This is a genomic window from Salinicoccus hispanicus (genome assembly GCF_009831115.1).
Taxonomy (GTDB): domain Bacteria; phylum Bacillota; class Bacilli; order Staphylococcales; family Salinicoccaceae; genus Salinicoccus; species Salinicoccus hispanicus.
The window spans coordinates 56,116-112,410 of record NZ_WUUK01000005.1 but is presented as its reverse complement, the minus strand read 5'-3'; the positions used below and the strand labels follow the sequence as shown (position 1 = coordinate 112,410).

The following is a 56,295-nucleotide window of genomic DNA, read 5'->3' as shown; positions in this document are numbered from 1 at the left end:
AATCTCTACGGCATTGAAGAAATCACCTTTACCAACCCCGATGGAGAGGAAGATATAAGTGTCGCTCAAAGATTGGTCGATGCACCGATGATCATCGAAGAAGAGAGCGGTCTCGCGCGTGGATACTATACAATCTACGATGTAGACCTGGAACAGACTGTATTCATCCCAGGCGGGCAAGTGGGTGAACAGATTGCAGATGAAGCGGGAGAACCTTTTTCCTTCCCGGAAACAGTAGAAGCGATGGCAACAGTGGATAGCGAAGGTGCGTCACACGATTCAGCAATTGTAGAAGGACTGGAAGTGGTTGAAACTTCATTTGAAGATGGTGTTGCTACTGTGCAGTATACTTTGGATGAGGAGATTGGGACGGAAGCTGATCGGATTGTTTTTGAAAATGCAATACAGCTTGCAGCCCTCGACTTTAAAGCACGCGAAGTCCGTCTAATAAATGATACGCTGCAAGAAAGCGTCACGTATCCATTAATTGAAAAGTGAAATCCTATAGTTTTTAATATTTACTGAGTAGAGAATATGTACTCTTGAACATGAACAAGGGAGCAGACAAATGTCTGCTCCCTTGCTTTTATACTTCCACGTATCTTCTGATGTGACTGGCTGTAATGGAATCCTCGACATCGAGCAATCCTTGCGGTATTCCGCTATAGAGGATGCGACCGCCTTTGGACCCGGCACCGGGTCCGACGTCTATGATCCAGTCGGCATGGGTCATCATCGTCAGGTTGTGCTCGATGATGATGACGGTGTTGCCTTGTGTGATGAGCTGCTGGAAGCAGTCCAGCAAGGTCGGGATATCGTCTTCATGAAGTCCGGTAGTCGGTTCGTCGAAAATGAACGTCTTGCCGGTCGCATCACTATCTAGATAGCGGCTCAGTTTGACGCGCTGAATCTCTCCGCCTGAGAGCGTATCGAGAGACTGGCCGAGTGTCATGTAATGCAGGCCGGTATCCTTGACCGTTCTCAAACGCTCGACCACGCGGGTGCTGGATGTGAAGAAGGTCAGGGCCTCTTCGACAGTGAGTGCCAGGACATCTGCGATGGAATAGCCATCGACTTTGGCTTCAAGTACTTCCGGTCTATATCTTGTACCGTGACACACTTCACATGTTTGAGAGAAATCCGGCATGAAGGCGAGTTCGGTTTTGAGGACACCTTTGCCGTTGCATTCGGGGCAGGCGCCTTCCGAGTTATAGCTGAACATGCCTTTCCTGAGTCCGGTCTCCTTGCTGAAGAAAGTGCGGACTTCGTCAAAGAGATCCATGTAGGTCAGCAGGTTGGAGCGGTTTGATGCGCGGACCGGCTTCTGATCGATGAATATGGCATCCTTGTCTTTCTTGAAGCCGGTTTTGATGAGCGTACTCTTACCTGAACCTGCCACACCAGTGATGACGGATAGTGCTGATGCTGGTATATCGACAGATACATCATCCAGATTGTTCTTTGTGATATTTTTGAGGCTGATGAAGCCCTCCGGTTCACTCGGATTTTCCTTCAACTGATGCGACCGCTTCAACGCCGTGCCGGTCGGTGTGCTTGATGCCATCAGTTCCTGATAGGTGCCTGTAAAGATCACTTCACCGCCATGCTGGCCGGCGCCCGGGCCGATATCGATGACATAGTCGGCAATATCGATGACATCCGGATCATGTTCGACGACGAGGACTGTATTGCCCTTGTCCCGGATCGAGCACATGATCTCATTGATCTTCTCGATGTCTTCAGGGTGCAGTCCGACACTCGGCTCATCGATGATGTAGACGAGATCCGTCAACGGACTGTTCAAGTGACGGATCAGTTTGATGCGCTGCGACTCACCCCCTGATAGGGATGGGGTCTCGCGGTCGAGCGTCAGATAGTTGAGGCCGACGTATGATAGGGACTCCATCTGATCGAGCAGTGGCCGGATGATGTATTCCGACTTCGGATCATCCAAGGCTTTCAGGAAAGGAATCGCTTCTTCAATGGACAGGTGGGTGAAGTCTGCGATATCAAAGTCATTTATTTTACATGAAAGCACTTTGTCATTGAGCCGTTTACCGTTACATGCTGGACATTCCCGGCTCGTCACGACACGTTCCACATCTTCCATAAAACGTTTCTTCTCAAAGTTATCGTTGAGCAGGAAGGAACGTCTGAAGCGGTGGACGAGCCCTTCGAACTTCGCAGTCCTTGGCCAGTTGTCCGGCGGATCCTTCAGTTTCTTCGGTTTCGTATAGAGGAAGGTCTCCATCTCCTCCTCAGTATAATCTTTGAGTTTTTTGTCGTTATCGAACAGTCCGCTGTAGAGGTAGCGTTTGCCCCGCCAGCTGTCCGGTCTGAACGATGGGAAGCGTATGGCATCATCATTGAGTGACCGGTCGTAGTCGAGCAGCTCATCGAGGTCGATGTCTTCCACGTAGCCAAGTCCCTGGCATCGTTCACACATGCCGCTCGGGTTGTTGAACGAGAAGATGTTGGAGTAGCCGACAAACGGTTCCCCGATCCGCGACCAGAGCAGGCGGACAGATGAATAGATGTCCGAAATTGTGCCCACAGTGGAGCGCGAGTTGCCGCCAAGACGCTTCTGGTTGATGATCATCGCCACCGGCAGGTTCTCTATCTGGTCCACATCCGGCTTTTCATACTGTGTCAGCTGGTTCTGGATATAGCTTGAATACGTTTCATTGAGCAGCCGCTCCGATTCTGCGGCCAATGTACTGAATACGAGGGAAGATTTGCCCGAACCCGAGCGTCCCGTAAAGACAGTCAGTTTGTGTTTTGGTATATCGACGCTTACATTTTTAAGATTGTTCTGGTTGGCGCCTTTGATGCGTATATTTGACATGACTTTCACCTCTTCTGTTCAGTCTACCCGGATAAGCCGGCGAGGACACGCGAAAGGCGTATAAAAGTGAAACGTATCTGTCACATATTGTTTATTCAAGGGAATTTTCAGGGAATGATATCAGTGTATGCATTGATATTGAGAAAAACAGGTTCAGATTATAGTCAAGATAAAAGGAGCGATTGAATCATGAAAGCATGGCAACTGAAGGATTCTGGAAGTATCGATAACCTGGAATGGAAAGACGTGGATGATCTTCATGCAAGCTCGGGTGAACTGCTGGTCAAGGTGTTCAGTACGGCGTTGAATCCGGTGGACTACCAGCTGATAGAATCCGGTCATCCCAAATGGAATTACCCACACATACCGGGTGTCGACCTGTCAGGTGAAGTTTTAGAAGTCGGAGAAGGTGTGGAAGGTTTCGAGGTTGGAGAGCGTGTGGCAATCCACACTGATATGAGCAAGCCGGGCGCATTCGCTGAACAAGCGGTCGTCAATGCATCTGCAGCAGCAAAGATACCGGACGGGGTTTCATTTGATGAAGCGGCGGCGATACTCTGTGCCGGAATGACGGCGTATCAGGCAGTCATCCAGAAACTGAATGCTGCCGAGAAAGAGACAATCCTTGTCCATGGCGGTTCAGGTGGTGTCGGTGGATTCGCAGTGCAGCTGGCGAAAAAACTTGGCCACACTGTATTCACAACAGCGTCGAAAGAAAGTCACGATAGAGTGAAAGCACTCGGAGCTGATCTTGCAATCGATTATAAAGATGAAGACGTGACCAATCGCATCATGGAAGAGACCGAAGACGCGGGCGTGGACCTGATTTTCAATACGGTCAGTTCAGAAGAGGCGACAGCAGACCTCGACCGTCTGGCATTCTCCGGACAGCTCGCCTACATTGCCGGCGCACCGGATACGAGTGATGTAAAACCATTCACTTTGTCACCTTCCATCCATGAAGTCGCACTTGGTGCGGCGCACGCCAGCGGCTCCAGGAAAGCGGTCGATAACCTGGCACATATGGCAAATGAGCTGATGGCGCGATTGAGTGAAGACGACCTGGATCCAGTCATTGATAAAGTGCTGTCTCGAGAAGCATTGCCTGAAGGACTGAAAATGCTTAAACAAAACGAGACCGACGGCAAGGTCATCGTCAGAATGCAGGCTGAATAGAAATAGAGAAGCGGGAGGCAACTATGCTGGTGCCTCTCGCTTTTTGTATGTGTGATTAGATGCGGAATTGCTATAAATGATTTTTTCTTCTTCTTTCTGCTGTATGAAAAATCTTTTCATCTTCTCTTTTACCTATAGCGACAATTTCAATGATTTCAATGTTGCCTTCAGATGATGCTTTAAAAATCAAGCGAATTCCAATCTTTTGGTTCTTCAATTCTTTGAAGCCAGCCAATTTTGAATAGTGTGTATTGCCAAGGTCTTTGCCTATCTCCGATCCACGCAAAGCCAGGCGCTCTTCGGCAGCATCGACCCATTTTTTCATTGTACCATCCAGTTTCTTATAATCTTTTTGAGCTTCTTCCCAGAAATATACCTCTCTCATCAATCAAACAAGTCCTTATCAGGCATGGATTGAAACGGATTAGGTTCGTTTGATGTATCCAGCACTTCTTTTGAAGGAACAAGTTTTCCGGGCCCGGCATCTACTCGCTTTTGAAGTTGATTATAAAAAAGCTGATCTTCCATCTCTTCATATTTTCTTATCAATGTTTCGTAGACCTCATTACTGATTATGACTGCCTCAGGTTTATTATGGTTGAATATGAAGACAGGTTCTCCCGTATCCTGTGTATCTTTAATAATCTTGGAAAAATCCTTTTTGGCTTCAGTAACTGATTTTGTTTTCAAATCAAAGGTTTTCAGCACAATTCTCTCCCCCGATATTATAGTACTTTTATCCATTATAATACTAAAAAGTACTTTAAACAACTTTATAAAAAGCTTCTTATTCAGTTCTTTTATCTATATCTTAAAAAATGATCAGAGTGATGGTACTTGCTGAGGATTTTCTTGGACTTGCAAATACCATGGTTTCGATGATTCAAAACAAAGGGATTGTAAAAGGTCAACCCTCGTGATATATTGACTACCTACCGGTCGGTAGGTAAATTTTGAGGTGATATTAATGAATGATAATATATTTAAAAATCGGACGTTCGTGCTGCTTTTCATTGCCAGTCTCTTTGCGGTCATCGGTTTCAGCATGTTTCTGACGACAACGACATGGTATGTCATCCGAACGCTTGATATGAATGGCGCACTTGGCATGATACTGATCGCCATTACAGTACCAAGACTTGTCATGATGACATACGGGGGAGTTGTGGCGGATAAATATAAAAAGACGACAATCATGTTCTGTACAAATCTGATGCAGGCACTATTACTTCTCGTGCTGACACTGCTTCTATTCAATGATGCACTGACTGTAGTATGGCTGCTCGTCATCGGCGGTCTGTTCGGCATGCTGGATGCCTTCTTCGGTCCGGCAAGCACTTCCATGATTCCTAAAATCATAGAAAAATCGAAACTGCAGAAGGCCAACGCCTATTTCCAGGGGGTAGATCAGATCAGTTTCATCATCGGTCCGGCTCTTGCTGGTATCATTATGGAAGTATCTTCCGTTACCACAAGTTTTTTCGTGGCATTCATACTGGTCGGACTTTCTGCCATATTCGTATTCCCGCCATTGATCAAGGAGGCTGCAGTTGAAAAGACGGACAGTCAGACACCGCTTCAGAATCTGAAAGAAGGCTTCAGTTATGTGAAGGCATCCAAATTTCTCGTCGTCGGTATTCTCGTACTGATCACGATGAACTTCTTTGTTTTTGGAACACTCCAGATCGGCATGCCGCTGATCGTCGACCTGCTCGGTGGGACACCGATCAACTTGAGCTACATGGAAGTGAGTCTGAGCACAGGTATGATTGCTGGTACACTCATTCTAGGCAAATTCTATATCAGAAGAAAAGGGCAGGTTACACTGTACGGTCTCATTGCAGCGCTGTCCTTCTATTTCTTCTTCGGCTTTCTCGATAATCTGATTCTGCTCGCTGCACTGCTGTTCTTTGTCGGTTTTGCGATTTCATTCGTATTCGTGCCGTTCTTTGCAGCCGCCCAGGAAATTACGGAAAACCGGATGATGGGACGTGTCATGAGCCTGATTTTCCTGGCGATGAATGGATTCGACCCCATTGCCTATGCGATTGTCAGCATTCTGACCAGCATCGGTGTGTCCATCCAGTTTGTTATCGTGATATTCGCCATCATTGGTATAATGATTACAATCGTTCTTTTCTTCAAAGCAAAGGACTATCGGATGCAGACGACAGAATAATTAATTGTCAAAGGAGTTTTAACAATCGATACGAAAGAAAGTATTATAGTGGCCAGCCGCAGTTTTTTCGGCACATTCGGCTATGAAGCAACTTCCATGTCGATGATCGCAGAAGCTGTGGCCATCAAGAAACCTTCACTCTATTCCCATTACAGCAGCAAAGAAGAAATATTCAAGGACGTCCTGGATAAGGAAATGAATGACTATGTCACATATCTCGAGCGGACACTTGATGACAATGAAAGATCCGTCATGGACATCCTTCGCGATCTGATGAAGAATATGTCACTGGACAGTGAAGGGGATGCCAGTGCCGATTTCTACTATCGGTACGCACGATACCAGCCGCAGGAACTGAAGGCTTATATCATGGACAAATATACAGATTCCGAAAATGTCGCAAGAAGCCTTTTCGATGACATCATAGAGCGTGGAAAGCGTGAAGGGGAGATCGATGGCGCGCTATCCAACGCACAGATCTATTCGACCTATTTTCTTCTTGCAGATGGCCTTGCCGTCACGCCGGATTTCTATGGAAAAGACATTCAGGCAGCCGAATTCGAGCGTGTGTGGGAAGTATTCCAAAGAGGGGTCAGACCGTCATAACTACGAGAAAATGAAGAATGATCAAAAGTGAAAGAGAGCAGGTATCCGGTATTCTGGATATCCGCTCCCTTTTTTTGTCTGTTCGGCTAGACGCCGAACTGTCGAAGATGATGGTCCAGATGCTTGTAGATCCCTTTGCCCCATTGTTGCGGTGTGAGTCTGCCAAAAAAGGGGTGGGGGTGTCTCGTGCATTTCTCAGGCCCTTTCTGCTGAAAGGTGAGTGTCTTCTCCTTGAGTCTGTCCTTTTCCGTGTCGAAAGATTTTTCTTCTGTAATCAGCATGCCTGGTACGGTGGACATGTTTTTAGGCAATGGCTTGTCATTGTAGAAGACGGGCTTTGCGAATCTGCCGACCAGTCTGCCGAGCTTGCTTCTTTCAGGCGTTTCATCCCCAGAGGCGATATCCTGGAATACACTGCAGTGCGCGAGCATCTGTGCAGCATTCATCTGACCCCACTGTGGTTTTGTATCTGATTCCAACTGATCGATGCGTCTGATGATTTCATGCGTCGTCGATGCATCATAGATATTCTTCATCTTATCCTCCTTTGATAAAGTATTTAAAAACCCCCGAAAATTGAATCCATGTTCAACTTGCAGGGGTTGGTTTTAATTTTATTTTCCTATAGGTTTTCGAAGAAATCCTTCAGTACTTTCACGGCTTTTGTGAGGTCTTCGATATGAGTGAATTCTTCAGGGTTGTGGCTGATACCCTGGATGCTTCTGACAAAGAGCATTGTAATCGGGAACTGTGTGCCGATGCTCATGGCATCATGACCGGCACCGCTCGGCAGATGGATCGGCAGCAGGTCATGGCGTTTGAATGATGCTTCCATATTGCGGATGACTTCTGTGTCGACCGGAATCGGCAGGATGCGGGTGGTCAAGTCGGTTTCGACAGTGATATCGCTATTGTTGACGACATCATTCGCATGATCGGCGACCGCTTTGATCAGTTGCGACTGGCTGTCCTCGTTGATATCGCGAGCATCGACCACAAGCTCGACTTCACCAGGAATGACGTTGACTCCGCCGGGGCTGACATTCATCTTGCCGACAGTGGCCACAGCAGTCTCACTGATGCCTTTGGCAACTTCAGGCAGCGTGCTGATGAATTCGGAAGCTTTGACAAGAGCGTCTTTACGCTCGGTCATCGGTGTGCTGCCCGCGTGTCCGGCAGCGCCTCGGAACGTGATCTTTGTCCGTGTCGCGCCTGCGATGCCGCTGACGATGCCGACCGGCAGATCCTTCTGCTCGAGCTGCTTGGCCTGTTCGATATGTATCTCGGCATACATCGCAATCTGCTTGCTTGGACCTTCTGCAGTGAGGAACTGCTGTCTGTCGGAGCCGATATTGCTGATGACTTCATCGAACGTCTGTCCATCCGGATCGCGGTACTTGTCGAGTTCCGTCTCCTCGATCATGCCCATGAACGCGCGGCTGCCTGTCAGTCCACTGCTGAAGCGGCTGCCTTCTTCGTCGGAGAAGATGACGACTTCAAAGTCATATTTCGGCTTGTATCCTGCTTCATGCCATAGTGTGACAATCTCAAGTGCAGTCAGGACACCTGCAGCGCCGTCGAAGTGTCCACCATCCGGCACAGTATCGAGATGCGAACCGGCCATGAAGACTTTGGAGCTGTCCGCGCCCTTGTAGGTACCGAACACATTGCCTGCGCCATCTTTTCTGACCTGCATGCCGATCTCCTGCATCCACTCGATCACCTTGTGCTTCGCCTGTGATTCTTCTTCCGAATATCCCATTCTCTTGGCACCTTCGTTTTCCGTGCGGCCGATTTTGGAAATTTCGAGTATGCGTGCGTGGAGTCGCTCGCTCGTCCGGTCCTCCAGTTTTTCTGCTGCCATCTTGTCTGTAAATAATTTCATCATCCATTCTCCCTTCATTTCTTCTCTTTGATAATAAACCATGAAGGTTTATAATAAAAGTTAGAATATTCAGTGGAGGGGTGAATGAATGGAGATCAGACAATTTGCCGAGAACGCATTGACCATCTATCTGGGTGATGAGATTGATGAAAAGGTCAACCGGCAGCTCGTAGCGCTGCGTCATCGGATTGATGAAATGGACATACAGGGTATCGGGGAGATTGTACTTTCCTATACGAGCCTCATCATCTATTTTGATATTTTCAAAACGGATGTGGACGCCTTGAAAAAAACCGTCGGTGACATTGACGAATCGGCACTGCTTGAAGCGGAGGTATCTTACCGGGTGATTGAAATTCCAGTGTGCTACGGCGGTGAATACGGGCCGGACATCGACAGTTTTGAAGCGGACGGACTGTCGGCAGAAGAAGTGATCGAGCTGCATGCCAATAAGGAATATCTCGTCTATATGCTTGGTTTCATGCCGGGTTTTCCTTACCTCGGTGGGCTCGATGAACGACTTCACAAGGCGCGTCTCGAAACGCCCAGAGTACGCATCCCACCGGGCTCGGTCGGCATCGGCGGCAAGCAGACCGGCATGTATCCATTTGAATCCCCCGGAGGCTGGCACCTGCTTGGCAGGACGCCCGTACCGCTATTTGATGAAAACCGGGAAGAGAGCATCCTTTATCAGGCGGGGGACAGGATCATCTATCGTCCGATTGATGCATCCGAGTTCAAAGAGATCGCATCCCGTATTGAAGCAGGGAGCTATGACATCCAGTTCGAGGTGAGAGGAGGATAAAGATGACGTTGAAAGTGACACGCCCCGGACTTCATACGACTGTCCAGGACCTTGGACGGTTCGGACACCAGTCGGAAGGATTTTCGCCAGCGGGCGCGATGGATTACCGGGCGCTGATGCTCGCCAACCAGCTGCTCGGCAATGATGAGAATGCGCCTGGACTTGAGATGACACTAAGAGGTGCCACATTTGAAGTGGTGAAGGATACAGTGGTGGCAGCTGTCGGAGCGGATATGAAGATGAAAATTGATGATGCAGACCACCCCTCCGGCATACCGGTTCATGTCGCAAAAGGCAGTAGGATCCAGTTCGGAGCAGCAGATGTCGGCGCGCGGACATACTTGGCAGTGCCGGGCGGATTCAAGGTGGAGACGGTGCTCGGCAGCGCTTCGACCCATGTCCGCAGCGGTATCGGCGGCCACAGTGGCCGGGCGCTACAGGAAGGGGATATGCTGCATGCAGGTACAACAGGGGCCGCAACCCGATATAGAATCAAGGATTTCGACGACGGTGATGAAATAGTACGGGTCATACCGGGCCAGCAGTTCGACCGGTTTGGTGATGAGATGAAACAGCAGTTTTTCAATTCATCATATGCGCTCACCAAGGACTGTGACCGGATGGGCTTCCGGCTTGATGGACCAGAACTTGTGGCAGCACCTGACCATGATGTACTGTCCGAGCCGACACAGCTCGGCAGTATCCAGGTGCCGAAAGGCGGCCGGCCGATCGTACTGCTCAATGACAGGCAGACCGCCGGCGGCTATGCGCGCATCGGTACAGTCGCCCATGCAGACATTCCGAAATTCGTGCAGAAGCAGCCGGGCGATGCAGTGAAGTTTGCCGAGATAACGGTTGAAGAAGCAAGCGCGCTCTATCGGGATGAAATGGCGCGTATCAGAAGTGGTGGATATCTGGAGATCAGCAATGCTTTCCGGGTGCACGTACGACCTGTCGCCCGCAAAGTCGCAAGAATAATGAAGAGGTGATGACGTTGGATATCGAAGAAGTAAGAGCATATGCAAAACTGTTGAATGAAGAGAACCTTAAAGTACTGAGCATCAAAGATGGGGGTTTCAAAATCCATCTCGAAGCGCAATCTACAGAGGCGACTGGCGCACAAGCGCCACCGGTACCGGACACAAGCTCGGAAAAGCCGGATGCATCACATACCGTCAATGCCAGGCAGGTCGGTACATTTTTCATCGAGAAGGAAGAGAACAGCGACGAAACGTTCGTTTCCGTCGGAGATTCGGTAAGCGAAGGAGACACAATCGGAGTCATCGAGGCGATGAAGGTCTTCAATGAAGTAAAGTCAGATGTATCGGGCACCGTGGAAGAAATTCTCGTCGGCAATGGAGAGAGTGTCGAGTACGATCAGCCGCTCTTTTCCATCAAGCCAAAGGAGGACTAGTGTGAAAAAGGTTTTGATCGCAAATCGTGGCGAAATCGCCGTCAGAATCATCCGTACTTTGAAGGAGATGGATCTGCACAGTGTTGCGGTCTATTCCACAGCTGATCGTAATAGTCTGCACGTGGCATTGGCAGACGAATCCATCTGTATCGGACCAGCGAAAAGCAGTGACAGCTATCTGGATTTCGAATCGATCGCAGCCGCCATTGAAGTGAGTGGCGCGGACGCAGTCCATCCGGGATATGGCTTCCTGTCCGAATCGGAAGCATTTGCCAGGCGGATGGAGGAGATCGGTGTCACCTTCATCGGTCCGACCTCAGACACTATATCTCGTATGGGAGACAAGGCGATGGCACGCCAGACGATGAAGGAAGCGGGGGTGCCGGTCATCCCCGGCAGTGACGGCGTCATCGACAGCTTCGAAGAAGTGGAAAAGGTTGCCGAGGATATCGGCTATCCGCTTGTCATCAAGGCGGTATCCGGTGGAGGCGGCAAAGGCATGCGTTTCGTGCATGAACCCGCACAGCTTGAGAAGCAGTATAAGGACGCTAAAAAGGAAGCGAAAAATGCATTTGGTGACGACCGGATCTATATTGAAAAATTCATCGAGCGTGCACGCCATATCGAAGTGCAGGTCGTCGGCGACGGCCAGGGGAATGCCATCCACCTGTACGAACGGGACTGCTCAATCCAGCGGAACAACCAGAAGCTGATCGAGGAGGCACCGGCTGCGATTCTTGATGATGCATCAAGAAAGGATATTACCGAACGGACAGCAGAAGCGGTTGCGAAGCTCGGTTACCGGGGCGCCGGGACGGTGGAATACTTATATGTGGAGTCGGAAGATGCCTTTTATTTCATCGAAATGAATACACGCATCCAGGTTGAGCATACGATTTCGGAGGAGATCACCGGTGTCGACATCGTCAGGCTGCAGCTTGAAGTGGCTAAAGAGGAGGTGCTGACGTTGACCCAGGATGACATTGCCATCAATGGTTTTGCGATCGAGTGCCGCATCAATGCAGAGAATCCAGCGGATAATTTCATGCCGGCACCCGGCCCGATCGACACATTGCATTTCGGAATGGGACAAGGTGTAAGAATCGATTCCCACGTCTATCCGGGCTACGCCGTCCCCCCGCATTATGATTCGATGATCGCAAAAATCATTGTTCATGCGCATTCAAGGGAAGCGGCGATCGGGAAGATGATGCACGTGCTTGATGAGACCGTCATCGGTCCAGTCGAGACGAATCTCGATTTTCAACACTATCTGATGAATCATCCGAACTATCAGTCCAATACGGTGGACATCAAGTTTCTTCTGAACAATCATATTATCGAGTAGAAAGGGGAACGACCATGTATACAGTAGACTTGAATGCAGACCTCGGGGAAAGCTACGGCAACTATTCGATCGGCAATGATCGTGAGATCATCCCGCTGATCTCATCGGCAAACGTCGCCTGCGGCTTCCACGCCAGCGACCCGTCGGTCATGCTTGAAACCGTCCAGCTGATCAGAAAAAGTGGAACCACCGGTATCGGTGCCCACCCCGGATTCCCTGATCTGATGGGATTCGGCAGAAGATATATGGATATGTCGATGCCGGAAGTGCACGCAATGATGGTGTACCAGCTCGGTGCACTGGATGGTTTCTGCCGTATGGCGGGGATTGAAATGAACCATGTCAAACCGCATGGTGCGCTCTATAATGCAACGTTCAACGATATGGAATTGGCCGAAACAATCGCCCAGGCAGTGAAGGATTATAACCCAGCGCTCAAGCTGATGGGGCTGTCCAATCAGAACCTGGTGAAGGCGGGTGCATCAGCTGGTCTCGCAGTCCGCCATGAAGTTTTCGCCGATCGGGCGTATGAGGATGACGGGACGCTCGTCAGCCGCAGAAAAGAAGGGGCCATGATTACAGATACTAAAGAAGCCGTCAGCCGCGTTGTACGCATGGTCAAGGAAGGCAGAGTGGAGAGCCTGAACGGCAAGGATATCAGCATTCAGGCCGACAGCATCTGCGTCCATGGTGACGGAGAGAAAGCGCTCGAGTTCGTCAAAGAGATCAGAAGACAGCTCGAAGCTGAAGGCATCAACATCCAAACAATGTAGGAGGTTCGGTTATGGAAAACAAGCCAAAAATGACTGCAGTGCAGCGGCGTCTTTTATTCGGTGCGATATTCCTGATGGCAACATCATCCATCGGACCGGCATTCCTGACACAGACGAGTGTGTTTACCGAACAGTTCCTGGCAAGTTTCGCATTCGCCATTCTCGCATCGATCATCATTGATATCGGTGCCCAGCTCAATATATGGCGGGTGCTCAGTGTGTCCGGAAAGCGGGGGCAGGATGTTGCCAATGCGGTATTCCCGGGTCTCGGCTACGTGATTGCCTTCCTGATCGTCCTCGGTGGATTTGCATTCAACATCGGCAACGTCGCCGGCGCAGGGCTCGGATTCAATGCCATCTTCGGCTGGGATCCACGCATCGGTGCGGCAATTGCCGGCATCACCGCCATCGTCGTATTCCTGCTGAAGAATGGCCGCGCGGTCATGGATGTCATCATCCAGGTTCTTGGTGTGATGATGATCGGCATTACAGCATTTGTCATGATCCGCTCCAATCCGCCTTATGGCGAAGCGGCCTACCGGGCAATCCTGCCGGAAGAGCCGATGACACTCTTCCTGCCGATCGTCACCCTTGTCGGTGGTACAGTCGGCGGCTATATCACATTTGCGGGTGCACACCGTCTGATTGAAGCAGGCGTCACAGGACCTGAAAACCTCGGGTTCGTCAGCAAGGCGGCCAACTACGGCATTCTGACCACCGGTGTCATGCGTGTGCTGCTCTTCCTGGCCGTCCTCGGTGTCGTTTCCGGTGGTGTGGCACTCGATCCCGAGAATCCGCCGGCTTCCGTCTTCCAGATTGCGCTCGGGGATATCGGCATGCAGATATTCGGAGTGGTGCTCGTTGCTGCAGCCCTGTCTTCCGTCATCGGGTCCGCCTACACGAGTGCCTCCTTTCTGAGATCGCTCCATAGAGTGTTTGATGACTACAACAACGTTGTCATCATTACATTCATCGTCATTTCAACGCTGATCTTTACATTTGTCGGCCGTCCGGTCACACTGCTGATTCTTGCCGGTGCCTTCAATGGACTCATTCTGCCATTGACACTCGGTGCGGTGCTCCTTGCTTCAAGGAATAAGAAGATTGTCGGCGACTATCGTCATCCGACGTGGATGATTGTTTTCGGCATTGTCGCTGTTGTCGTTACAATTGTTGCGGGTATCATTTCACTCCAGGGTCTGCAGGACCTCTGGACAGGATAAGGAGGGACGAACATGGACGTGAAACAGTTGAGGGAGGAAATCAGAAACGGCACATTCAACCGTACAACTTCCGGTGCCGCCGGCAACAAGGTCCAGGCCAATGTTGTCATTCTGCCGAAATCCTATGCCTTCGATTTTCTGCTTTATGCTACGAGAAATAAAAAAGCCGTCCCTGTCATTGAAGTGATGGAGGATGGCAAGGTTGAAAGTATGTATGCCGAAGGCTCCGACATCCGGATGGATATCCCGAAGTACAATATCTACAGGGAGGGTGTCCTGACTGAGACAGTGACGGATATCAAAGACTACTGGCAGCCTGACTTCGTCACCTTTCTGATCGGCTGCAGTTTCACTTTTGAACAGGCGATCCTTGAAGCAGACATTGAAATGAAGCATATTGCCGAAGGCAGGAATGTTGCGATGTACAAGACGGATATTGCGACAGCGCCGGCCGGTGTATTTTCAGGCGAACTGGTCGTGTCGATGCGTCCCTTCAAGAAGTCACTGGTGGATAGAGTGTCCGATATTACGGCACAGTTCCCGAATATGCACGGCAGGCCGGTGCACTACGGAGAACCATCCGCCATCGGTGTCACGGATATCAAGACACCTGAATACGGCGAACCGGTGGATATTGGGGAAGACGAAGTGCCTGTATTCTGGGCATGCGGGGTGACCCCTCAAAACGCAGCGCTCAATGCCAAACCTGAAATCATGATCACTCATGCGCCGGGTCATATGTTCGTCACCGATATGCATAACGAAGACTTCAAGGAAACTTGAATCTTCTTTTCTTCAGCGGAATTTTGGAATTTGACCAGAATTCCGTTAAATTCAGCTTTATTTCCTACCGGTTTTATAGGTATAATAGCTACAAAGAAGAGAGGGTGGAAAAATGAAGAAAATATATATGTTTTTGTTCGTCTGCATTCTGGCACTTGCAGGATGTACAGATGACAGCAATGTTGATGATCAGGCTGCAGAGTCGGGTGATCCGAGCATGGGTGGAGAGGATATCGGTTTCAGCCTGCAGGCATTGCCGAGCTCCCTGGACCCGCATGCAGCCAACGATGGCTACTCGCTTTACGTCATGATCAATATTTATGAGACACTGGTCAGAATGAACGAAGACCTCGAACTTGAACCAGGTCTTGCAGAATCGTATGAGCAGGTGGATGATACGACATGGGAATTCAATCTGCGTGAAGATGTGACCTTCCATGATGGCAGTCCATTCAACGCCGAAGTGGTCAAGGCCAATCTCGATCGTGTACGTGATCCTGAAGTCGGTGCACCTCTCGAGTTTCTATTCACTGAAATTGAAGAAGTGGAGATTGTAGATGACTACACTGTAAACATCCATACCGCAAGACCATTTGCGGCGCTGCCGGCCCATCTGGCACACCCGGGTGGTAATATGATCAGCAAGGAAGTCATCGACCGCGACTACGAAAATATGGAGGATGGCGGCCAGCCTCTTACAGAGGTCAATGCCGATCCGGTCGGTACCGGATTCTTCAAGTTTGAGGAAATCGCAGAAGGCGACCACATTACACTGACACGTAATGAAGACTACTGGGGCGAACCGGCAAGTCCGGCTTCAGTAACATTCAAGGCTGTTCCGGAAGATGGTACGAGAATTGCAGAACTGTCGACAGGAGATGCCGATCTCATCTATCCGGTGAATCCGAGTGATGTCGAACGCATCGACGAAACGGATGGGGCGAGAGCCGAGCGTCATGAAAGTGCAAGCATGTCATATATGGGCTTCAATGTGGAAAAAGAACCATTTGATGACCCGGATGTAAGACGTGCCATTGCAATGTCGATCGATAAGGAAGCCATCATCAATGAGATGCTGGAAGGTATCCCGGCTGTCGCCGAGACACCGCTCAACCCGACGGTGAATGGCCATAGTGATGACCTTGACCCGATCGAATATGACAAGGAAGCAGCCCAGGAACTGCTTGATGAGAGTGGCCACGGTGACGGCTTTACAGCTGAAATCGTCGTCAGTGACCGGACGACTGCGGATATTGCCACATACATCCAGCAGGAACTGAGTGATCTTGGCATCACGCTTGAAATCAACCAGATGGAATCCGGTGCCTATCAGGAATATACAGCCAATGGTGAGCATGACCTCTTCATGGGCAGCTGGGGCACGGTGACACTCGATGCGGACTATGGACTCTATCCGATGTTCCACTCCGACAACCATGGTGCACCAGGGAACCGCACTCGATTTGCCAATGATGAAGTGGACAGTCTATTGGATGCGGCAAGAGCGGAGACTGATGAAGCAACCCGCATGCAGCAGTATGCTGATGCGCAGCAGATCATCATCGATGAAGCGCCGCTCGTACCGATCTACCATTCGGTGCTGCTGGCAGGCATCAATGATGACCTTGAAGGCTACTATCAGTATCCAAGCAGCTTCCCATATCTTAAAAATCTCGAATAGACATGCGCTCCCATCTTTAGGATGGGAGCTTTTATTATAATCTGGTATAGTTGAGTGGATATCAGGTACATGAAAGGATGAGAGCATGAAGACATTGCTTCTGACGGGGTTTGAACCCTTTCTGCAGTTCAAGGAGAATCCGACGGGTACAGTCGTGAAAGCTTTTGATGGGGAAATCATCGGGGACTACAAAATAGTGGGACGGGTCTACCCGGTCGTATTCGATAGAATCAACGACTTGATTGCTGGAGACATCGAAGCAGTCCAGCCAGACGCGGTCGTCAACCTCGGACTCGCAGGGGGCAGGCATACGGTACATATCGAACGTATCGCCATCAACTGCATCGACGGCCGGACGGACAATGCCGGATTCAACCCGGATGGTGAAAAGATTGATGGATCCGGACCGGATGGCCTGTTTTCTACACTGCCCATAAAGCGTCTGGAGAAGGCACTCAAGACAAATAATATACCTGCAGACATTTCAAATACCGCAGGGACGTACTTATGCAATAATCTGATGTATACGACTCTCAATATACTGAGACAGAAAAATCTGGATATACCGGCCGGCTTCATCCATGTGCCTGCACATCACGAAATCGGAGTGGAAATCGGTGTTCCAAGCTGGTCCCAGGACGATATCAACAAAGCAGTCGGCATCATATTGGGTAATATATAATCACTTGAAAATATAGGAGGATGATCATGGAACTCAGGCGTGTAGAAGATTATGATGCAATGAGCATGCTAGCAGCGCGTATTGTGTTTGAAAGAATCGTCAATTCCGAGCGTCTGGTGCTCGGACTGGCAACAGGATCAACACCGGAGGCGATGTATGATCACCTCGCAGAGATGCTTAATAGAGATAAGATCGACCTGTCCCATGTATATACTGTCAATCTGGATGAGTATGTCGGTCTGGCAGACGACCACCCGCAGAGCTATCACCAGTATATGGACAATCTGTTCTTCAGCAAGGTCGATATTCCCTCCGACCACACGTTCCTGCCGAACGGTGCAGCAGAGAGTCTGGAAGCGGAAGTCGAACGCTATGAGCTGCTGATCGAGGAACTCGGCGGCGTCGATCTCCAGATTCTCGGCATTGGCAGAAACGGACATATCGGCTTCAACGAACCCGGCACCTCCTTCGATTCCAGAACACATGTCGTCAATCTGACAGAAACGACAGTGAACGACAATGCAAGATTTTTCGATACGGTGGAGGAAGTGCCGAAGCAGGCCATTACAATGGGACTCCACACCATCATGAATGCCGAATCCATCCTGCTGCTTGTATCCGGGGACGAAAAGGAAGAAGCACTCGAATGCATGATCGACTGCGAGGTCTCGGAAGAACTGCCGGCGACCATATTGCAGACACATCATGATGTGACCGTCATTGCGGATGATGAAGCGCTCGAATAGATAAAAAGTATTGAGATATTACAGTTTCCAAGTCTATATAATCTTTATGGGGTATAATTACCATAAGGAAGGGAAGTGGACGTCTTGATGGCGCTGATTATTATCGCAGGTTCAATCCTACCCGCTCTGGCCGTGGGCTACCTCATCCAGACTGACAGATGGAAAGAAGTACGTAAGAAAGATGAATAGACATTTTAAATAAGAGGCATGCCATATCGGCATGCCTCTTATTCGATAATCTATTCTTTTCTGATACGCTTCAGATTCTTGAATATGCCACTGCTTGTCGACAGTACGCTGTTTCTGTAGATGCTTGCGGCGAGCCAGATGGCGAGTATGATTGAAACAATCAGGATCGCGACACCAATCAGCAGTGTGATCTGGCTTGTGTCTTCATTGATTGCCCGAAGGGGCATGACGAATGGGGTGAAGAGTGGGAAGTAGCTCGATATTTTGACGAGCATGTTATCCGCGCTGCCCCATACGTTGAAGATCGCAATATAGAATCCTATGAGTGAGAACATCGTTACCGGCAAGAGTGCCTGCTGGAGGTCTTCCATACGGCTGATGAAGGAGCCGAGCAGAGCAGAAATGGACAGGTACAGTACAAGCCCGAGAATCAGGTAGATGACTGAGTAGACGATCATCGTCAATGTCTGATCATCAGACTCGAGTCCGAAATCGGAAATGATATCACTGAAGTCGAACAGCTGGATGGCAATAACGATGGCAATGAGGAAAATACCAAGCTGTGTCAGACTGACCAGAATCATTGCGCTGATCTTGGCAAGCAGGTGCGTAACCGGCGGCACACTGGAGACAATCATCTCGATGACCCTTGAAGTCTTCTCCATGGCCACCTCTGTGCCGATCTGACTGGCATAGTTGATGATGATGAAGAACATGACGATGACTGTGACATAGAATATGATTGTGTTCAGCATATTGGTTTCGAACATTTCCTCTTCAGGAGTGGCGGCTTCATCTACTTCGGCCTCTTCGGGACCTGAGGCGATATCATATGTAATCTCAGGTGGTGTATTCAGTCGTTCCGCTTCCTCCGGCGATAGATTCAATGCCTGGATGGTATTTGTGCGCTGCAACTCACCAAGCGCCATTTCAATATCATTCATCTGGTCGCCGGGAATCTCCTGGTCGGCTGCCAGAGTGAAGGATAGCGGTTCTGTGCCATCGATAGTAAGCAGTGCTTCTGCCGCACCGATTTCCCCATCATTCTCCACGACATCGATATCCGATTCAAGTGCGTTCATGATAGCTTCGAACTGGGTCATGAATGCTTCGTCGCTCTCGACCTTGATGGTCGTCAGTTCTTCGGATGAATCGAAAATGCCGATGATCTTGTCGAAATTTGCCCCGATGAATATGAGCAGGACGATGATGAGGGTACTGATCATGAACGATTTTGCACGGACTTTGGACAAGTACGTCTGTGAGAAAGTAGCCATGAACTTATTCATAGTTTGTACCCACCTTTGAAATGAAGATATCGTTTATGGAAGGTTCATTGACCTGGAACCTTTTGAAGTATCCAAGTTTGACGATTTCATTATAGATCGGTTCTGCATACGATTCGTTTTCAATTTTAAGTATGATCTTCTTTCTGATCTGTTTCATATCGATGACACCCGGCATATTACGGAGGAAATCGACATCATGATCGCCTTCGATGATGATCTCCTTCTGGCCGAAGTCGCTCTTGATCTCATCAATGTTGCCGCTGATCACCTGCTTGCCTTTGTTCAGGATGCACAATGATTCGCACAGCTCCTCCACATGCTCCATGCGGTGGGTACTGAAGATGATTGTCGCGCCCTCACGGTTCAGGTCCTTGACGGCAGTCTTTAAAATTTCCACATTGACCGGATCAAGACCGCTGAACGGTTCATCGAGTATGATCAGTTTCGGATCATGGATGATGGATGCGATCAGCTGGATCTTCTGCTGGTTTCCTTTTGATAGCTTTTCAATACGTTTGTTGCGGTTCTCAGGCACCCCGAAGCGCTCGAGCCATTCATCAAGCTTTTTGTCAATCACCTTTTTCGACATGCCTTTCAGCTGGCCGAGATAGCGGATCTGCTCTTCGACTTTCAGTTTCGGATGAAGACCACGCTCCTCGGGCAGATAGCCGATGTCGTTTGTCACGTCGTAGTCGATCTTCTTGCCGTTATAGGTGATCTTGCCGGCGGATGGTTGAAGCAAACCGAGAATCATGCGGAATGTCGTTGTCTTGCCGGCACCGTTGCCTCCGAGAAAGCCGTACATGCTGCCTGATGGCACATTCAGGTTGATCTCGTCGACAGCAGTTTGGCCGTTGAAACTTTTGGATAGGTTTTCTAACTCCAGTGTCATGGTTTTACCTCCTCTAACAATCTACAGTCATTTTACCATAGAGCATTGAGGTGGGATAATATATACTGGATGAATAGAGAACTAAAAATGAATGGATGATATTGATATGGATACTAAGACCTCCCTGAAAGATTTCGTTGCACTTCTTCGGCAGACGCGTCTGAACAAGGGACTGTTCGCAACAGGAATCTTCCTGACACTGATTGGTACCATCGGGTCTCTCATCGTGCCGCTTCTGACCCAGAGCTTCATAGACGGCTACGATTCCGAACTGTTTTCAAATGGACTCATCGCCCTCATCATCGTGGTTTTCGTATTGAGTGCCGCTCTTGACGGGGTGGCCTATTATATTTTGGCAAGAATCGGCCAGACAATCATCCTGAGGCTCAGGGAACGTGTCTGGGAAAAATTTCTCAAGCTGCCGATCCGCTATTTCGACCAGACGAAGAGCGGGGAATCGGTCAGCCGGGTCGTCAATGATACGGCCATCATCAAGGACCTGATCACAAGCCATTTTCCACAGCTGATCAGCGGCATCATTTCCGTCATCGGTGCCGTCGTAATCCTGTTTGTGCTCGACTGGCGCATGTCCATGATCATGTTCATCGCAGTGCCGGTATCCATTGTCATCATTTTGCCACTCGGAAGGAAAATGAGCCGGATTTCCCGTGCACTCCAGGACGAAACCGCTGCATTCACAGGTGTCATACAGGAGACGCTGAGTGAGATGCGACTTGTAAAATCATTCAATGGTGAAGCGTTCGAGCGCAACAAGGGCCAAAGAGGCATCAGATCACTTTATGGATACGGCATGAAGGAGGCGACGATCAATGCCTTTCTCTCTCCGATCATGAGTACAGTCATGATGTTCGTCATCATCCTGATCATCGCCTATGGCGGTGTCAGGGTTGCAGAAGGGACACTCAGCATGGGGACCATGGTGGCTTTCCTGCTGTACCTCTTCCAGATCATCATGCCGATGACGATGTTCGCCATGTTCTTCACCGAATACAACAAGGCACTCGGGGCCACGGAACGGATCATCGGGATACTCGACAAAGAGGAAGAGGATGAAGATGAGAGCGTGTCTGGCGAAGTGATCGACTTCAATACATTGACATTCGAGGATGTGGCATTCGGCTATGAGCCAAGCAAGGAAATCCTGCACCGGATCAGTCTGACTGCCAGCAACGGCCAGAAGGTGGCTTTTGTCGGACCGAGCGGCAGCGGCAAGTCGACCATCTTTGCACTGATCGAAAGGTATTATGATATAGATGCCGGCAGCATAGCAGTGGACGGCACCGATATACGCAATATCCCATTGAGCACATTGAGGCGCCAGATCGGCTATGTTGCACAGGAGAGTGCCATCATCTCCGGTACCATCCGTGATAACATCACCTATGGACTCGGAGAGGATGAATATACGGATGCGGACGTCGACCTGGCTGTCAGACGCTCCTATTCCCATGAGTTCATCGAGATGCTTGACCAGGGACTCGACACGGAAGTCGGGGAGCGCGGCATCAAGCTGTCCGGAGGACAGCGCCAGCGTATCGGCATTGCCCGGGCATTTCTGAAGGATCCGAAACTGCTCATGCTGGATGAAGCGACAGCGAGCCTTGACTCGAGGTCCGAAAAATTCGTCCAGGAGGCACTCGATGACCTGATGCAGGGGCGGACAGTACTTGTCATCGCCCACAGGCTGTCCACCATCATCAACTCGGATCGTATCTTCTTTCTTGATAATGGCCACATTACAGGGGAAGGGACGCATCATGAACTGATGGAGAACCATGCGATGTACCGTATTTTTACAGAACAACAATTTGGATAAAGTGAAGAGGAATAAGTAATGCGCCAATTATATGAAGTATTTCAGCCGGTGATTCCGGTATTCATCCTTCTGTTCATCGTCGTCATCATTGCGGCACTGTTCATCAACAGCAAAGCCGGATATCGGATGGACAGCATGAAAAAAAGAATGGATTTCATCGTCCATATCGGTCTGATGATGACGGTCATCGGCATCCTGCTGCTGACACTGCTGCCCAGTTCAAACCCTGAAAAAGTGACCCAGTTTGTGCCTTTCTACAGTATCCTGGATACGTTTGAGTATGCCGCGGACTACGCCATCATCAACTCCATAGGGATGAACATCCTGCTGTTCGTGCCTTTCGGACTGTTCATGTACCTGTTTTGCAAAGATGAATTTCTGACCACCATCACCGCCTGCCTTTTTTCGATAGCGGTGGAAGCACTGCAGTATTTTCTGCCGATTGGCCGCATTTCCAATGTGGATGATGTGATTCTGAATACAGTCGGCGCCATCATCGGCATGGTGATCGGGGTTTTATTCTCAAAATTGGGAATTGTTTATTACTTCTTTGGAGCGGGTAAGTGGAGTAATAAGGACTAAGGGGGGTATGTCGCATGCATAATAAACTGAAGAGCCTCGAGCGCATCAGATTGCGCGACGATGAAGTCATCGGACCTGAACTCGTAGGCACCATCGAGTATGAAAAGAATGGATTCCATTCCTTCTATGGCGCCATCATTCCGACAACAGAAAGGGTATTTGTCAACATCAGGCATGAGGATGGGATTGACAGCCATCCGGTGGAATACAGCGAAATCTCAGGCATAAGTACTGAAAATCTGCTGATGGTGGGAAATATCGTCCACATATGGATTGGCAAAGAAATCAAGATCAGCATGAAAAGTGTATCTGACGGGAAGCTCGACAAATTCCTGAACTTCCTGTATAAATACAGGTCCCGCCAGCTGCGTCTTGATTCTGATGCATCGATGGGCAGCACCCAGAAGGCTGGGTAGGTACCATTCGGAAAAATCGGGCAGAGGCCCGGTTTTTTTATGTCCTCATTCATTTTCTTTGAAAAAATCATTCGTGTATAATGAGGGTGAATCAGAGAAAGAGGATGAAGGAATGAAATTAAGACTATTATTGGTGGTCATGCTCGTATTTGTCATGTCGGCATGCAGCAGCTTCAGAGAAACAGGCGTTTCCGAAGACGGCTCGATCCGGCAGATCATGACGGAACATACCGAACAGATTGATATACCATCCGACCCTGAACGGGTCGTACTATTGCGCACAATTGATGCTGGCAATGCGGATCTTCTCGGCAGCAATGTTGTCGGCGTGAGTAATATCGTCGAGGGCACCCAGCTATCAAAAGCGCATCTTGATGACGATATCACCTATCTGGAGCACGGGGATATCGAGGCGCTCGAGGCATTGGATCCGGATCTGATCATCACGTTCGCACCGGATGAATATGTTTTCCAATATCAGGAAATTGCGCCGACGGTGCAGATGAGCTATGGTGCATCACCATTCAGTCCGTTTCGTGACAGGCTATATCTGACGCATCTTCATAACCTTGGTGTCGTATTGAATAAGCAGGCGGAAGCGGAAGTTCTGGGTGACGACTGGCTCGAGGAGACGTCCCGGCTCCAGCGCGGGGCGGGCGACACTGTCATTGATAGTCGGGCACTCGTCCTTGTGGAGGCATCCGGTTCATACTATATATATAGCAAGTATTCCGCGTTCGGAACGGAAGCGGTATATGATGTGCTCGATTTCCAGATGGATCCGTCACTTGAAGAGGCGCTGCGGGACGGACCGTTTGAAGTGGCGCTCCGCAACCTTGATGCGTACGAAGCGGATTACGTTTTCGTCAATACGACAGATATGGATAGTGGTGTGGACGGTGAGATTGCAGACGTGATGGGAATCCCGCAGGAACATGTCATCATGCAGGATTACGCGGACTATCGCCTGAACGATCTGATTTCAATCGAAATGCAGACAGAGGCCATTATAGAACAGATCAAACCATAGGAGGGCACAATCATGGCACAGTACAGCGTGTTTCCCGAGGAGTTCGGATACTACTTTTCAGAAGGCAGTTTTGAGAGGATCTACAAGCAGACAATAAAGGATTTCCAGCTTCAGATGGGCCTTGATACTTTTGTCGAAGCCGCCCGCGAGTTCAATCATGACTCGGGTGATTTCAATCTGAAACACTCGAACCAGCTGGAGCCCGGAATAAAAAGGTACCAGTGGGTGAATGCTGAGGAGAGCCGCATGATCACCGTCGCCTACAACAGCAGTGGTGAAATCATCGGTATCCAGTTCGACAATTACGAGAAGTTCACATCGGACAGGGGGACGTCGATCAACACATATCGCCTGCCGTTTGAAGGCGAATGGTTCGTGCTGTGGGGCGGTAACGATGCCTTCCTGAACTATCATTATCCGTATGCCCACCAGCGGTACGCCTATGACTTCATCCGTAAATCTGGTGGTTCAGCATTCGATGGGGATGAAGGATTGCTCGAAGTCTATCATGCATTCGGTGCTCAGGTGGTAACACCAAGAGGCGGGGAAGTGATCAGAGTGGTGAATGATGTAGAGGACAACCTGCCGCATTATCCCAACATGACTGTGCCCGAGGGCAACCATATCATCATCAGCCACGGCTACAACGAGTATTCACTGCTTGCCCACCTGAGGCGGAATTCAATCACTGTTGCAGCAGGTGACACCGTCGAGGCTGGGACGAGAATCGCCCAGTGCGGCAACAGCGGGGCGTCCGATACACCGCATCTTCATTTTCATGTCATGGATGGCAAGGATCCTTATGCCTCGCAATCAATACGCATCCAGTTTGCGGAACTGCGTGAGCCGAGACAGGGTGATACGGTCAAAGGCAGGAGTGGCCGATGATCATCAGGGCAGAGGGACCGTTCGACTATGCACTGAACTATGAATTCATGGCCCAGCAGGATGACTGCCTCTACCGCACCGGCGGCAATGCTGTCAGAAAAGCGGTATCCCTGGATGGCAACCGTGTACTGCTTGAAGTGAAGGAAGGACCAGAAGACGCTGTCCGGGTGGATATTCTGGTGAACGAAGGTGCTCTGGAATCCGATATAGAGCGTTACGTTACGGAATGGCTGGACCTTGACTATGATATGACCGCCTTCTATGACTTTGCCAGTGGGGACCAGCGGCTTGCTGCCATCGTGCAGGAACTGTATGGTTATCGCATGATATGTACACTCGATATGATGGAAGCACTGACATGGTCGATCCTCGGCCAGCAGATCAATATGAAATTTGCTTTCATTCTGAAGCGCCGGCTGGTCGAACATTTCAACCATCACATTGAATTTGAAGGGGAAAAATACTGGCTGATGCCTGCTGCCGGGGAACTACTTTCACTCGATGTCGAGTTGATGCGCGAAATGCAGATTTCCTACAGGAAAGCCGAATACCTGCACCGCTGTGCCAAGGGGATTGAAACAGGTACACTTTCAAAGGACCATCTGCAGCGTATCGGAAGCTACCAGGACGTACTGGATCATCTGACCAGTGTAAAAGGTATCGGACCGTGGAGTGCCAATTCCGTACTGATGCGTACTTTGAAGTTCAGAAATGCTGTTCCGATCGGTGATGCCGGTCTCAAAAATGCAATCAGAATAACCGATAGGCTTGAAGAGAAGCCAAGTCCCGGCTATATCCGCTCAGTAACGGATGGATGGGGAGATAATGGGGCCTATGCCACCCTGTACATGTGGCGTATTCTCGGCTAGCAGATGAAAAAGAGCCAACCATAAATTATGGTTGGCTCTGGATATGTGTCAGGCTATCTGCCATTTTCGTTTTCCCTGCGCAGGACGAGCACGAGGGACACCATGCCGACGATCAGCAGACCAACGATCAGCAGACTTTGCATTGACGGATCGATGATGCCATCAAGGAAGACGTAGATGGCGAATAGTGCGATGATGGTCAGGGTGAAATTCAGCCATTTCAATGTATTTCTGTTCATTCAACTGCTCCTTTAGAGTAAGCGTGCTCGAGTTTCTTTAAAAGCACTTTTCATAATGGTATCATACTAGTGAAGTATAATTCTAAAGAGGAGGCTTACTAATGAACTATATTATGAGTGTGCAGCTACTTCCTCATCACCCGGGAGCAAAAGACCTCTACAGCCACGTTGGTGGTGCGATTGAAATTATCGAGCAGAGTGGGCTGACCCACTTTGTAGGTCCGATGGAAACGACGGTCGAGGGCAGTATCGATGAGCTGATGAATCTGATCAAGAAATTGAATAACCATCTGGCAAGTGAAGGATGCGACAAAGTCATTTCAAATATCAAACTGATCCAGTCCACTGAAGAAATCAGAATCAAGGATATTCTTGGCGAATATTATGAGTTTGATGACGAAGAATAAAAAAACGGTCTGTACAAAAGTACAGACCATTTTTTATTTGATGGGTTCGCTTCTTATATGGAAGCGAACACCGCGTGGGCCTTCTACACTGAACATGCCGCCGATGCCTTCGACGACATCGAGCGTCAGACGTGTATGCTTCCAGTATTCATACTGGCGGTGGTGCATGTAGAAGGGTACACCTTCGACTTCACCGAGCTTCACGTCGGCAGCCCCGATCATCATGGTGCCTTCTTTCAGGCACATCGGGCTTGATCCATCGCAGCAGCCACCGGACTGGTGGAAGATAAGATTCCCGTGTTCTTCCTTCAGATCCCTGATTAGTGCTTTCGCCGTTTCTGTCGCGTCAACGGCATTCAATGTTTCCATTTAGAAGAATCCTTTTGGTGATTCGCCATAACTGATGAGCAGGTTTTTGGTCTGCTGATAATGACTGAGCATCATGAGGTGGTTCTCACGACCGATACCGCTCATCTTGTAGCCGCCAAATGCTGCATGGGCAGGGTAGTCATGGTAGGTGTTCACCCATACACGCCCGGCCTGGATGGCCCGGCCGAATCTGTAGGCCTTATTTTGTGAGCGTGTCCACACACCTGCACCAAGACCATACAATGTATCGTTGGCAATGGCGATGGCTTCGTCATCATCTTTATAGGTTGCGACAGCAAGTACGGGACCAAAAATCTCTTCCTGGAAAATTCTCATCTTATTATCGCCTTTGAAAATGGTGGGCTCGAAGTAGTATCCACCTTCGATATCCCCGTCCACTTCCTTGACGTTTCCGCCTGTAAGTACTTCAGCACCTTCTTTTCTGCCGATATCGAGGTAGGAACTGATCTTCTCCTTCTGTTCCTTCGATGTTTGTGCGCCCATCATCGTATTGACGTCGAAAGGGTTGCCGACCTGGATCTTCTCGACGCGTTCGATGACACGCTTCATGAATTCATCGAAGATGTCCTCATGGATGAGTGCGCGGGAAGGACATGTACAGACTTCTCCCTGGTTGAGTGCGAACATGACGAGGCCTTCGATTGCCTTATCGAGATAGCCATCATCCGCCTCCATGACATCCTTGGCGAAGATGTTCGGTGATTTTCCGCCGAGTTCAAGTGTGACGGGAATAATATTCTGGCTGGCATTCTGCATGATGATGCGGCCTGTCGTCGTTTCTCCGGTAAAGGCGAGTTTATTGATCTTGTCATGTGTCGCCAGTGCCTGGCCAGCTTCCGACCCGAAGCCGTTGACGATATTGACGACGCCTTTCGGAATCAGATCCCCGACAAGCTCCATCAGGTGAAGTATGGTTGTTGGCGTCTGTTCGGCCGGTTTCAGTACGACAGAGTTGCCTGCTGCAAGCGCCGGTGCAAGCTTCCATGTGGCCATCAGCATCGGGAAGTTCCATGGAATAATCTGTCCGACGACACCGAGCGGTTCATGGAAGTGGTAGGCCACTGTATCGTCATCAAGCTGGGAAATTCCGCCTTCCTGGGCTCGGATGGCGCCAGCGAAATATCTGAAATGGTCGACGATGAGCGGCAGGTCTGCGTTAAGCGTCTCTCGGACTGCCTTGCCGTTTTCGAACGTTTCAAGGACCGCCAGTTCCTCGAGATTCTGTTCCACACGGTCTGCAATCTTCAGCAGGATGTTGCTGCGCTCGGTCGGGGAAGTCTTGCCCCATGATTCCTGGGCTTTGTGTGCTGCTTCCACTGCCTTGTCGATATCTTCCTGTGTAGAGCGGGGAACTTTTGAAACCACTTTTCCGATGACAGGCGACTCGTTGTCAAAGTACTCTCCATTGACCGGCGGCACCCATTCCCCGCCGATATAATTCTCATACTGCTCCTTGATCTTATACTGCGCATCTTGTTTGTTTGGAAAGTCGAATACCATTATGCATACCCCCTGTTTAATGTAGTTCCATTTTATTCGAATGTTCTGTTATTTGCAAGCGCTTTCAATTATTGGATTTGGTTTCAGGTGGAAATTGAATTATAATGATCTTACAGTCAATGAGCGGAGTGATGGAATTGGGAAAATGCCCCTACTGTAACCATGAATGGACATATAAGGAAAAGCTTCTCGGCTATGCACTGAAGCCGCGTACACGGGTCAGGTGTCCGCACTGCAGAGAGTATCTTGAACCGTCGACTTTGACGGTCATCTATGACTACATCGCAATACTTGGTATCGCGCTGATGGTTTTTCTGCTCATCCCGATCATGAGGCTGCCGGTCTCCTTGTCGGTAATATCGAGTGCAGTGCTGCTGGGCATCTATCTGGGCGCGTTTCTGCCTTTCACTGTGCGTTTCAAAAGGTATCGCTATAATATGGGAGATTAGAAGATGGGCCTCGGGCCCGTCTTTTTTTGGTCAACTTGCTTATATTATTCAGTATGATAGTCTAATATAGTGCTTCTAATCGATAGTATAAAATTACAAGAGGTGATGACATGAAAAAGTATCAATTGATGGATTGGCCGACTTTTCTGGTATCACTGTTGATTTTGATATCAGTGGTCGTGCCGCTCATTGCATTTCCCGAAGCAAGCCGAGATACCATTCTGCAGCTGAACGAATGGGTGACTACGGGACTGGGGGCCGTCTACCTGGCTATAGGTCTTGCAGTATTTTTCTTTGTTCTCTACATAGCATTCGGGAAATATGGACAGGTGACACTTGGAGAGGAGTCCGATGATCCGGAATTCGGCACATTCAGCTGGGCAGCGATGCTCTTTTGTGCAGGCATCGGCTCCAGCATTTTGTACTGGGGAGTCATAGAGTGGGTCTATTATTATCAGGCACCCCCTTTCCACCTTGATCCTGGAAGCGAAGAAGCAATCAATTACGCTTCTTCATACGGCATTTTCCACTGGGGACCGATTGCATGGGCAATATATGTACTTCCTGCCTTGCCCATTGCCTATTCCCTGTACGTCAAAAAAACGCCAATATTGAAAATCAGCCTGGCCTGTGAACCATTGCTTGGAAAATATACGAGGAGATGGCCCGGCAAACTGATCGATGTTCTTTTCATCTTCGGTCTACTGGGTGGTGCAGGAACAACACTGGGTCTCGCCACCCCAATGATTGCAGCCGGCATGGAGTCCTTGTTCGGAATTGATGGGGAGGGGACGACACTTCGGGTCGGTATATTGATTACAGCAACTGTAATCTTTGCAGTCAGTGCCTATTCAGGACTGAAACGTGGAATCAAAGTGCTCAGTGATATCAACCTGTGGCTGACTTTCCTGCTGCTTGGATTCGTCTTCATCGTCGGGCCGACGGTATTCATAATGGAGACGACGGTTTCCAGTGTCGGTCTTATGCTCAGGGATTTCTTCAGAATGGCTACATGGCTTGAACCGTTTGGCGGCTATAATGGTGTGCCTGCAACATCCTTTCCACAGGACTGGACGGTATTCTACTGGGCATGGTGGCTCGTCTATGCACCATTCGTCGGCCTCTTTATTGCACGTATTTCAAAAGGGCGCAGACTGAAGGAGGTCGTGCTTGGTACATTGCTCTATGGCACATTGGGCTGTGTACTTTTCTTCGGTATCCTTGGGAACTACGGATTATGGCTTGAACTTTCCGGTACGTTCTCTGTAACTGAAGTGCTCAATGATGAAAGTGGTGAAGCGGCAATCATGGCCATCATCGGCCAATTGCCATTCGGCAAGGTCACGACAGCATTATTCATCATCACTGCACTCATCTATCTGGCAACAACATTCGATTCTGGTTCCTATATTCTTGCAGCGACAACGCAGTCCGAAGTGGAGGGGGAACCATACAGATGGAATCGCCTGTTCTGGGCATTTGCACTATCCGTATTGCCGTTCTCACTGATGCTCATCAGCGGTGAGGATTCGCTCGGGCTTCTGCAGACGGCTTCGATCGTTGCAGGGGCACCACTTATCGTCATATTCACCATGCTGATGATATCGTTCATGAAGACGCTCAGTGATGATAGGATCAAACTCGAAGAAAGACACAGAGCACATAAGGAAAAAGAAAGACGCACCCTTTCCATTACTCACGCAAAGCGTGATAAATGGTGGGAGTAGGAGAAACCTGCGGAACTATTAAGCCCCCTTCAAAGTACATGCTTTGAAGGGGGCTTTCTTATGGCCAGCAGATATGTTTTAAGCCTGTATCCAATTGCTCTCACTTTTCAGCACAGGGATTTTCAGATGCAGATGAGGCTGGAGATGGAATTCAGAAGACCTTTTCCCCATTGATGATGGTATGCTTCAGATTAGATGCTTCATCGTAGATGACCAGATCGGCATCCGCGCCTTGTCTGATGATACCTTTCGTATCTGTGAGGCCAAGTTCGACAGCAGGATTGTATGCAGTCATCCGGACGATGTCCGGCCAGCTGCAGCCGGTGAAATCACGCATGTTGCTGATGGCCTGCTGCATGGTCAGCACACTGCCGGCGAGTGTCCCATCTGATAGCCTTGCTTCGTTGCCCGATACGTGCACGGCCTGTCCGCCAAGGTCGTATTCACCATCCGGCAACCCTTGTGCACGCATTGCATCCGTAATCAGGATGAGGCGCTCCGGGGTGATGGTCTCATAGGCGAGCTTCACCATTTCAGGTCTCGAATGGATACCATCGACAATGATTTCCACGTATGGCTGCTCGAGGTAGGAGAATCCCACGACGCCCGGCTCACGATGATGCAGCCCCCGCATGCCGTTGTAGAGGTGGGTGATGTGGGACAATCCATTGTCCTGTGCCTTTTTCAAAGTGTCATAGGTTGCATCCGTATGACCGGCAGAAGGGACGATGCCAAGCGCCAGCAGTGCCTCGAGAAAAGCACCTTCGTCCTCTTCAGGTGCATAGGTCACAAGGCGGATGCGATCTCCTGACAGATCCTGAAGATGCCGGAGCGCTTCTGCGTCTGGAATGGCGATGTGCGACGGATCCTGGGCTCCTGGATGTCCAGTTGAAATGAAAGGCCCTTCCAGATGGATGCCGAGCAGCTTTGCACCGGAAGTATATTTATAGTCCGAAAGATTGATCAGTGCCCGCTCTATATCGGCAAAAGGTGCAGTCATGGTCGTAGCCAGAAAAGCCGTCGAACCGGTGCTCGGCAGATGGGCAGAAATCTTTTCGAGGTATTCCATGTCTGCGTCCATGGCGTCGACCCCATTCGCACCATGGATATGCAGTTCTATTGCGCCCGGCAGGATATGCATATTTTCCGCATCGATCGCATTGTCGACATCAGGACAGCTATCCATGGGGCCATAATCTTCAATCCTGCCTTTATTGCACAGCAGCCAGTGGTCCTTGAGAATCGTTTCATGTGTCACGAGGTTCGTATTTCTGATCAGAAGTGCCATCATCTTTTCGTCCTCTCCATAATCATTTGTAATCCCATTATAGTATATTCTGTAAAATTCCTGTACACCTCTCTGCAAGTCTTATGATATATTAGATAAAAGCGTTTACATAAGAGGAGGGAGATTTACATGTTACGTTATATTCAGAACATGGGTCGGGCTTTCATGCTGCCGGTAGCTGTATTACCAGCAGCTGCATTGTTACTTGGTATCGGATACGCCATTGACCCTGAAGGTTGGGGAGAAGGCAATGCGGTAGCAGGGATGTTCATTGCTGCGGGTAACGCCATCTTGAACAATCTCGCGATTTTATTTGCGGTCGGTCTCGCTTTCGGCATGTCGAAGGATAAGAATGGTGCTGCAGCAATTGCTGGACTTGTTTCATTTCTTGTCGTCACGACGTTATTAAGTGCTGATTCTGTCGCCTTACTCCGGGGAATAGAAGTGGAAGCTGTCGGGGAAGCATTTGGTGTCATAGAGAACAACGTTTTCATTGGTATTATTACTGGGCTGGTGAGTGCCGCCCTCTATAATCGCTTCAGTGGAACAAAGTTGCCGGACTACCTGGCTTTCTTCAGTGGCAGACGTGCCGTGCCGATCATTGCGGTATTTGTAATGGTAGCAATCAGTGGCATTCTGTACTTCGTATGGCCATTGATGTACAACGGGCTGTTCAGCTTCGGTGAATGGATCAGCGGCATGGGTGCCCTCGGCGCAGGCATCTACGGTTTCTTCAACCGTCTGCTCATCCCGACAGGGCTGCACCATGCACTGAACTCGGTTTTCTGGTTCGATACTGTCGGTATCAATGATATCGGAAACTTTTGGAACAGCGCAGGGGAAGAGGGCATCACAGGCCGCTATCAGGCCGGCTTCTTCCCGATCATGATGTTCGGCCTGCCGGGTGCGGCACTTGCCATGTACCATACGGCAAAAACGGAATATAAAAAGGTGGCCGGCTCCATCCTGCTGGCTGCCTCATTGACAGCATTCCTGACTGGTGTGACGGAACCGCTTGAGTTTTCATTCATGTTCCTGGCACCATTGCTCTATGTGATCCATGCACTGCTGACAGGTCTATCCCTGTTCATTGCGGCGCTGTTTGAATGGACTGCCGGTTTCGGCTTCAGTGCAGGTCTGATCGACTTTGTACTGAGTACACAAGTTCCCATTGCGAATCAGCCGTACATGCTGATGGTGCAGGGTGTGGCATTCTTCGTGATCTACTATGTCATCTTCAGAGTGGTCATCACAGCGCTCGACCTCAAGACGCCGGGTCGAACTGATGCGGTACTTGAAGCAGAGGCACCAGCTGGAACAGAAGAAGGGGAGGATCTCAAATCAGCACATAACGATAAATACTCCCGCAAAGCCGACCAGATTCTAATCGGTCTTGGTGGTAAGGAGAATATCGATACGGTCGATTACTGTACGACACGGCTGCGCATGAATTTGCATGACGATTCCCTGATCGACGAAGAGAAAATCAAAGCTGCAGGGGCCCACGGTGTCATCAAGCCGGGTAAAAATAATGTCCATGTCGTCGTCGGTACGGAAGTCGAGCATGTAGCAGAAGAAATGAAACGCCTTCTATAGAAAAACCAGGGCATCTCAAACGAGATGCCCTATTATATTGTGAAAAGAATTTAGTATATAATGGAATGACACTACAGTATAGGAGGAGGCGCATGATGTTTACATTCCATCATCCAGTTGAAATCAGATTCGGGGAAGGAGTCATATCCCAGATCAATGAAATTATAGAGGCGCAGGGCTATACCCGCGTTGTCATCGTATCTGCAAATTCCCAAATAGAGAACGGTGTCATTGAATTCATAAAGACCCAGCTTGGGGAAAGCGTCAGGGAGATCGTTTCCGATATTGAAGCCAATCCGACTTTGGAAAACGTCGAAGCGATTGTTCGGGCGATCGATGCTCATAATGTCCACGCAGTCGTAGCCGTCGGTGGCGGGTCTGCAATGGACGCGGCAAAAGCTGCAGCCGCGGCATACATGCAGGGCATCGAAGTCCGTAATCTGCTCGACCATGGTGATTTTACAAGGGCGCTGCCGATCATTGCAGTGCCATCGACCAGTGGTTCTGCATCGGAAGTGACGGCATCAAGCATCATCAGTGACAAACAGCAGGGACTCAAGGTGCCGCTGATCGGTCCGGCGTTGTATCCGAAGACCGCCATTGTCGATCCGGAACTGACATTGACATGTCCAAAAAGCGTAACTGCCATTTCCGGCATCGATATTCTCTGTCATGCACTGGACTGCCTCGGCTCGGTCAAGAACAACCCGATTTCCGATGCACTGGCCATCCGTGCATCGAAGCTTGCATTTGAAAACCTGCTGACGGCCTATCAGGAACCTTCGAACAGGGAAGCGCGCACCAACTTGTCACTGGCAAGCATGACTGCCGGAATGGCATTCAGCCAGACGGGTACTTCAGGTTCCCATGCCATGAGCTATTATCTGACAAGCCATTATGATGTGCCGCATGGAGAAGCATGTGCATTTTCAATGGATGCGTGGTATGCAGTCAATGCAAAAGCCAATCCGGCACTCCACCAGCATGCGAGAGATATCGGATTTGATGATGCCGAAGCATTGAGTGAAGCGTTCAATAAGCTGAAAGGCCAGATGGGTCTGGCTGTGGCATTCGAAGACCTCGGAATCAGCCGGGATGATATTCCGGAAATTGCCGAAGAGAGCCTGAGGCCTGCCAATATGAAAAATAATATCGCCCAGCTGTCGCGGGATGAAATCATCGAAATGCTTGAGAGAAAGTAGAGATGTGTCATGAAAAAATGCACACTGTCTGCGCTTTGTATTCTATTTCTGGTTACTGCGGGGTGTAGTGGTATGGAAGACAGGAAGGATTATCTGGTCGGTGTCAGTGGAGAGCTGACTGAAGCGGATCTTGAGGCGTCGGGTCTCAGTGAGGATGATATCAAGCACCGGTATGCCATGATGAAGGTGTATGTCATTACAATGACCGAGACCGAGGCCGTGGCAATTGAAACACTCGATAAGGTGAATTATGTAGAGATGGACCAGGAAGTCCGGATTCCTGAACAGCGGAATGAAAACTGAAGCGATGGGCGCATCAATGCCGCCGATCATCCGTAGGCCAAAACCGGAGGATGCGTCCGATGTCGCCAGAATATGCCGTCTCGGATGGCAGCAGACCGTGGAAGGCAGACTGTCGAAAAGCCATCAGCAGCAGACAATCGATTTCTGGTATGCGGAAGGCAAAGTAAGCCAGGACATTGCCCGTGGGCACTACAGCTATGTCGCCGTAGCAGGTGACCGGATTGCCGGTGTGATCGGTGGTGGGAAAGCTGCTGCAACTTCTGCTGAAATCCATGTGTTCTATGTGGATGAGGCGTACAGGTATCAAGGTGTCGGCAGCAGGCTGCTCGAGTCTCTGACCCGGGATCATCGGCGTAAAGGCTTCAATGAGCAGTGGGTGTCTGTGCAGGAAGGGAATATGCATGGACAGCCTTTTTATGAATCCAGGGGGTTCGAATACGCTGGCAGAAAAGTCCGGGAAACAGGTACAGGAGAAATACAGATCTCATCCAGATATAGACGCACCATATAGAAGCGCCTGTGCAGTCATTGCGCAAGCGCTTCTATTGCTTCCCTGGCAATCTTGATGTGGTAGTCCATTCTGTCATCCAGATCTTCCAGGAAGAAGGCCGCTTCACATTTGGCGATATGTTCTTTGGCTGGCTCGGAATCTCCGAGGGCAATATGGATGAGAGCCATCAGATGATGGGCCTTGCCGAGGTAGAACATGGAGTTGTTCTCCTGGATTCTGATCAGCAGCCTGTAGCATAAGTCCAGTGCCTGAACGTAGGAAAAACTATTGTACAGACATATCGCATAGCCGTAATGAAGCTGGATGATCATATACTGATCAAGATGATCTGCATGCTGGAAGTCCATGATGCGTTCCCTGTGCCTATGGTAGAGGACAAGCGCATCCTCATAACGGTCCATGATGAGGTAGAGGTCCCCAAGCGTGTTGATGATTTCAAGTTCAATCAGATTGACATTCTTCGTTTCTGATATGAGTTCGAGCAGTATTTTCTCAGATGCTTCAAACTGGTCATCGTTACGGAAATCGATCGCCGTGTACGTCCGGTAAAGGCGTTCATAGTTGCGGTACTGTATATCGGATGCCGGATTATCATTGATCGTTTCCTTCGCATCCTGCAAGGTCACCTTGAGAAGGTCGTCATGACTGAAATAGACATATTCGCGGAGCTTATCCAGGTAGTAGTCGATCAGTGCGTATTCGGATTCTTCGTCGACAAAGAGCGTCTGCATCGTAACACCGAGGCGCTGGCATAATTTGTACAGTACTTCTGCTGTGATGGCAGTATCTCCACGTTCAAACCGGTATATTGTCGTCATACCGCATATTCCTTCCGCCAAATCTTTGTGAGTGAGCCCTTTTTGCTGTCTGATTTCTTTGAAACGGATGTGATATCTCATAAATAGACTCCTTTTCTGAAGAATGTTCACAATTTTTGCATATGTGAATATTGCGAGAACTTTTATAATGATGCATAATGTAATTATAAACAACGGAGGTGGTGATGGCGTGAAAAAACTTATCAGTGTTGTCGTATTGAGTACTATCCTATTGGGCTCAATCTCAGTAGTCAATGTTCAAACAACAGAAGCGAGTGTTGTGAAGAGTGGCTACGAAGAAATTGGGACTTTTGGTAAAGGTTCTGGTTATCTTCCTGATGGTAGGCCAGCCCCTATCGGCGTTTATTAGCAACTTCTAGTAAGTTCATTTTTTCCTTACCCTTAATTGGATTCCCCCTGCCTCTAAATGCACCCGACCTCTTAAACTATTTAAGGCAGGGGGTCTTTTTTTTGTGCAGATTTATCGGTCGATGCATTTTCCATTAATAAACTAATATTATCATATTACCCTTTCATGCAAATAACTATGCCACTTTCTTCTTCGCGCCTGTCTGTTATAATGATCATATTAAAATTGTTGTGATGGAGGATTCGATGAAGAAATATATCAGGGTCGTCGGTGCGGTCATAGTGAATGAACGGGATGAAATACTGTGTGCACAAAGACCGGAAGGCAAAAGTCTCCCTTTGATGTGGGAATTTCCTGGCGGCAAGATCGAGGCAGGAGAGGCGCCATGCACAGCATTGAAGCGGGAACTGATGGAAGAGATGGACTGCAGTATAGAAGTGGGAGATAGGATTACGACAACCGTGCATGAATATGATTTCGGTACTGTCGAGCTTACAACCTACTATGCCAAGCAGCTTGCAGGAGAGATCCAGCTGCTCGAACATGCAGATATGAAATGGCTATCACGTAAAAATATAGACACCCTGGACTGGGCGCCTGCCGATATTCCAGCAATTGAGCTGATCCGGATGGACAGCCCGACGAAATAGAAATAATCAGCCCAGACCATCCGGTTTGGGCTTTATAGTAGCATAAAATAAGAATTTTCAGTATAATCATCCTTATACAATTTTAAGGAGTGTTCCATTTTAATGAAAGTTTCCATAGTTGGCGCAGGTAATGGTGGCATTGTTGCAGCAGCTGATCTGACTTCAAGAGGTCACGAAGTGACACTATACCATTCCCTGCAGGCGCTGAAAGACCCGCATGCGGATATTATGCAAGGTAAGGTCCATTACAGGGGAGAGCCGCTCTATCTCCATAAATTTACGCAAGATCCGCTTGATGCGGTGAGTGGAGCAGAAGTGATCATGACATGCCTGCCGACACACATACTTTCCCAGATGTTCGAAGAACTCATCCCTTATCTCGAGGATGGGCAGATGGTCTTCATCAATGGCGCCAGTGCGATGAACAGTGTGGTACTCAGCAACATACTCGAGGAGAAGCGTCCGGAAGTTGATATACTGATTGGTGAATCCATGTCGCTGACCTATGCTGCACGATATGACTATGAGCAGAATGATGCAGATGTCATCCTTAAAAGCAGGCATAATCTTTTCAGTGCCTATCCGAGCAGTGATACAGAACGGATGATGGACAAGCTGACAGTCCTATATGATACACTCGTGCCGGCACAGAATATCATCGAGACGGCTCTGAATAATGGCAATCCTGAAAGCCATCCGGCTCCATCCATTCTCAACACAGGCTACATCGATAACCATGGTGATACGTTCTACCTCTACCGTGATGGTGTGACGCATCATACGGTCAAGGTGATTGAAGCGATAGACAAGGAACGGCAGAAAGTATGCGAGGTGCTCGGATTCGAAGTGCTGGACAAATCCGCACGGTCCGAACGGAGCACATACTTCGAGCCGGATAAGCCGCTCAAGGAACAGTATAACGAAAGCCCTGTACTGAAAGACCTGGTTGGTCCGGTCACCTTGAATAACCGCTATATCGTTGAAGACGTCGGTTACGGCCTCGTCCTATGGAAGAGCATTGCAGAGGCTGCGGCAGTAGAAACGCCTGCAATCGATTCGATCATCCACCTGACTTCCCTGATGCTCGAAGTGGACTTTACGCGTGAAGGGCTGACGCTTGATAAAATGGGACTCGATAAGATGCGCGATCTGAATCTACAAGTATAGGAAAATCCTCGGCTGCCAAGCAGCCGAGGATTTTATCTATTCATTCTTATTGTGGATGATGGTCTCCGCACCGCGATTCTCGGCGATTTCCTTTGCACGCTTTGTCGCATCGTTCTTGTTGTCGTACGTATTGCTCGGACGTTTCGCCCCTTTGGTCTGGACTTTCCACTCATCGTCTTCAAAGAACACTTCCACATCATTGTCGGCAATTTTTCCACCTTGCTGTCCCGGATCATCTTCATGTTCGGTGACATCTTTACTTTTCAGTTCATCGAGCTCTTTCTTTGAAGCATCGGAGTACCATTCCTTCGCCTGATCTGTACCGATCGGGATGGCCCGACCGTCATCGTAGCCTTCTTCAAGCAGGGCATTGATGATGTCGATCGCCTTTTTCCTTTCAAGCTTCTCCATATTCTTCAGGGAATCCGGATAATCATTCATTGAATAAGGCATTATCATTTCTCCTTTTTAAAATTGTCTAGTAATATAGTACCCATAAATCATAAAGTTAAAGGTGATAATATGCTTTACACATTCAATGTAACCTCCAATGGGAGAACCGAGTACATCAATATCGATTCGCTTATCGAGGAAGTGCTGCGGGAAAGCAATGTACAGTCCGGCATCATGACAATATTCACGCCGCATACGACAGCCGGCATCACGATCAATGAAAACGCAGATCCGGATGTCACACGGGATCTTGTATATGGAATGGACCAGACATTCGACAACAAGAATGAATACAGGCATGCAGAGGGCAATTCCGACTCTCATATGAAGTCCTCCCTGACAGGGGCGAGTGAAACGCTGATCATCGAAGAGGGGGAAGTCATCTATGGCACATGGCAGAGTACCTACTTTGCGGAATTTGACGGTCCGAGGACGCGGAAGGTGCATATAAAGGTGATTGAAGGATAAAATAAAAAAACCTGCACTGGTTGGGTGCAGGAAAAAAATAGGAGAAATTTTATTAAGAAAATGGAATAGGTTAGTTAATATCTATTAACTACCTTTATAATACTGAATTTTCTGATAAATATCAACCCCTAATATTATATTTTATTGAATTAATCTTGAAATTCAGGGTAGAGTAGATTAAATAACTTCTTGGAGGTCAATATGGAACTTTTAAAATCAGTACTCGGTCTTCTTTTGAAAATCATATCAATACTCGTCATCGTTACAACAATCGGTGCAGTCGTGCTTGCTTTCTTCCTGAAGAAGGATGTTGAGGAGATAAAGGACTTCACAGAAAAATTGAAGCGCGAGATCGAAGCGGAAACTAAATGACGGATATGGTGGCTGGCCGCTTTCTTTGGGCCAGCTTTTTTATTTCATGACGGTTTGACCCGCCTGGTGGTAAAGATGAATGAAATGTTTCCGAGTCACTGTGAATTCAAGGTGTGTATGATAAAAGTGTTGAAAAAATTCCGTAGAACCTTTAAAATGGTTAAGGCGGTTCAATGTAGACGAGGAACACACCGACATTGATTACCATCGTTTCATCCCCAGAGGATGATCAACTGGCCAGTTGAAATGGAGTCCGGGTCATCTTTTAACAGACTTCCGGACGTGGTATAATAAAAACATTATTCCAATTGGATGTTCCTCACCGCAAAGCGGAATAGGTAAAGAGTAAAGGAGGCGGAACTGATGAGAGTAAATGTAACTTTGGCTTGCACTGAGTGCGGAGATCGTAACTATATTACGACTAAAAACAAAAGAAACAATCCTGAGCGTATTGAAATGAAAAAATACTGCCCAAGATCCAACGGGTACACAACACACCGTGAAACAAAATAATTGATCTGCCGTCCTTTGGGGCGGTTTTTTATTTGCCGATGTTCCGCCCTCGGCTGCATCATCTCGAGTGCATTATGGTATATTGATTGAAAAAGGGATAAAGGAGCTTTTTTATGACAACGATCATGGATGGCAAAGCAGTTGCGGCACATTTATCCGAAGGGATAAGGGATGCAGTGGAGGAGTCCCGGAAGCATGGCATCAGACCGAAAGTTGCGTTTGTAAGGATCGGAGAACTGTCGGATGCCATCTCCTACGAGAAGGCGGCGATGAAACGGTTTGAGAAGCTGTCCATCGAGACTGAGCAGTTTCATTTTCCGTCGGATATTTCAAACCGGGCCTTTCTGACGAAATTTCGTGAGATCAACGGGGAAGCGTGTCACGGTGGTCGGGGCGAGTGCTGTAGTCGGCAAGCCACTGTCGCTGATGCTCATGAACCGCAACGCCACAGTGACGATATGCAATGTTTATACGGATGACCTGGTCGGCAGATGCAAGGATGCTGATATCATCGTCAGTGCAGCGGGTGTGATCAATCTGATCGGCCCTGAGCATGTCAAGGAAGGGGCAATCGTCGTGGATGTCGGCATCAACTTCAATGACACAGGCAAAATGGTCGGTGATGTGGATTTTGAAGCGGTAAAGGACAAGACATCGCATATTACACCTGTGCCGGGAGGCATCGGTGCCATTACGACAACGGTGCTCGTCTATCATCTGATGCTTGCGACCGACTATCAGAAAGAACCGGTTCTTTTCCTGGAACGCTGATATCAAGCCGCGCAGAAATTTTTCTGCGCGGCTTTTTTCAGATCATGACGACATCCAGCACGTCGATGAATGAAATGAATATCATCTCCTCATCCGACTTGTCCATCGGCTGACCGATAAGCACCATGCTCCATGCATCCACCTGGATGAGTTTCAGATCCTCACGGAAGCGAAAACCGTCATAGTAGTATTCCACCCTGATGCTCCGTTTGTCATGAAGTGCTTTTTTCAGAATGCGGTTCATCTCCTCCAGCCGATCATCCGACAGGACAGGGCGCTCCACCTTCACCTGATCTTCAATCATGCTGGCAACCTTCTCAAACTGCTCGGGCATGGTGGCAAAGGGCGCCCATTTGATCATCCCACGCCCTTCGGGAATATTCGAATCGAGTTCCTCCATTGGTATTTTACGATAGTCCATCAGCATCCCCTTCTTTGACTGTTCATATATATACTTCAATTATACGAACATATGTTCTGTATTTCAAGTAGTATTAATTCTTTTCATTTAGGGTATGGTTACTGGTGTGCTAAGATAATAAAAAAAGCGTAGGAGGAATATCAATGATTGGGTATGTTGGGACCTATACTAAAGAGCATGGCAAAGGAATATACAAATTTGAACTGGATGTCGAGGCGGGCAAGTTTGTTTCGATAGAAGAAGCGGCGGAAACTCCGAATGCGACCTATCTGGATATACAGAATGATCGCATCTATGCGGTAAAGAAGGGCAAGACAAAGGCAGGCATCGCAACATTCGGGGTCAACGATCTTGAGACGGGGGAACTGCGCTTCATCGAAGACTGCCTGGAAGAAGGGGCATCCGGATGCCATCTGACACTGACATCGGATCATAACTACTTGGTTGATGCGGTCTATCTATCAGGCGAAATCAGACTGTATCGTGTGGATGAACGCGGTATTGTAACCGAGCAGCTGGATGTTTTCCAGGTGGAAGGTGACGGACCGCATGAACGGCAGGATAATCCGCACTCCCATTTTGTCATCGAAACACCCGATCTCAAATATGTTGCAGCAGTCGATCTCGGTGCAGATAAGATTGTTACACTTGAAATCAAGGACGACAAGCTCGAAAAGGTGGCTGAAAGCAAGGTTGCTGCCGGCAGTGGACCAAGACACCTTGTCTTCGGCGACGGTGGGCACTATGCATATATCTTTACAGAACTTTCAAATGAAGTGATTGTCGCCAACTATCACGACGGCGAATTCTTCCCGGTGGAAACGTACTCTGCACTTCCTGAATCCTTCGACGGCCATTCCCAGGGCGCTGCCATACGCAAACATCCGAATGGCAAGTACATCTATGTATCCAACAGGGGTCATGACAGCATTGCCGTATTTGAAATTGAAGCGGAAGGCAAGTCGCTCAAGCGGATTCAGATTGAATCCACCAATGGAGACTGGCCGAGGGACTTCAATGTAACGCCGGATGGGGAATATTTGATATGTGCCCATGAGCGTTCCCACAATCTTGTACTATTCAAAATAAACGAAGACGGTACCATCGAACGGCAGGAAGGCGAAGTTGAAGCACCGGAAGGCGTCTTTGTCGGATTTCTCTAGATGAGTAGAAAAGGCATATGGATCCTCCTTGTCCTCATGCTGGTTGCTGTCCTTCTGCTGCTCCTGCCTCTGGCAGACCGGACAAGCAGATCGGAACGCGTGATTGTCGATCATACCCTGAAGGAAATCTTCCATCCCGGATGTTTCGATCAGGCAGAGACGACAAACTACCTCGATGAAGTCTCATTTTCCAGAGCGACTGAAACGCTCGGCTACCAGATTGAGGATGGGTGTTCAAAGGAGCGGCTTGAAACAGGCAAAGAAAGTGTAATAAGTAAAATATTTAATGAATAAAAATAACCAGATAATATTGATTTTTCAGAAAACTGGTGTTAGTATTTAGACATACCATTTTTTCATTCTTTCAACTATTATTTTTGGAATTCCTTCCATCAAAATACCCCGCCACGAAAGTGGCGGGGTATTTTGATGCCTATTTTATTTTTATATCGTCATAGCTTGAATCACGAATGGCAAAGGCGACGTATGGACATGTCGGCTGGACCTTCTTGTCGTCTTCACGTGCCATTTCCACGATTTCATCAACAAGGTCGCGGGCCAGTCCTCTATTTCTGTGCTCTGGTCTTGTATACGTGCTCGTCACATCGTAATATTCGTCAGTCTCCGTATAGATGAGTTCAGCGATGACATCATGTCCTTCTTCCAGGTAAAGTCTGCCTGCCTCTTTTTTCAGCATGTTTCTGCCTCCTTATTTATGACAATGCTTTAGTAATTTGTGGTACAACCTGCTTCTTACGGGAAACGACCCCTTCAAGAATTGCTGAATTCTCGTCCAGTGCAACATCAAATGCCTTTTCCACAGACTGTGCTTCTGTGCCAAGTGCAAGTATTCTTGAATTGGAATTCAGAATGTCGGTCACAACGAGTACAAACAGGTCGTAGCCTTCCTGTTCAATCTGATGATTGATTGCATTTTCCAGCTCATCTCTTCTGTCGAATACTTCGTCCACATCGACGACGTTGATCTGTGCAATGCGTGTCGTTCTTTGACCCATCTCAAAGGATTTGGCATCCGCGGTAATCAGTGCGTCAGCTGACTTGTCTTTCGTCGATGCGCCTGCTTTGAGCATTTCGGTGCCATAGCTTTCAGGATCTACATCCGCCATCTCGGCGAGTGCCTGTGCAGCTGTTCTATCAGCTTCCGTTGTCGTCGGTGATTTGAACAGCAGCGTATCGGAGATGATGGCGGAAAGCATGAGCCCGGCCATCTCCTTTGAAATCAGCAGGTCATTCTCCTCGTATACTTTCTTCAGGATGGTTGCGGTGCATCCGACAGGCTCTGCACGATAGAAGAGCGGGGCTTCTGTCTGGAAGTTGGCAATCCTGTGGTGATCGTACACTTTAAGGATATTCGCCTTTTCGATATTCCGTGCCGACTGCTGGAATTCATTATGGTCGACGAGGATGACCTCGGCGCCATCTTCAAGCGACTCGAGCAGTTCAGGGGCTTTGACACCAAAGTGGTTGAGCGCATGTTCCGTTTCAGCACCGATCTCACCAAGGCGGTAGGGGGCTGCATCATTGCCGAGCTGCTGCTCGATGTCTGCCGTGACAATTGCTGAAGTGATAGTGTCCGTATCCGGATTCTGGTGCCCGAAAATTTTAGTTTGAGTCATAATGTTCATTCTCCTTTGGTTATGTTATTACTTTTCCCATTTTATCACTGAAGTATTCATCCTTCTACGGTTCTACAGTCGCACCGAGGGCATTTTTGAAATGCTCGAGTGCCATATCATGCGCAGGCGGATTGAATGATGCCGTACAGGACGCGGGGACGATGATGTCGTAGCCGAAATTATAGGCATCCACCGCTGTGTGCATGATGCAGATGTCGGTCACGAGACCGGTCAGTGTCACGGTATCGATTTTTCTTTCCAGCAGCAGCTGATGGAGTGGCGTGCCGGCAAAAGAGCTGTAGCGCCTCTTATCGATGAAAAAGACGTTCGGGGAGTCCCTGATCTGCTGATGGAGGTCGCGGACTTCCCCATACAGCTCACGGCCACCTGTGCCTTCGATGTTATGCGGTGGAAACAGCTTCGATTCGGGGTGCAGTCCGTCATCATCAAAATGAAGATCCATCATGAAGAAGATGGGGATGCCCGATTCGTATGATGTTCTGATCTTCTGGATGAGTGCTGCTTCAATGGCCTGGGCTGCTTCTCCGGCAGTCAATCTGCCTTCCGGTGCAGCAAAATCATAAGAATAGTCGATGACAAGCAGTGCGTTGTTCATTCATTTTCCTCCTTTGTTCTCGGTGTTTATGATAGCTGTACGTGGTTCTATTGTGCCATAGTACTGCGCTTGGATATAAACAATATGTTCAATATGAGAATCACGACGATGGCGACGGTGAAGAAGCTGAAATAGTACGCACCATCTGTCACAGTGATGATATAGCCGCCGATGACAGGACCTGAGATGCTGCCGATGCTGAACATGATGCCTGCCATCAGGTTGCCGGCGGGCAGATTGAACTTCGGTGTAATATCCGTCATGTAGCTGATGCCGAGGGAGTACATCGAGCCGACGAATATGCCGGCCAGTGTAAACAGCAGGAGCAGCATGATGAATGAGCTGTTGAACACTTCCATGAAGAAGAAGGTAAATGCACCGAGGGCAAGGAGCACCGAGATGAGACGGCTGCGCCCGATCCTGTCACCAAGCGCACCGATCGGCACCTGCAGAAGTATGGCACCGAAACTGAATGCCGGCAGAATCCATGTAATATCCGACAGTTCAAAATCATTCCGGATGGCGAATACCGGGAAATTGCTGTTCAGGGAAGCTTCGAAGATGCCGAAGAGCATCGGGAACAGAAAAGCGATCCAGCTTGTTCTGAGGACAGCCTTGAAGTTCTTGAAGGTGTTGAAGACCGTCACCGGCACACCGGATTCGATCGGTTTTGCATTTTCAGCGCCCCTCAATAGGAAGATGAGCGGCCAGCCGATCATGGTGAGAACGCCGGAGACGAGAAACGGCAGCGGCTCCCAGATGGTGACGAGTTCACTGACTTTCGGTCCGACCATGAAGCCGAGTGAAAAGAACAGCCCGTAGAATGCAATGACCTTGCCCAGTTTGTGCTGTGGGGTACTTTGGGTCAGCCATGTCTGTGTACTGAAGTGGAGCACATTGTCGCCGATGCCGACGAGCAGGCGCAGCAGGAACCAGATCCATATGGAATCGAGTACCGGAAACAGAAACAGGCAGATGCCGACGATGATGCCGCCGGTGATGATCATTGGTCTGAATCCATATTTTCTTAATGGTGCTTCTATGAAAAGGGCGGATACAAGCACCCCTATGTAAAGACCTGAGGCATGCAGCCCGTTGATTGTCGCATGGATTTCCCGGTTTTCGAAGATGAAAGATATTAGGGGAAGCAGCATTCCCTGGGAGAACCCGGATATGCAGACAATGAGGGATAGGACGATAAAACGCGCCCTGAAACTCTCGAATTTCATGATAATCCTCCTGTTATGTTATGTTGATGAAAAATTGTTGTGTTAGAATGATTATAACTGATTTACAGCACTTCATGGAGGGACTGGAACAAATGTATCAATTTGAAGATGACAGTTTTATGCTGCACACCGATCTATATCAGATAAATATGGGTAAAACCTACCTGGAACAAGGTCTGGAAGGTCGTACAGCGGTATTCGATCTCTATTTCAGAAGTATGCCGTTCGGCAATGGATATGCCGTATTCGCAGGCCTCGAGCGCATCATCGATTACCTCAGGAACCTGAAATTCCAGGCTTCCGACATCGAATACCTGCGATCGATCGGATATGACGAGGACTTCCTGGCATATCTTCGGGATCTGCGCTTTACCGGCAAAGTGCGGGCGGTACAGGAAGGTGAGATCGTCTTCTCCAATATGCCGCTGGTACAGGTGGAAGCACCGATCATCGAGGCGCAGCTCGTGGAGACGGCGCTTCTCAACATCGTCAATTTCCAGACACTCATTGCCACGAAGGCGAGCAGGATCCGTCAGATCGTACCCGACAGCAGATTGATGGAATTCGGTACACGCCGCGCCCATGAATTCGATGCGGCACTCTGGGGCGCACGCGCTGCCATCATCGGTGGATTCGACGGTACGAGCAATGTGAGGGCAGCGAAGCTGTTCGGTCTCGAGGCAAGCGGTACACATGCACATGCGATGGTCCAGGCATACGGAGATGACTATGAGGCGTTCAAGGCCTATGCCGACACCCATGAGAACTGCGTCTTCCTGGTGGATACTTTTGATACATTGAAATCCGGTGTGCCGAATGCCATCAAGGTGGCGCAGGAATACGGCGACAAGATCAATTTCATCGGCATCCGGCTCGACTCCGGCGATATCGCCTACCTGTCGAAAGAAGCAAGGAAGATGCTCGATGCAGCCGGGTTCCACGATGCCAAGATCATCGTTTCGAATGATCTTGACGAAGTGACGATACTCTCCCTCCTGTCCCAGGGGGCAAAGGTTGACAGCTGGGGTATCGGCACCAAGCTGATCACAGCCTACGAACAGCCTGCGCTCGGCGCAGTATACAAGCTTGTCGCCATAGAGAATGAAAATGGGGAGCTTGAGAACCGCATCAAGATCTCCGGCAATCCGGAAAAAGTGACCACACCCGGGAAAAAGAATATCCATCGCATCATCAACCGTAATACCGGCATGTCGGAAGGTGAATATATTACGCATTTTGGGGAAGAGATAGAGGAGGATGCGCCATTGCTCATGTTCCATCCGATTCATCCGATGAAACGCAAGCTCATCCGCTCCTATGATATGGTGGAACTGATGAAGGATATCTTCATTGATGGAGAATGCGTCTATGAAGCGGAAAGCATCGATATGATGAAACAGCGCCATGAACAGGGGCTCAACCTGCTGTGGGAGGAGTACAAGCGTTTCCTGAATCCTGAAGAGTATCCGGTCGACCTCTCGAAGGCATTATGGCAGATCAAGCAGGACCTTATTGAAGAAGCAAGTAATAAAACATTGGAGTGATATGAAATGAAACCATTGCAAGCAGAGATTCTGAAAGAATTCCACGTAAAGCCTGAAATCGATCCTGCAGAGGAAGTCAGGGAAATCATCGATTTCATGAAGGACTACGTAAAGAACTATACATTCATCAAGTCTTTTGTACTCGGAATTTCCGGTGGCCAGGACTCCACGCTGCTCGGCAAGCTCGCCCAGATGGCAGTCGATGAACTGAACGAGGAGACGGATGGCGGCTACGCGTTCCATGCACTGCGTCTGCCGTACGGTGAACAGAATGATGAACAGGATGCGCTCGATGCCATCGAATACATCCAGCCGACACATACCGCAACAATCAATATCCGTCCGAATGTCGAGCGCAGTGTGGCATCTCTCAAGGAAGCGGGCTACGTACTGAGCGACTTCGTCGAAGGCAATGAAAAAGCACGTGAAAGAATGAAGGCACAGTATGCGGTGGCTGCTTCCACAGATGGTGTTGTTCTTGGAACGGATCATCCGGCGGAAGCCATCACCGGCTTCTATACGAAATTCGGCGACGGGGCAGCCGACCTGGTTCCTCTGTTCGGACTGAACAAGCGTCAGGGCAAGATGCTGCTCGATCATCTCGGGGCACCTGATCATCTGGCGAATAAAGTGCCGACGGCGGATCTTGAAGACGACAGGCCGCTCATCAGCGATGAGGAGGCACTTGGTGTCAGCTATAATGCGATCGATGACTTCCTGGAAGGCAAGGAAGTGTCAGAATCGGATTATGACACGATCGTCAAATGGTACAAGAAGACCCAGCACAAGCGGGACCAGCCATATAACCGCTACAACAAGCCTGCATATGAAGCGCAGCAGGAAGAACAGTAGTTTTGAACAGCAGAAAAGATATACTCTCGCTCAGGAAAGGTAGAATCGAATGATAACAGCCATATCACAAAACCCCTGGCTGATGGTACTGGTCATCTTCATAGTGAACATCGTATATGTCAGCTTCCTTACAATGCGTACCATCTCTACATTGAAAGGGTATCGATACACAGCAGCAGGTTTCAGTATCCTTGAAACGTTCGTATATGTCATCGGGCTGGGTCTGGTACTCGAAAATCTCGACCAGTTCCAGAATGTCGTCGCATATGCACTCGGTTTCGGTGCCGGTATACTGGTCGGTCTTAGAATAGAAGAGAAACTGGCACTCGGATATCTCGTCGTCAACGTAATCACCTCGGAAAAGGACAAGGATCTCCCGACGAACATCCGGGATCTTGGTTATGGCGTGACACACGGCTATCAGTATGGCCGTGACGGTGAACGGACGACATTGCAGATACTTACACCAAGAAAATATGAGCGTAAACTGATCGATACCATCAAGGAACTTGACGAGAAAGCGTTCATTATCACACACGAACCTAAAAACATCACCGGCGGTTTCTGGACGAAGGGCGTCAGACGCAAACGTCTCAAGAACTACCAGCCTGAAAATGTAGAAGAAGTACTGGAAGAAATCTCTGAAGCAAGGGAATTGGAAGAGGAAAGAAATGCCGAAAAAGAAAAAGTTTAAAGTGGCGGAGAATGAATCACTGGGTGAGTGTCTCGAAAGAATGCGCGGGGAAGGCTACCAGCCCGTTCGGCGCATGGAGCAGCCGGTCTTCATCGAAAGGGATGGAGAACGCGTTGTTGATCACCAGGAAATCATATTTGAAGGAAAAAGAGTTGAAAGCCAGACGGATAACTAAGTTATCCGTCTTTTTATCGAACATTTTTATTTTATCTCAAAAAAATGTTCGTTTTTTAATATGTTTTGTTATAATGGAGGAGAAATAATACTAAGGAGCGTGTATGCATGATTTCTCGTTATTCCCGGGAGGAAATGTCCCAGATATGGACCGAAGAAAATAGATTCAAAGCCTGGCTGGAGGTTGAAATCCTGGCTTCTGAAGCATGGGCCGAGCTCGGCTACATCCCAATGGATGAAGTAAAGAAAATTCGCCCAAATGCAAAGATTGATGTGGATCGCATCAAGGAGATAGAAGCGGAAACACGCCATGATGTCGTTGCTTTTACACGCCAGGTATCGGAGACGCTTGGTGATGAGAAGAAGTGGGTGCACTATGGACTGACATCGACGGATGTTGTCGATACGGCGCAGAGCTATATGATCAAGCAGGCGAATGAACTGCTCGAACAGGATCTTCTGGACTTCATCGAAGTACTGGGCGACAAGGCACGCGAACACAAGACGACACTTATGATGGGGCGGACCCACGGTGTGCACGCAGAGCCGACGACTTTCGGCATCAAGATGGCACTCTGGTATATGGAGATGAAGCGGAATCTTGAACGTTTCAAAAACGTCAGAAAAGAAATCGAAGTCGGCAAAATGAGTGGTGCGGTCGGCACATTCGCGAATATCCCCCCTGAGGTGGAGAGCTATGTATGCGAGCATCTGGGGCTTGATACGGCAGAAGTATCCACACAGACGCTGCAGCGTGATCGTCATGCCTACTACATAGCGACACTTGGCCTGATTGCAACATCCATCGAGAAATTTGCGGTGGAAGTGCGTGGTCTGCAGAAGACCGAGACGAGAGAAGTGGAGGAGGCGTTCGGCAAGGGGCAGAAAGGTTCCAGCGCCATGCCGCATAAACGGAATCCGATCGGCAGCGAAAATGTCACAGGACTCTCCCGTGTCGTCCGCGGCTATATCACGACTGCCTATGAAAACGTGCCACTCTGGCACGAACGCGACATCTCGCACTCATCAGCAGAGCGGATCATGCTCCCTGACGTAACCATTGCGCTCGACTATATGATGAGCCGCTTCACGAACATCATCAAAAATCTGACGGTATTCGAGGACAACATGAAGGCGAATATCGATAAGACTTTCGGGCTGGTCTATTCGCAGCGTGTCATGCTGATACTGATCGACAAAGGCCTGGTGCGTGAGGAAGCCTACGATCTCGTCCAGCCGAAGGCCATGGAATCATGGGAGACGAAAGTACCGTTCCGTGAACTTGTAGAACAGGATGACCGTATAAAGACGCTGCTGACGGAAGCGGAGATCGATGATTGCTTTGATGAGACCCATCATCTCAAACGTGTGGATACCATTTTCCAAAGAGCCGGTCTCGAATAGCAGTATGCTCTTAGACATCCGGTAGAGATATGATAAGATGAAACTACCGATTGCCAAAGGAGCGGTTTGATGATCAAGAGTTTGAAAATAAGCATATTTACCATGCTGCTTTTAGTGGCGGGCTGTAATACAGGCTTGAGTGAAGAGCAGATGGCACTGCATGAGAATTATGAAAAGACTTACGAACCCGCACAGATAGGAAACCTCGAGGCTGTTCCGGATATTGAAGTGATCGATGGTATCACCTATGTGGATGGCATCCTCGTCGTCAATAAGGACATCCCCCTGCCGGCAGACTATAGTCCGGGGCTGCAGCCCGAAGTGATCGAGGCCTATCAGGAGATGTTCCAAGCGGGCGCCGAGCAGGGTCTTGATTTTATTCTTGTCAGTGATTTCAGGACATACGACTACCAGGCCCAGCTGTATGACAACTATGTTGCCAGGGATGGACAGGAAGCGGCCGACCAGTACAGTGCAAAGCCGGGACATTCCGAGCATCAGACAGGGCTCGCGATTGATGTGGGTTCTCCGGACAGTGCATCCAATCTGACTGTATCATTCGGCGATACGCCGGAGTTCCAGTGGATGAAGGATGTCGCCCATGAGTATGGATTCATCATCCGCTACCTCGAGGGCAAGGAGGACATCACCGGGTACATGTATGAACCATGGCACTTGAGATATGTCGGTGAGGAAGCGGCGGCCATATATGAAAGTGGACTGACCCTGGAGGAATATCTGGGAATCGACTAGTACGGACCGATCGGCTTGAGCCGGTCGGTTTTTTCGTATTTTCAACCTTCATAAATGACATATAATAAAACAGTCCAGTGCTAAAAATGCTATAATATCCTTATGAATTCTGATGGGAGTTTTATATATGCTTAAAGATTGCAAACATGTATTCAAGTTGGATCCGGCAAAGGAAATCAGTGACGCGGACCTGGCCGCAATCTGCGAATCGGAGACGGATGCCATCATCATTGGTGGTACGGATAATATCACCGAAGATAATGTGCTGAACCTGATGGCCCGGGTACGCCGTTTCTCGGTATCGGTTGCGCTTGAGATCACATCTACAGAAGCGGTCGTGCCGGGGTTCGACCACTACTTCATCCCGGCGGTGTTCAACACGACAGATATGAAATGGCAGCATGGACTGATGCTCGAAGCACTGGCGGAATACGGTCATCTGCTCGACTATGATGAAGTTTCCCTGCTGCCATATATCATCATGAATCCCGAATGCAAGGCATTCAGAAAAGCCGAGGGGAAAGTGGTTGCGCCTGAAATGGTACCGCACTACATCAACATGATGGACAAGCTTTATCAGACACCGTACATATACATCGAGTACAGCGGAACATATGGCAGCCCGGAAGTGATGCAGATGGTGCGGGAGAATGCATCACATTCCCATGTCATCTATGGCGGCGGCATCACCTCGAAAGAGGAAGCGCGCGAAATGGCGCAGTATTCCGACACCATCGTTGTCGGAAACATCATCTATGACAGTTCAAAAAAAGCATTGCGTACAATCATTAAATAAATTGGAGTTTTGATTATGGATCTGAGTTTGATGAATAAAGAGCAGAAGAAAGCCATCCAGTCGACGGAAGGACCGCTTCTTATCATGGCCGGCGCCGGCAGTGGCAAGACGCGGGTGCTGACCCACCGGGTGGCCTACCTGCTTGAAGATAGAGACGTACCTGCCAGAAACATACTGGCGATCACATTCACCAACAAGGCAGCCCGTGAAATGCGGGAGCGTGTATCGGCACTGATCACGGAAGGCACACAGGATATGTGGATTTCAACGTTCCATTCCATGTGCGTCCGTATTCTAAGAAGCAACATAAACCATCTTGGATATGAAAACAGCTTCTCCATCCTTGATCCGACGGATCAGAAATCGGTCGTCAAGGATATTCTGAAGCGGCGCAACCTGGATCCGAAACAGCACAACCCGAGAAACATCATCGGGTTCATCTCGGACAAGAAGAACCAGCTGATCCGACCGGAGCAGAGCATCGCGGAGGCTGCTGCCTACCCGGACACGCTCTACAGTGAGATGTACCATGACTACCAGCAGATCCTCTACCGCAACAGTGCCCTTGATTTCGATGATCTGATCATGCTGACGATCGAGCTGTTCGACAAGGAACCGAAAGTGCTGGAATACTACCAGAACCGTTTCCAGTATATCCACGTGGACGAGTATCAGGATACGAACCATGCCCAATATCGCCTGATCACGCAGCTTGCTGCGAAATACCGCAACATATGCGTCGTCGGCGACTCGGATCAGTCCATCTATAAGTTCAGAGGAGCTGATATCGCGAACATCCTGAACTTCGAGGATGACTATCCGGAAGCGGTGGTCATCAAGCTTGAACAGAACTACCGTTCAAGTAAAAATATTTTGGATGCAGCCAATGCAGTCATCGAGAACAATACGGAACGTAAGCCGAAAGCTTTGCGGACCGCGCGTGATGGCGGACCGAAGCTGCAGAACATCGTAGCCGATTCGGAACGCGGAGAAGCGGAGGAAGTGGTCGGCAATATCCTTGATCTGGCAAAGAAGTACAGCCATAGTGAGATGGCGATACTCTACAGAACGAATGCCCAGTCGAGGGCGATGGAGGATACGTTCGTCAAATCCAACATCCCCTACAAGATGGTCGGCGGCATCAAGTTCTATGACCGCAAGGAGATCAAGGATCTGATGAGCTATCTGAAGGTGGTACTGAATCCGAATGATGATATCAGCTTCGAGCGTATCATCAATACACCGAAGCGGGGCATCGGGCCGAAGACGGTCGATAAGCTGAAGGCACATGGCCAGGCGACAGGCATCAGCATTTTCGAAGGCATCAAGGAATCGGATTTCATCGGCATTCCGAAGACGGCGGTCGTCAAACTGATGGGACTCGTCGACCTGCTGGAGAAACTCGCGCAGAAGTCAAAATTCATCACAATCACGGAGCTTGTGGACGAAGTGCTTGAAAGTACAGGATATATCGAAGTGCTGGAAAGCGAAAAGACGATCGAAGCGAGAAGCCGTATCGAGAACCTGGATGAGTTCAAGACGGTGACCCGGGAGTTCGATCGGGATAATGAGATTTCGGATGAACTGCTGTTTGCTTTCCTGAGTGATATGGCACTCGTCTCGGACCAGGACGGCATCGAAGACGACAGTGGCGTCACAATGATGACGATGCACGCGTCAAAAGGCCTCGAATTCAAAGTTGTCTTCATCGTCGGACTGGAGGAGGGCATCTTCCCTTCAAGACGGGTCATCTATGATGACAAGGAACTCGAAGAGGAGCGCCGGCTGATGTATGTGGCATTGACCCGAGCAGAAGACCATCTGTTCCTTTCAAGAGCAAACAGCCGTATGATTTTCGGTAAGACGGAATCGAACATGCAGAGCAGGTTCCTATCCGAGATTCCGGAAGAGCTTGTAGAAGGCGGCGGTGCATTTGCACAGGATGATTTCTCCAGCACGGGCAGTGCACCGAAGAAACGGACACCAAAACGCAGCCGTGTCGTTACAAACAACAGTGGTGTCAGCTTCGCGATCGGCGACAAGGTCAGCCACAAGAAGTTTGGTGACGGCATCATTTCTGCGATAAAGGGAGAAGGCGACAGTCAGGAGCTCGATATCATTTTCACTAAAGTCGGTGTCAAGCGGCTGCTGGCCAATTTCGCACCGATTGAAAAGAAGGAGTAGGTCGACCAATGGAAGAGAAAATCAAGTCACTGCAGGACAGGCTGAATCGATATAATTACGAATATCATGTACTCGACGCGCCGACCATTCCGGACAGCGAGTATGACAAGCTGCTGCATGAGCTCATTGCATTGGAGGAACAGTATCCTGAATATAGAACGGATTCCTCCCCGACTGTCAGAGTCGGTGGTGCGGTGCTGAGCCGCTTTGAAAAAGTGGCCCATGACACTCCGATGCTCAGCCTCGGCAATGCCTTCAATGAAGAAGATCTGAGAGCTTTCGACAAGCGGACCAGAGAGGCTGTGGGCGAAGTGGAATACATGTGTGAACTGAAGATAGACGGTCTGGCCGTATCTTTGAAATATGAAGCGGGCCAGCTCGTACAGGGCGCAACACGGGGAGACGGTACAGTCGGTGAAAATATCACTTCCAACTTGCGCACAATCCGTGCGATTCCGCTGTCACTCGACCGCCCGCTGTCATTTGAGGTCAGAGGCGAGGCATACATGCCGAAGTCATCATTTGAAAAGCTCAACATCGAGCGGGAGGAGAAGGGTGAAGCCCTGTTCCAGAATCCAAGGAACGCAGCAGCCGGCTCCCTCCGCCAGCTCGATCCGAAGCTTGCAGCGAAAAGGAACCTGTCCATCTTCCTCTATAGTGTGAACGACCTGACGGAGCTTGAGGCAGATACGCAAAGTGGTGCGCTCGATGAGCTCGACGGGGCAGGTTTCAAGACCAACAGGGAAAGAAGGCTGGTCACAGACATTGAAGGCGTGCTCGAATATATCGGATACTGGGAGAACCACCGCAATGACCTGGAATATGATATCGACGGCATCGTCATCAAGGTGAATGCCTTCAGCAGCCAGGAGGAGATGGGCTATACGGCGAAATCTCCAAGGTGGGCCATTGCCTATAAGTTCCCGGCTGAGGAAGTGGTGACGGATCTTCTTGATATCGAACTGACCGTTGGACGTACAGGCGCGATTACACCGACAGCAATCCTGGAACCGGTCAAAGTTGCAGGTACCACTGTAGCACGGGCATCACTCCATAATCATGAACTGATTGAAGAAAAGGATATCCGCATCAATGACAAGGTGATCATACGCAAGGCTGGCGATATCATTCCGGAAGTTGTACGACCAATACTCGAAGCGCGGACCAGCCAGGAAGTATACAAGGCGCCGACAAAGTGTCCGGGCTGCGGCCATGAGACGGTCAAACTGGAAGATGAAGTTGCTATCCGCTGCATCAACCCTGGATGTCCGGCACAGCTCGTCGAAGGCATGATCCACTTCGTTTCAAGAGGGGCGATGAATATTGATGGACTGGGTGAGAAAGTGGTACGCCAGCTTTTCGATGCCGGTCTGATCAAGGATGTGGGTGACCTGTATGCACTGACCTACGACGATCTCATTCCTCTTGAGCGGATGGGGGACAGAAAAGTCCAGAACCTGCTCGCAGCCATCGAAGCTTCCAAGGAAAATCCGTTG

The 56,295-nt window shown here is 49.2% G+C and carries 64 protein-coding genes (2 of these 64 cut by a window edge); 46 read left to right on the top strand and 18 right to left on the bottom strand.

The features are described 5' to 3' along the window. On the top strand, positions 1–498 hold the 3' portion of the coding sequence (locus tag GQ671_RS12045; protein WP_160657572.1) for a hypothetical protein. It extends 633 nt beyond the left edge of the window; only the last 498 of its 1,131 coding nucleotides appear in the window; its start codon lies off the left edge, out of view; it ends in the stop codon at positions 496–498. Between the two features lie 88 nt (positions 499–586). Here the strand turns inward: GQ671_RS12045 and GQ671_RS12040 are convergent, their stop codons facing one another. Beyond that, positions 587–2,845, bottom strand: a complete 2,259-nt coding sequence (locus tag GQ671_RS12040) for an ATP-binding cassette domain-containing protein (RefSeq protein ID WP_160657569.1) — start codon at positions 2,843–2,845, stop codon at positions 587–589. Positions 2,846–3,034: 189 nt separating this feature from the next. On the opposite strand from GQ671_RS12040, the gene GQ671_RS12035 reads away from it, so the two are divergent. Then, complete coding sequence (locus GQ671_RS12035; protein ID WP_160657537.1) at positions 3,035–4,021, top strand: zinc-binding dehydrogenase; 987 nt, start codon at positions 3,035–3,037, stop codon at positions 4,019–4,021. 70 nt (positions 4,022–4,091) lie between these two features. Here GQ671_RS12035 and GQ671_RS12030 read toward each other — a convergent pair whose 3' ends face one another. Beyond that, positions 4,092–4,406, bottom strand: coding sequence for a type II toxin-antitoxin system RelE family toxin (locus tag GQ671_RS12030; protein WP_160657535.1), 315 nt, complete (start codon positions 4,404–4,406; stop codon positions 4,092–4,094). Beyond that, complete coding sequence (locus GQ671_RS12025) at positions 4,406–4,729, bottom strand: type II toxin-antitoxin system Phd/YefM family antitoxin (protein WP_211364918.1); 324 nt, start codon at positions 4,727–4,729, stop codon at positions 4,406–4,408. The genes GQ671_RS12030 and GQ671_RS12025 overlap by 1 nt, the downstream gene beginning before the upstream one ends. A gap of 259 nt (positions 4,730–4,988) precedes the next feature. On the opposite strand from GQ671_RS12025, the gene GQ671_RS12020 reads away from it, so the two are divergent. Together GQ671_RS12020 and GQ671_RS12015 are read left to right on the top strand one after the other, a co-directional pair. Then, positions 4,989–6,200, top strand: coding sequence for an MFS transporter (locus GQ671_RS12020; protein WP_160657530.1), 1,212 nt, complete (start codon positions 4,989–4,991; stop codon positions 6,198–6,200). A gap of 48 nt (positions 6,201–6,248) precedes the next feature. Continuing rightward, on the top strand, positions 6,249–6,806 hold the full coding sequence (locus GQ671_RS12015; RefSeq protein ID WP_160657527.1) for a TetR/AcrR family transcriptional regulator: 558 nt from the start codon (positions 6,249–6,251) through the stop codon (positions 6,804–6,806). An 86-nt stretch (positions 6,807–6,892) separates the two neighbouring features. Here the strand turns inward: GQ671_RS12015 and GQ671_RS12010 are convergent, their stop codons facing one another. After that, complete coding sequence (locus tag GQ671_RS12010; RefSeq protein ID WP_160657525.1) at positions 6,893–7,342, bottom strand: DUF1569 domain-containing protein; 450 nt, start codon at positions 7,340–7,342, stop codon at positions 6,893–6,895. Positions 7,343–7,428: 86 nt separating this feature from the next. Then, positions 7,429–8,691 carry a Zn-dependent hydrolase gene (locus GQ671_RS12005; RefSeq protein ID WP_160657523.1) on the bottom strand — a complete coding sequence of 421 codons (1,263 nt, stop codon included), beginning with the start codon at positions 8,689–8,691 and terminating at the stop codon, positions 7,429–7,431. 88 nt (positions 8,692–8,779) lie between these two features. On the opposite strand from GQ671_RS12005, the gene pxpB reads away from it, so the two are divergent. The 10 genes from pxpB (at position 8,780) to nagB (ending at position 18,146) form a co-directional block, all read left to right on the top strand. Next, complete coding sequence (gene pxpB, locus GQ671_RS12000) at positions 8,780–9,496, top strand: 5-oxoprolinase subunit PxpB (RefSeq protein ID WP_160657521.1); 717 nt, start codon at positions 8,780–8,782, stop codon at positions 9,494–9,496. Between the two features lie 2 nt (positions 9,497–9,498). Next, a complete protein-coding gene (locus GQ671_RS11995) occupies positions 9,499–10,485 on the top strand; it encodes a 5-oxoprolinase subunit C family protein (protein ID WP_160657517.1) in 987 nt (328 codons plus the stop codon). A gap of 5 nt (positions 10,486–10,490) precedes the next feature. Beyond that, positions 10,491–10,910, top strand: a complete 420-nt coding sequence (locus tag GQ671_RS11990; protein ID WP_246153259.1) for an acetyl-CoA carboxylase biotin carboxyl carrier protein — start codon at positions 10,491–10,493, stop codon at positions 10,908–10,910. After that, the gene (gene accC / locus GQ671_RS11985; protein ID WP_160657515.1) at positions 10,852–12,258 is read left to right on the top strand and encodes an acetyl-CoA carboxylase biotin carboxylase subunit; all 1,407 of its coding nucleotides are present in this window, start codon (positions 10,852–10,854) and stop codon (positions 12,256–12,258) included. The genes GQ671_RS11990 and accC overlap by 59 nt, the downstream gene beginning before the upstream one ends. A 14-nt stretch (positions 12,259–12,272) precedes the next feature. Next, on the top strand, positions 12,273–13,031 hold the full coding sequence (locus GQ671_RS11980; protein WP_160657512.1) for a LamB/YcsF family protein: 759 nt from the start codon (positions 12,273–12,275) through the stop codon (positions 13,029–13,031). Positions 13,032–13,042: 11 nt separating this feature from the next. Next, positions 13,043–14,254 carry an NRAMP family divalent metal transporter gene (locus GQ671_RS11975; RefSeq protein ID WP_160657510.1) on the top strand — a complete coding sequence of 404 codons (1,212 nt, stop codon included), beginning with the start codon at positions 13,043–13,045 and terminating at the stop codon, positions 14,252–14,254. A 12-nt stretch (positions 14,255–14,266) separates the two neighbouring features. Beyond that, entirely contained in the window at positions 14,267–15,037 is a 771-nt protein-coding gene (locus GQ671_RS11970; protein ID WP_160657508.1) for a putative hydro-lyase, read from the top strand. 112 nt (positions 15,038–15,149) lie between these two features. Then, positions 15,150–16,718 carry a glutathione ABC transporter substrate-binding protein gene (locus GQ671_RS11965; protein ID WP_160657505.1) on the top strand — a complete coding sequence of 523 codons (1,569 nt, stop codon included), beginning with the start codon at positions 15,150–15,152 and terminating at the stop codon, positions 16,716–16,718. A gap of 85 nt (positions 16,719–16,803) precedes the next feature. After that, on the top strand, positions 16,804–17,400 hold the full coding sequence (locus GQ671_RS11960; RefSeq protein WP_160657503.1) for a pyroglutamyl-peptidase I: 597 nt from the start codon (positions 16,804–16,806) through the stop codon (positions 17,398–17,400). Positions 17,401–17,426: 26 nt separating this feature from the next. Next, a complete protein-coding gene (gene nagB / locus GQ671_RS11955; RefSeq protein WP_160657501.1) occupies positions 17,427–18,146 on the top strand; it encodes a glucosamine-6-phosphate deaminase in 720 nt (239 codons plus the stop codon). 239 nt (positions 18,147–18,385) lie between these two features. Here the strand turns inward: nagB and GQ671_RS11950 are convergent, their stop codons facing one another. Both GQ671_RS11950 and GQ671_RS11945 read right to left on the bottom strand, forming a co-directional pair. Further along, on the bottom strand, positions 18,386–19,624 hold the full coding sequence (locus GQ671_RS11950) for an ABC transporter permease (protein ID WP_160657499.1): 1,239 nt from the start codon (positions 19,622–19,624) through the stop codon (positions 18,386–18,388). Beyond that, on the bottom strand, positions 19,617–20,516 hold the full coding sequence (locus tag GQ671_RS11945) for an ABC transporter ATP-binding protein (protein ID WP_160657497.1): 900 nt from the start codon (positions 20,514–20,516) through the stop codon (positions 19,617–19,619). The genes GQ671_RS11950 and GQ671_RS11945 overlap by 8 nt, the downstream gene beginning before the upstream one ends. A gap of 106 nt (positions 20,517–20,622) precedes the next feature. On the opposite strand from GQ671_RS11945, the gene GQ671_RS11940 reads away from it, so the two are divergent. The 6 genes from GQ671_RS11940 (at position 20,623) to GQ671_RS11915 (ending at position 26,138) form a co-directional block, all read left to right on the top strand. After that, positions 20,623–22,353 (top strand): ABC transporter ATP-binding protein, encoded by a 1,731-nt coding sequence (locus GQ671_RS11940; RefSeq protein ID WP_160657493.1) that lies wholly within the window; start codon positions 20,623–20,625, stop codon positions 22,351–22,353. A gap of 18 nt (positions 22,354–22,371) precedes the next feature. Continuing rightward, entirely contained in the window at positions 22,372–22,935 is a 564-nt protein-coding gene (locus tag GQ671_RS11935) for a VanZ family protein (RefSeq protein WP_160657491.1), read from the top strand. Positions 22,936–22,949: 14 nt separating this feature from the next. After that, a complete protein-coding gene (locus GQ671_RS11930) occupies positions 22,950–23,351 on the top strand; it encodes a PH domain-containing protein (protein WP_160657489.1) in 402 nt (133 codons plus the stop codon). Between the two features lie 112 nt (positions 23,352–23,463). Beyond that, positions 23,464–24,381, top strand: coding sequence for an ABC transporter substrate-binding protein (locus tag GQ671_RS11925; protein WP_160657487.1), 918 nt, complete (start codon positions 23,464–23,466; stop codon positions 24,379–24,381). Positions 24,382–24,393: 12 nt separating this feature from the next. Then, complete coding sequence (locus GQ671_RS11920) at positions 24,394–25,269, top strand: peptidoglycan DD-metalloendopeptidase family protein (RefSeq protein ID WP_160657485.1); 876 nt, start codon at positions 24,394–24,396, stop codon at positions 25,267–25,269. Then, positions 25,266–26,138, top strand: coding sequence for a DNA-3-methyladenine glycosylase family protein (locus tag GQ671_RS11915; protein WP_160657483.1), 873 nt, complete (start codon positions 25,266–25,268; stop codon positions 26,136–26,138). The genes GQ671_RS11920 and GQ671_RS11915 overlap by 4 nt, the downstream gene beginning before the upstream one ends. 53 nt (positions 26,139–26,191) lie before the next feature. On the opposite strand, the gene GQ671_RS11910 is transcribed toward GQ671_RS11915, so the two are convergent. Continuing rightward, complete coding sequence (locus GQ671_RS11910; protein WP_160657481.1) at positions 26,192–26,377, bottom strand: hypothetical protein; 186 nt, start codon at positions 26,375–26,377, stop codon at positions 26,192–26,194. A gap of 101 nt (positions 26,378–26,478) precedes the next feature. On the opposite strand from GQ671_RS11910, the gene GQ671_RS11905 reads away from it, so the two are divergent. Then, on the top strand, positions 26,479–26,784 hold the full coding sequence (locus GQ671_RS11905) for a thiamine-binding protein (RefSeq protein WP_160657479.1): 306 nt from the start codon (positions 26,479–26,481) through the stop codon (positions 26,782–26,784). Positions 26,785–26,817: 33 nt separating this feature from the next. Here the strand turns inward: GQ671_RS11905 and GQ671_RS11900 are convergent, their stop codons facing one another. Together GQ671_RS11900 and exaC are read right to left on the bottom strand one after the other, a co-directional pair. Beyond that, positions 26,818–27,153, bottom strand: coding sequence for a DUF779 domain-containing protein (locus GQ671_RS11900; protein ID WP_160657477.1), 336 nt, complete (start codon positions 27,151–27,153; stop codon positions 26,818–26,820). Continuing rightward, positions 27,154–28,674, bottom strand: a complete 1,521-nt coding sequence (gene exaC, locus GQ671_RS11895) for an acetaldehyde dehydrogenase ExaC (protein ID WP_160657475.1) — start codon at positions 28,672–28,674, stop codon at positions 27,154–27,156. Between the two features lie 104 nt (positions 28,675–28,778). Between exaC and GQ671_RS11890 the strand changes: the two genes are divergently transcribed. Next, positions 28,779–29,123, top strand: a complete 345-nt coding sequence (locus GQ671_RS11890; RefSeq protein WP_246153258.1) for a hypothetical protein — start codon at positions 28,779–28,781, stop codon at positions 29,121–29,123. A gap of 110 nt (positions 29,124–29,233) precedes the next feature. After that, positions 29,234–30,850, top strand: coding sequence for a BCCT family transporter (locus GQ671_RS11885; RefSeq protein WP_160657472.1), 1,617 nt, complete (start codon positions 29,234–29,236; stop codon positions 30,848–30,850). A 151-nt stretch (positions 30,851–31,001) separates the two neighbouring features. On the opposite strand, the gene nagA is transcribed toward GQ671_RS11885, so the two are convergent. Then, a complete protein-coding gene (gene nagA / locus GQ671_RS11880) occupies positions 31,002–32,138 on the bottom strand; it encodes an N-acetylglucosamine-6-phosphate deacetylase (RefSeq protein WP_160657470.1) in 1,137 nt (378 codons plus the stop codon). A gap of 129 nt (positions 32,139–32,267) precedes the next feature. Between nagA and nagE the strand changes: the two genes are divergently transcribed. The 4 genes from nagE (at position 32,268) to GQ671_RS11860 (ending at position 35,750) form a co-directional block, all read left to right on the top strand. Beyond that, positions 32,268–33,734: an N-acetylglucosamine-specific PTS transporter subunit IIBC gene (gene nagE, locus GQ671_RS11875; RefSeq protein ID WP_160657469.1), complete on the top strand. Its 1,467-nt coding sequence runs from the start codon at positions 32,268–32,270 to the stop codon at positions 33,732–33,734. 95 nt (positions 33,735–33,829) lie between these two features. Beyond that, positions 33,830–34,936 (top strand): iron-containing alcohol dehydrogenase, encoded by a 1,107-nt coding sequence (locus tag GQ671_RS11870; protein ID WP_160657466.1) that lies wholly within the window; start codon positions 33,830–33,832, stop codon positions 34,934–34,936. Positions 34,937–35,008: 72 nt separating this feature from the next. Continuing rightward, positions 35,009–35,239 (top strand): protease inhibitor I9 family protein, encoded by a 231-nt coding sequence (locus tag GQ671_RS11865; RefSeq protein ID WP_160657464.1) that lies wholly within the window; start codon positions 35,009–35,011, stop codon positions 35,237–35,239. Beyond that, complete coding sequence (locus GQ671_RS11860; protein WP_246153257.1) at positions 35,229–35,750, top strand: GNAT family N-acetyltransferase; 522 nt, start codon at positions 35,229–35,231, stop codon at positions 35,748–35,750. The genes GQ671_RS11865 and GQ671_RS11860 overlap by 11 nt, the downstream gene beginning before the upstream one ends. A gap of 14 nt (positions 35,751–35,764) precedes the next feature. On the opposite strand, the gene GQ671_RS11855 is transcribed toward GQ671_RS11860, so the two are convergent. Next, positions 35,765–36,649 carry a helix-turn-helix domain-containing protein gene (locus GQ671_RS11855; protein WP_160657462.1) on the bottom strand — a complete coding sequence of 295 codons (885 nt, stop codon included), beginning with the start codon at positions 36,647–36,649 and terminating at the stop codon, positions 35,765–35,767. Between the two features lie 109 nt (positions 36,650–36,758). On the opposite strand from GQ671_RS11855, the gene GQ671_RS11850 reads away from it, so the two are divergent. The 3 genes from GQ671_RS11850 to GQ671_RS11840 all read left to right on the top strand — a co-directional run bounded on the left by GQ671_RS11850 (position 36,759) and on the right by GQ671_RS11840 (position 38,755). Continuing rightward, positions 36,759–36,938, top strand: coding sequence for a hypothetical protein (locus tag GQ671_RS11850; RefSeq protein ID WP_160657460.1), 180 nt, complete (start codon positions 36,759–36,761; stop codon positions 36,936–36,938). 245 nt (positions 36,939–37,183) lie between these two features. Beyond that, positions 37,184–37,588 carry a (deoxy)nucleoside triphosphate pyrophosphohydrolase gene (locus GQ671_RS11845; RefSeq protein WP_160657458.1) on the top strand — a complete coding sequence of 135 codons (405 nt, stop codon included), beginning with the start codon at positions 37,184–37,186 and terminating at the stop codon, positions 37,586–37,588. Between the two features lie 102 nt (positions 37,589–37,690). Beyond that, complete coding sequence (locus GQ671_RS11840; RefSeq protein ID WP_170288710.1) at positions 37,691–38,755, top strand: NAD/NADP-dependent octopine/nopaline dehydrogenase family protein; 1,065 nt, start codon at positions 37,691–37,693, stop codon at positions 38,753–38,755. A gap of 36 nt (positions 38,756–38,791) precedes the next feature. Here the strand turns inward: GQ671_RS11840 and GQ671_RS11835 are convergent, their stop codons facing one another. Next, positions 38,792–39,208 (bottom strand): DUF2188 domain-containing protein, encoded by a 417-nt coding sequence (locus tag GQ671_RS11835; protein WP_160657456.1) that lies wholly within the window; start codon positions 39,206–39,208, stop codon positions 38,792–38,794. Positions 39,209–39,277: 69 nt separating this feature from the next. Between GQ671_RS11835 and GQ671_RS11830 the strand changes: the two genes are divergently transcribed. The 5 genes from GQ671_RS11830 to GQ671_RS13030 all read left to right on the top strand — a co-directional run bounded on the left by GQ671_RS11830 (position 39,278) and on the right by GQ671_RS13030 (position 41,332). Then, positions 39,278–39,676 (top strand): secondary thiamine-phosphate synthase enzyme YjbQ, encoded by a 399-nt coding sequence (locus GQ671_RS11830; protein WP_160657454.1) that lies wholly within the window; start codon positions 39,278–39,280, stop codon positions 39,674–39,676. A gap of 201 nt (positions 39,677–39,877) precedes the next feature. After that, complete coding sequence (locus GQ671_RS12920; RefSeq protein ID WP_170288709.1) at positions 39,878–40,048, top strand: hypothetical protein; 171 nt, start codon at positions 39,878–39,880, stop codon at positions 40,046–40,048. A gap of 363 nt (positions 40,049–40,411) precedes the next feature. Next, positions 40,412–40,561, top strand: a complete 150-nt coding sequence (rpmG, locus tag GQ671_RS11825; RefSeq protein WP_145288506.1) for a 50S ribosomal protein L33 — start codon at positions 40,412–40,414, stop codon at positions 40,559–40,561. A gap of 113 nt (positions 40,562–40,674) precedes the next feature. Further along, complete coding sequence (locus GQ671_RS13035; protein ID WP_246153256.1) at positions 40,675–41,040, top strand: tetrahydrofolate dehydrogenase/cyclohydrolase catalytic domain-containing protein; 366 nt, start codon at positions 40,675–40,677, stop codon at positions 41,038–41,040. Next, entirely contained in the window at positions 40,946–41,332 is a 387-nt protein-coding gene (locus tag GQ671_RS13030) for a hypothetical protein (protein WP_322789484.1), read from the top strand. The genes GQ671_RS13035 and GQ671_RS13030 overlap by 95 nt, the downstream gene beginning before the upstream one ends. A 37-nt stretch (positions 41,333–41,369) precedes the next feature. Here GQ671_RS13030 and GQ671_RS11815 read toward each other — a convergent pair whose 3' ends face one another. Further along, a complete protein-coding gene (locus GQ671_RS11815; RefSeq protein ID WP_160657452.1) occupies positions 41,370–41,753 on the bottom strand; it encodes a YolD-like family protein in 384 nt (127 codons plus the stop codon). Between the two features lie 143 nt (positions 41,754–41,896). On the opposite strand from GQ671_RS11815, the gene GQ671_RS11810 reads away from it, so the two are divergent. Next, the gene (locus GQ671_RS11810; RefSeq protein WP_160657450.1) at positions 41,897–42,916 is read left to right on the top strand and encodes a lactonase family protein; all 1,020 of its coding nucleotides are present in this window, start codon (positions 41,897–41,899) and stop codon (positions 42,914–42,916) included. Beyond that, complete coding sequence (locus tag GQ671_RS11805) at positions 42,917–43,210, top strand: alpha-amylase (RefSeq protein ID WP_160657448.1); 294 nt, start codon at positions 42,917–42,919, stop codon at positions 43,208–43,210. A 139-nt stretch (positions 43,211–43,349) separates the two neighbouring features. Here the strand turns inward: GQ671_RS11805 and GQ671_RS11800 are convergent, their stop codons facing one another. From GQ671_RS11800 to GQ671_RS11785, 4 genes are all read right to left on the bottom strand, one after another. After that, on the bottom strand, positions 43,350–43,613 hold the full coding sequence (locus GQ671_RS11800) for a GNAT family N-acetyltransferase (RefSeq protein WP_160657446.1): 264 nt from the start codon (positions 43,611–43,613) through the stop codon (positions 43,350–43,352). Between the two features lie 16 nt (positions 43,614–43,629). Then, entirely contained in the window at positions 43,630–44,553 is a 924-nt protein-coding gene (locus GQ671_RS11795) for a manganese-dependent inorganic pyrophosphatase (protein WP_160657444.1), read from the bottom strand. Between the two features lie 64 nt (positions 44,554–44,617). Then, positions 44,618–45,169 (bottom strand): cysteine hydrolase family protein, encoded by a 552-nt coding sequence (locus tag GQ671_RS11790; protein WP_160657441.1) that lies wholly within the window; start codon positions 45,167–45,169, stop codon positions 44,618–44,620. Between the two features lie 47 nt (positions 45,170–45,216). Then, positions 45,217–46,398 carry an MFS transporter gene (locus GQ671_RS11785; RefSeq protein ID WP_160657439.1) on the bottom strand — a complete coding sequence of 394 codons (1,182 nt, stop codon included), beginning with the start codon at positions 46,396–46,398 and terminating at the stop codon, positions 45,217–45,219. Positions 46,399–46,490: 92 nt separating this feature from the next. Here GQ671_RS11785 and GQ671_RS11780 point away from each other — a divergent pair, with 92 nt between their 5' ends. The 9 genes from GQ671_RS11780 to ligA all read left to right on the top strand — a co-directional run. Then, entirely contained in the window at positions 46,491–47,942 is a 1,452-nt protein-coding gene (locus GQ671_RS11780) for a nicotinate phosphoribosyltransferase (protein WP_160657437.1), read from the top strand. Between the two features lie 6 nt (positions 47,943–47,948). Continuing rightward, positions 47,949–48,794, top strand: coding sequence for an ammonia-dependent NAD(+) synthetase (gene nadE, locus GQ671_RS11775; protein WP_160657435.1), 846 nt, complete (start codon positions 47,949–47,951; stop codon positions 48,792–48,794). A 49-nt stretch (positions 48,795–48,843) separates the two neighbouring features. Then, positions 48,844–49,488, top strand: coding sequence for a DUF2179 domain-containing protein (locus GQ671_RS11770; protein ID WP_160657432.1), 645 nt, complete (start codon positions 48,844–48,846; stop codon positions 49,486–49,488). Continuing rightward, on the top strand, positions 49,466–49,663 hold the full coding sequence (locus tag GQ671_RS11765) for an NETI motif-containing protein (RefSeq protein ID WP_160657430.1): 198 nt from the start codon (positions 49,466–49,468) through the stop codon (positions 49,661–49,663). The genes GQ671_RS11770 and GQ671_RS11765 overlap by 23 nt, the downstream gene beginning before the upstream one ends. A 107-nt stretch (positions 49,664–49,770) precedes the next feature. Further along, positions 49,771–51,066, top strand: a complete 1,296-nt coding sequence (purB, locus tag GQ671_RS11760) for an adenylosuccinate lyase (RefSeq protein WP_160657428.1) — start codon at positions 49,771–49,773, stop codon at positions 51,064–51,066. 69 nt (positions 51,067–51,135) lie between these two features. Then, positions 51,136–51,819, top strand: a complete 684-nt coding sequence (locus GQ671_RS11755) for a M15 family metallopeptidase (protein WP_160657426.1) — start codon at positions 51,136–51,138, stop codon at positions 51,817–51,819. 127 nt (positions 51,820–51,946) lie between these two features. Beyond that, the gene (gene pcrB, locus GQ671_RS11750) at positions 51,947–52,615 is read left to right on the top strand and encodes a heptaprenylglyceryl phosphate synthase (protein WP_160657424.1); all 669 of its coding nucleotides are present in this window, start codon (positions 51,947–51,949) and stop codon (positions 52,613–52,615) included. A gap of 15 nt (positions 52,616–52,630) precedes the next feature. Next, a complete protein-coding gene (gene pcrA, locus GQ671_RS11745; RefSeq protein ID WP_160657422.1) occupies positions 52,631–54,799 on the top strand; it encodes a DNA helicase PcrA in 2,169 nt (722 codons plus the stop codon). Between the two features lie 8 nt (positions 54,800–54,807). Further along, on the top strand, positions 54,808–56,295 hold the 5' portion of the coding sequence (gene ligA / locus GQ671_RS11740) for an NAD-dependent DNA ligase LigA (RefSeq protein WP_160657420.1). 483 nt of this gene lie beyond the right edge of the window; the window shows 1,488 of its 1,971 coding nt (coding positions 1–1,488); its start codon is at positions 54,808–54,810; the stop codon falls past the right edge of the window.

Bases quoted from the DNA above. Each gene is read 5' to 3' on its own strand.
- GQ671_RS12040 (WP_160657569.1), bottom strand. From the start codon at position 2,845: ATGTCAAATATACGCATCAAAGGCGCCAACCAGAACAATCTTAAAAAT.
- GQ671_RS12035 (WP_160657537.1), top strand. From the start codon at position 3,035: ATGAAAGCATGGCAACTGAAGGATTCTGGAAGTATCGATAACCTGGAA.
- GQ671_RS12030 (WP_160657535.1), bottom strand. From the start codon at position 4,406: ATGAGAGAGGTATATTTCTGGGAAGAAGCTCAAAAAGATTATAAGAAA.
- GQ671_RS12020 (WP_160657530.1), top strand. From the start codon at position 4,989: ATGAATGATAATATATTTAAAAATCGGACGTTCGTGCTGCTTTTCATT.
- GQ671_RS12010 (WP_160657525.1), bottom strand. From the start codon at position 7,342: ATGAAGAATATCTATGATGCATCGACGACGCATGAAATCATCAGACGC.
- GQ671_RS12005 (WP_160657523.1), bottom strand. From the start codon at position 8,691: ATGAAATTATTTACAGACAAGATGGCAGCAGAAAAACTGGAGGACCGG.
- pxpB (WP_160657521.1), top strand. From the start codon at position 8,780: ATGGAGATCAGACAATTTGCCGAGAACGCATTGACCATCTATCTGGGT.
- GQ671_RS11995 (WP_160657517.1), top strand. From the start codon at position 9,499: ATGACGTTGAAAGTGACACGCCCCGGACTTCATACGACTGTCCAGGAC.
- accC (WP_160657515.1), top strand. From the start codon at position 10,852: ATGGAGAGAGTGTCGAGTACGATCAGCCGCTCTTTTCCATCAAGCCAA.
- GQ671_RS11980 (WP_160657512.1), top strand. From the start codon at position 12,273: ATGTATACAGTAGACTTGAATGCAGACCTCGGGGAAAGCTACGGCAAC.
- GQ671_RS11975 (WP_160657510.1), top strand. From the start codon at position 13,043: ATGGAAAACAAGCCAAAAATGACTGCAGTGCAGCGGCGTCTTTTATTC.
- GQ671_RS11970 (WP_160657508.1), top strand. From the start codon at position 14,267: ATGGACGTGAAACAGTTGAGGGAGGAAATCAGAAACGGCACATTCAAC.
- GQ671_RS11965 (WP_160657505.1), top strand. From the start codon at position 15,150: ATGAAGAAAATATATATGTTTTTGTTCGTCTGCATTCTGGCACTTGCA.
- GQ671_RS11960 (WP_160657503.1), top strand. From the start codon at position 16,804: ATGAAGACATTGCTTCTGACGGGGTTTGAACCCTTTCTGCAGTTCAAG.
- nagB (WP_160657501.1), top strand. From the start codon at position 17,427: ATGGAACTCAGGCGTGTAGAAGATTATGATGCAATGAGCATGCTAGCA.
- GQ671_RS11950 (WP_160657499.1), bottom strand. From the start codon at position 19,624: ATGAATAAGTTCATGGCTACTTTCTCACAGACGTACTTGTCCAAAGTC.
- GQ671_RS11945 (WP_160657497.1), bottom strand. From the start codon at position 20,516: ATGACACTGGAGTTAGAAAACCTATCCAAAAGTTTCAACGGCCAAACT.
- GQ671_RS11940 (WP_160657493.1), top strand. From the start codon at position 20,623: ATGGATACTAAGACCTCCCTGAAAGATTTCGTTGCACTTCTTCGGCAG.
- GQ671_RS11935 (WP_160657491.1), top strand. From the start codon at position 22,372: ATGCGCCAATTATATGAAGTATTTCAGCCGGTGATTCCGGTATTCATC.
- GQ671_RS11930 (WP_160657489.1), top strand. From the start codon at position 22,950: ATGCATAATAAACTGAAGAGCCTCGAGCGCATCAGATTGCGCGACGAT.
- GQ671_RS11925 (WP_160657487.1), top strand. From the start codon at position 23,464: ATGAAATTAAGACTATTATTGGTGGTCATGCTCGTATTTGTCATGTCG.
- GQ671_RS11920 (WP_160657485.1), top strand. From the start codon at position 24,394: ATGGCACAGTACAGCGTGTTTCCCGAGGAGTTCGGATACTACTTTTCA.
- GQ671_RS11915 (WP_160657483.1), top strand. From the start codon at position 25,266: ATGATCATCAGGGCAGAGGGACCGTTCGACTATGCACTGAACTATGAA.
- GQ671_RS11910 (WP_160657481.1), bottom strand. From the start codon at position 26,377: ATGAACAGAAATACATTGAAATGGCTGAATTTCACCCTGACCATCATC.
- GQ671_RS11905 (WP_160657479.1), top strand. From the start codon at position 26,479: ATGAACTATATTATGAGTGTGCAGCTACTTCCTCATCACCCGGGAGCA.
- GQ671_RS11900 (WP_160657477.1), bottom strand. From the start codon at position 27,153: ATGGAAACATTGAATGCCGTTGACGCGACAGAAACGGCGAAAGCACTA.
- exaC (WP_160657475.1), bottom strand. From the start codon at position 28,674: ATGGTATTCGACTTTCCAAACAAACAAGATGCGCAGTATAAGATCAAG.
- GQ671_RS11890 (WP_246153258.1), top strand. From the start codon at position 28,779: ATGATCTTACAGTCAATGAGCGGAGTGATGGAATTGGGAAAATGCCCC.
- GQ671_RS11885 (WP_160657472.1), top strand. From the start codon at position 29,234: ATGAAAAAGTATCAATTGATGGATTGGCCGACTTTTCTGGTATCACTG.
- nagA (WP_160657470.1), bottom strand. From the start codon at position 32,138: ATGGCACTTCTGATCAGAAATACGAACCTCGTGACACATGAAACGATT.
- nagE (WP_160657469.1), top strand. From the start codon at position 32,268: ATGTTACGTTATATTCAGAACATGGGTCGGGCTTTCATGCTGCCGGTA.
- GQ671_RS11870 (WP_160657466.1), top strand. From the start codon at position 33,830: ATGTTTACATTCCATCATCCAGTTGAAATCAGATTCGGGGAAGGAGTC.
- GQ671_RS11865 (WP_160657464.1), top strand. From the start codon at position 35,009: ATGGAAGACAGGAAGGATTATCTGGTCGGTGTCAGTGGAGAGCTGACT.
- GQ671_RS11860 (WP_246153257.1), top strand. From the start codon at position 35,229: ATGAAAACTGAAGCGATGGGCGCATCAATGCCGCCGATCATCCGTAGG.
- GQ671_RS11855 (WP_160657462.1), bottom strand. From the start codon at position 36,649: ATGAGATATCACATCCGTTTCAAAGAAATCAGACAGCAAAAAGGGCTC.
- GQ671_RS11845 (WP_160657458.1), top strand. From the start codon at position 37,184: ATGAAGAAATATATCAGGGTCGTCGGTGCGGTCATAGTGAATGAACGG.
- GQ671_RS11840 (WP_170288710.1), top strand. From the start codon at position 37,691: ATGAAAGTTTCCATAGTTGGCGCAGGTAATGGTGGCATTGTTGCAGCA.
- GQ671_RS11835 (WP_160657456.1), bottom strand. From the start codon at position 39,208: ATGCCTTATTCAATGAATGATTATCCGGATTCCCTGAAGAATATGGAG.
- GQ671_RS11830 (WP_160657454.1), top strand. From the start codon at position 39,278: ATGCTTTACACATTCAATGTAACCTCCAATGGGAGAACCGAGTACATC.
- GQ671_RS12920 (WP_170288709.1), top strand. From the start codon at position 39,878: ATGGAACTTTTAAAATCAGTACTCGGTCTTCTTTTGAAAATCATATCA.
- rpmG (WP_145288506.1), top strand. From the start codon at position 40,412: ATGAGAGTAAATGTAACTTTGGCTTGCACTGAGTGCGGAGATCGTAAC.
- GQ671_RS13035 (WP_246153256.1), top strand. From the start codon at position 40,675: ATGACAACGATCATGGATGGCAAAGCAGTTGCGGCACATTTATCCGAA.
- GQ671_RS11815 (WP_160657452.1), bottom strand. From the start codon at position 41,753: ATGGACTATCGTAAAATACCAATGGAGGAACTCGATTCGAATATTCCC.
- GQ671_RS11810 (WP_160657450.1), top strand. From the start codon at position 41,897: ATGATTGGGTATGTTGGGACCTATACTAAAGAGCATGGCAAAGGAATA.
- GQ671_RS11805 (WP_160657448.1), top strand. From the start codon at position 42,917: ATGAGTAGAAAAGGCATATGGATCCTCCTTGTCCTCATGCTGGTTGCT.
- GQ671_RS11800 (WP_160657446.1), bottom strand. From the start codon at position 43,613: ATGCTGAAAAAAGAGGCAGGCAGACTTTACCTGGAAGAAGGACATGAT.
- GQ671_RS11795 (WP_160657444.1), bottom strand. From the start codon at position 44,553: ATGACTCAAACTAAAATTTTCGGGCACCAGAATCCGGATACGGACACT.
- GQ671_RS11790 (WP_160657441.1), bottom strand. From the start codon at position 45,169: ATGAACAACGCACTGCTTGTCATCGACTATTCTTATGATTTTGCTGCA.
- GQ671_RS11785 (WP_160657439.1), bottom strand. From the start codon at position 46,398: ATGAAATTCGAGAGTTTCAGGGCGCGTTTTATCGTCCTATCCCTCATT.
- GQ671_RS11780 (WP_160657437.1), top strand. From the start codon at position 46,491: ATGTATCAATTTGAAGATGACAGTTTTATGCTGCACACCGATCTATAT.
- nadE (WP_160657435.1), top strand. From the start codon at position 47,949: ATGAAACCATTGCAAGCAGAGATTCTGAAAGAATTCCACGTAAAGCCT.
- GQ671_RS11770 (WP_160657432.1), top strand. From the start codon at position 48,844: ATGATAACAGCCATATCACAAAACCCCTGGCTGATGGTACTGGTCATC.
- GQ671_RS11765 (WP_160657430.1), top strand. From the start codon at position 49,466: ATGCCGAAAAAGAAAAAGTTTAAAGTGGCGGAGAATGAATCACTGGGT.
- purB (WP_160657428.1), top strand. From the start codon at position 49,771: ATGATTTCTCGTTATTCCCGGGAGGAAATGTCCCAGATATGGACCGAA.
- GQ671_RS11755 (WP_160657426.1), top strand. From the start codon at position 51,136: ATGATCAAGAGTTTGAAAATAAGCATATTTACCATGCTGCTTTTAGTG.
- pcrB (WP_160657424.1), top strand. From the start codon at position 51,947: ATGCTTAAAGATTGCAAACATGTATTCAAGTTGGATCCGGCAAAGGAA.
- pcrA (WP_160657422.1), top strand. From the start codon at position 52,631: ATGGATCTGAGTTTGATGAATAAAGAGCAGAAGAAAGCCATCCAGTCG.